This is a genomic window from Streptomyces sp. CB01635 (assembly GCF_002803065.1).
Taxonomy (GTDB): domain Bacteria; phylum Actinomycetota; class Actinomycetes; order Streptomycetales; family Streptomycetaceae; genus Streptomyces.
Genome location: NZ_NNBL01000003.1, coordinates 228,041 through 285,574 on the forward strand (window position 1 = coordinate 228,041; position 57,534 = coordinate 285,574).

Annotated in this window: 48 protein-coding genes and 1 pseudogene; 34 read left to right on the forward strand and 15 right to left on the reverse strand. The window is 69.4% G+C overall.

Annotated elements, in window-relative coordinates:
• The first annotated feature begins 11 nt into the window (after positions 1-11).
• Both CG723_RS09250 and CG723_RS09255 read left to right on the forward strand, forming a co-directional pair.
• Positions 12-416, forward strand: coding sequence for an ATP-binding protein (locus tag CG723_RS09250; RefSeq protein WP_234374223.1), 405 nt, complete (start codon positions 12-14; stop codon positions 414-416).
• Between the two features lie 205 nt (positions 417-621).
• Complete coding sequence (locus tag CG723_RS09255; RefSeq protein WP_100592797.1) at positions 622-1,002, forward strand: hypothetical protein; 381 nt, start codon at positions 622-624, stop codon at positions 1,000-1,002.
• Positions 1,003-1,182: 180 nt separating this feature from the next.
• On the opposite strand, the gene CG723_RS09260 is transcribed toward CG723_RS09255, so the two are convergent.
• Complete coding sequence (locus CG723_RS09260) at positions 1,183-1,836, reverse strand: TetR/AcrR family transcriptional regulator (RefSeq protein ID WP_100592798.1); 654 nt, start codon at positions 1,834-1,836, stop codon at positions 1,183-1,185.
• A gap of 737 nt (positions 1,837-2,573) precedes the next feature.
• Between CG723_RS09260 and CG723_RS09265 the strand changes: the two genes are divergently transcribed.
• The 3 genes from CG723_RS09265 to CG723_RS09275 all read left to right on the forward strand — a co-directional run bounded on the left by CG723_RS09265 (position 2,574) and on the right by CG723_RS09275 (position 4,854).
• Positions 2,574-3,635, forward strand: coding sequence for a PucR family transcriptional regulator (locus tag CG723_RS09265; protein ID WP_100592799.1), 1,062 nt, complete (start codon positions 2,574-2,576; stop codon positions 3,633-3,635).
• A 132-nt stretch (positions 3,636-3,767) separates the two neighbouring features.
• Positions 3,768-4,193 carry a hypothetical protein gene (locus CG723_RS46145; RefSeq protein WP_159032418.1) on the forward strand — a complete coding sequence of 142 codons (426 nt, stop codon included), beginning with the start codon at positions 3,768-3,770 and terminating at the stop codon, positions 4,191-4,193.
• A gap of 10 nt (positions 4,194-4,203) precedes the next feature.
• Complete coding sequence (locus CG723_RS09275; protein ID WP_100592801.1) at positions 4,204-4,854, forward strand: DUF6226 family protein; 651 nt, start codon at positions 4,204-4,206, stop codon at positions 4,852-4,854.
• 338 nt (positions 4,855-5,192) lie between these two features.
• Here the strand turns inward: CG723_RS09275 and CG723_RS09280 are convergent, their stop codons facing one another.
• Entirely contained in the window at positions 5,193-6,779 is a 1,587-nt protein-coding gene (locus CG723_RS09280; RefSeq protein ID WP_100592802.1) for a long-chain-fatty-acid--CoA ligase, read from the reverse strand.
• A 232-nt stretch (positions 6,780-7,011) separates the two neighbouring features.
• On the opposite strand from CG723_RS09280, the gene CG723_RS09285 reads away from it, so the two are divergent.
• Positions 7,012-8,175, forward strand: a complete 1,164-nt coding sequence (locus tag CG723_RS09285; RefSeq protein WP_100592803.1) for a TetR/AcrR family transcriptional regulator — start codon at positions 7,012-7,014, stop codon at positions 8,173-8,175.
• A gap of 163 nt (positions 8,176-8,338) precedes the next feature.
• Here CG723_RS09285 and CG723_RS09290 read toward each other — a convergent pair whose 3' ends face one another.
• Positions 8,339-9,547 carry an oxygenase MpaB family protein gene (locus CG723_RS09290; protein ID WP_100592804.1) on the reverse strand — a complete coding sequence of 403 codons (1,209 nt, stop codon included), beginning with the start codon at positions 9,545-9,547 and terminating at the stop codon, positions 8,339-8,341.
• Positions 9,548-9,813: 266 nt separating this feature from the next.
• Between CG723_RS09290 and CG723_RS09295 the strand changes: the two genes are divergently transcribed.
• Positions 9,814-11,502 carry a succinic semialdehyde dehydrogenase gene (locus tag CG723_RS09295; protein ID WP_100592805.1) on the forward strand — a complete coding sequence of 563 codons (1,689 nt, stop codon included), beginning with the start codon at positions 9,814-9,816 and terminating at the stop codon, positions 11,500-11,502.
• 107 nt (positions 11,503-11,609) lie between these two features.
• Positions 11,610-12,773 carry an acyl-CoA dehydrogenase family protein gene (locus CG723_RS09300; RefSeq protein WP_100592806.1) on the forward strand — a complete coding sequence of 388 codons (1,164 nt, stop codon included), beginning with the start codon at positions 11,610-11,612 and terminating at the stop codon, positions 12,771-12,773.
• A gap of 48 nt (positions 12,774-12,821) precedes the next feature.
• Here CG723_RS09300 and CG723_RS09305 read toward each other — a convergent pair.
• Positions 12,822-12,953: pseudogene (locus CG723_RS09305) on the reverse strand (SDR family NAD(P)-dependent oxidoreductase); the annotation flags it as partial.
• A 623-nt stretch (positions 12,954-13,576) separates the two neighbouring features.
• On the opposite strand from CG723_RS09305, the gene CG723_RS09310 reads away from it, so the two are divergent.
• The 3 genes from CG723_RS09310 (at position 13,577) to CG723_RS48905 (ending at position 16,223) form a co-directional block, all read left to right on the forward strand.
• Positions 13,577-14,521: a TauD/TfdA dioxygenase family protein gene (locus CG723_RS09310; protein WP_100592807.1), complete on the forward strand. Its 945-nt coding sequence runs from the start codon at positions 13,577-13,579 to the stop codon at positions 14,519-14,521.
• An 84-nt stretch (positions 14,522-14,605) separates the two neighbouring features.
• Positions 14,606-15,274 (forward strand): class I SAM-dependent methyltransferase, encoded by a 669-nt coding sequence (locus CG723_RS09315; RefSeq protein ID WP_100592808.1) that lies wholly within the window; start codon positions 14,606-14,608, stop codon positions 15,272-15,274.
• Positions 15,275-15,617: 343 nt separating this feature from the next.
• Positions 15,618-16,223, forward strand: a complete 606-nt coding sequence (locus tag CG723_RS48905) for a muconolactone Delta-isomerase family protein (RefSeq protein ID WP_100592809.1) — start codon at positions 15,618-15,620, stop codon at positions 16,221-16,223.
• Positions 16,224-16,355: 132 nt separating this feature from the next.
• On the opposite strand, the gene CG723_RS09325 is transcribed toward CG723_RS48905, so the two are convergent.
• From CG723_RS09325 to CG723_RS09340, 4 genes are all read right to left on the reverse strand, one after another.
• On the reverse strand, positions 16,356-17,741 hold the full coding sequence (locus CG723_RS09325) for an amino acid permease (protein WP_234374224.1): 1,386 nt from the start codon (positions 17,739-17,741) through the stop codon (positions 16,356-16,358).
• Between the two features lie 187 nt (positions 17,742-17,928).
• Positions 17,929-19,086, reverse strand: a complete 1,158-nt coding sequence (locus CG723_RS09330; protein ID WP_100592810.1) for an aminotransferase class V-fold PLP-dependent enzyme — start codon at positions 19,084-19,086, stop codon at positions 17,929-17,931.
• Between the two features lie 127 nt (positions 19,087-19,213).
• A complete protein-coding gene (locus CG723_RS09335) occupies positions 19,214-19,750 on the reverse strand; it encodes a helix-turn-helix domain-containing protein (protein ID WP_100592811.1) in 537 nt (178 codons plus the stop codon).
• 44 nt (positions 19,751-19,794) lie between these two features.
• A complete protein-coding gene (locus tag CG723_RS09340; protein WP_100592812.1) occupies positions 19,795-19,998 on the reverse strand; it encodes a hypothetical protein in 204 nt (67 codons plus the stop codon).
• A 443-nt stretch (positions 19,999-20,441) separates the two neighbouring features.
• Here CG723_RS09340 and CG723_RS09345 point away from each other — a divergent pair, with 443 nt between their 5' ends.
• From CG723_RS09345 to CG723_RS09370, 5 genes are all read left to right on the forward strand, one after another.
• Positions 20,442-21,518, forward strand: a complete 1,077-nt coding sequence (locus CG723_RS09345; protein ID WP_234374225.1) for an ABC transporter substrate-binding protein — start codon at positions 20,442-20,444, stop codon at positions 21,516-21,518.
• Positions 21,515-22,387, forward strand: coding sequence for an ABC transporter permease (locus tag CG723_RS09350; RefSeq protein ID WP_100592813.1), 873 nt, complete (start codon positions 21,515-21,517; stop codon positions 22,385-22,387). Before CG723_RS09345 ends, CG723_RS09350 begins: the two co-directional genes overlap by 4 nt.
• Positions 22,363-23,106: an ABC transporter ATP-binding protein gene (locus CG723_RS09355; RefSeq protein WP_100592814.1), complete on the forward strand. Its 744-nt coding sequence runs from the start codon at positions 22,363-22,365 to the stop codon at positions 23,104-23,106. Before CG723_RS09350 ends, CG723_RS09355 begins: the two co-directional genes overlap by 25 nt.
• A gap of 123 nt (positions 23,107-23,229) precedes the next feature.
• Positions 23,230-24,054: a TauD/TfdA dioxygenase family protein gene (locus tag CG723_RS09360; protein WP_100592815.1), complete on the forward strand. Its 825-nt coding sequence runs from the start codon at positions 23,230-23,232 to the stop codon at positions 24,052-24,054.
• A gap of 682 nt (positions 24,055-24,736) precedes the next feature.
• Positions 24,737-25,810, forward strand: a complete 1,074-nt coding sequence (locus CG723_RS09370) for an LLM class flavin-dependent oxidoreductase (protein WP_234374226.1) — start codon at positions 24,737-24,739, stop codon at positions 25,808-25,810.
• A 287-nt stretch (positions 25,811-26,097) separates the two neighbouring features.
• On the opposite strand, the gene CG723_RS09375 is transcribed toward CG723_RS09370, so the two are convergent.
• Both CG723_RS09375 and CG723_RS09380 read right to left on the reverse strand, forming a co-directional pair.
• Entirely contained in the window at positions 26,098-27,261 is a 1,164-nt protein-coding gene (locus CG723_RS09375; protein ID WP_100592816.1) for a winged helix DNA-binding domain-containing protein, read from the reverse strand.
• An 80-nt stretch (positions 27,262-27,341) separates the two neighbouring features.
• A complete protein-coding gene (locus tag CG723_RS09380) occupies positions 27,342-27,899 on the reverse strand; it encodes a TetR/AcrR family transcriptional regulator (protein WP_100592817.1) in 558 nt (185 codons plus the stop codon).
• 104 nt (positions 27,900-28,003) lie between these two features.
• On the opposite strand from CG723_RS09380, the gene CG723_RS09385 reads away from it, so the two are divergent.
• Complete coding sequence (locus tag CG723_RS09385) at positions 28,004-29,368, forward strand: carboxypeptidase regulatory-like domain-containing protein (RefSeq protein ID WP_234374227.1); 1,365 nt, start codon at positions 28,004-28,006, stop codon at positions 29,366-29,368.
• Between the two features lie 175 nt (positions 29,369-29,543).
• Here the strand turns inward: CG723_RS09385 and CG723_RS09390 are convergent, their stop codons facing one another.
• Positions 29,544-31,463 (reverse strand): hypothetical protein, encoded by a 1,920-nt coding sequence (locus CG723_RS09390; RefSeq protein ID WP_234374228.1) that lies wholly within the window; start codon positions 31,461-31,463, stop codon positions 29,544-29,546.
• Positions 31,464-31,709: 246 nt separating this feature from the next.
• Between CG723_RS09390 and CG723_RS09395 the strand changes: the two genes are divergently transcribed.
• Both CG723_RS09395 and CG723_RS09400 read left to right on the forward strand, forming a co-directional pair.
• On the forward strand, positions 31,710-32,708 hold the full coding sequence (locus CG723_RS09395) for a LacI family DNA-binding transcriptional regulator (RefSeq protein WP_100592819.1): 999 nt from the start codon (positions 31,710-31,712) through the stop codon (positions 32,706-32,708).
• 156 nt (positions 32,709-32,864) lie between these two features.
• Entirely contained in the window at positions 32,865-34,724 is a 1,860-nt protein-coding gene (locus CG723_RS09400) for an alpha-1,3-galactosidase-related protein (RefSeq protein WP_100592820.1), read from the forward strand.
• 143 nt (positions 34,725-34,867) lie between these two features.
• Here the strand turns inward: CG723_RS09400 and CG723_RS09405 are convergent, their stop codons facing one another.
• Positions 34,868-36,931 (reverse strand): alpha-galactosidase, encoded by a 2,064-nt coding sequence (locus CG723_RS09405; protein ID WP_100592821.1) that lies wholly within the window; start codon positions 36,929-36,931, stop codon positions 34,868-34,870.
• 73 nt (positions 36,932-37,004) lie between these two features.
• Between CG723_RS09405 and CG723_RS09410 the strand changes: the two genes are divergently transcribed.
• The 7 genes from CG723_RS09410 (at position 37,005) to CG723_RS09440 (ending at position 46,540) form a co-directional block, all read left to right on the forward strand.
• A complete protein-coding gene (locus CG723_RS09410; RefSeq protein WP_199841707.1) occupies positions 37,005-38,159 on the forward strand; it encodes an ROK family transcriptional regulator in 1,155 nt (384 codons plus the stop codon).
• Between the two features lie 56 nt (positions 38,160-38,215).
• Complete coding sequence (locus CG723_RS09415; RefSeq protein ID WP_199841708.1) at positions 38,216-39,484, forward strand: ABC transporter substrate-binding protein; 1,269 nt, start codon at positions 38,216-38,218, stop codon at positions 39,482-39,484.
• Positions 39,485-39,489: 5 nt separating this feature from the next.
• Positions 39,490-40,467, forward strand: coding sequence for a carbohydrate ABC transporter permease (locus tag CG723_RS09420; protein WP_100592822.1), 978 nt, complete (start codon positions 39,490-39,492; stop codon positions 40,465-40,467).
• 19 nt (positions 40,468-40,486) lie between these two features.
• Complete coding sequence (locus CG723_RS09425) at positions 40,487-41,326, forward strand: carbohydrate ABC transporter permease (RefSeq protein ID WP_100592823.1); 840 nt, start codon at positions 40,487-40,489, stop codon at positions 41,324-41,326.
• A gap of 33 nt (positions 41,327-41,359) precedes the next feature.
• Positions 41,360-42,700 carry a glycoside hydrolase family 27 protein gene (locus CG723_RS09430; RefSeq protein WP_199841709.1) on the forward strand — a complete coding sequence of 447 codons (1,341 nt, stop codon included), beginning with the start codon at positions 41,360-41,362 and terminating at the stop codon, positions 42,698-42,700.
• Between the two features lie 27 nt (positions 42,701-42,727).
• The gene (locus CG723_RS09435; RefSeq protein ID WP_100592824.1) at positions 42,728-45,088 is read left to right on the forward strand and encodes a glycoside hydrolase family 95 protein; all 2,361 of its coding nucleotides are present in this window, start codon (positions 42,728-42,730) and stop codon (positions 45,086-45,088) included.
• A 177-nt stretch (positions 45,089-45,265) separates the two neighbouring features.
• Complete coding sequence (locus CG723_RS09440; RefSeq protein ID WP_100592825.1) at positions 45,266-46,540, forward strand: SGNH/GDSL hydrolase family protein; 1,275 nt, start codon at positions 45,266-45,268, stop codon at positions 46,538-46,540.
• A 270-nt stretch (positions 46,541-46,810) separates the two neighbouring features.
• On the opposite strand, the gene CG723_RS09445 is transcribed toward CG723_RS09440, so the two are convergent.
• Together CG723_RS09445 and CG723_RS09450 are read right to left on the reverse strand one after the other, a co-directional pair.
• Positions 46,811-47,728 (reverse strand): alpha/beta hydrolase, encoded by a 918-nt coding sequence (locus CG723_RS09445; protein WP_100592826.1) that lies wholly within the window; start codon positions 47,726-47,728, stop codon positions 46,811-46,813.
• Positions 47,725-48,282, reverse strand: coding sequence for a quercetin 2,3-dioxygenase (locus CG723_RS09450; RefSeq protein ID WP_100592827.1), 558 nt, complete (start codon positions 48,280-48,282; stop codon positions 47,725-47,727). The genes CG723_RS09445 and CG723_RS09450 overlap by 4 nt, the downstream gene beginning before the upstream one ends.
• Positions 48,283-48,400: 118 nt before the next feature.
• Between CG723_RS09450 and CG723_RS09455 the strand changes: the two genes are divergently transcribed.
• The 7 genes from CG723_RS09455 to CG723_RS09485 all read left to right on the forward strand — a co-directional run bounded on the left by CG723_RS09455 (position 48,401) and on the right by CG723_RS09485 (position 56,202).
• Positions 48,401-48,835 (forward strand): MarR family winged helix-turn-helix transcriptional regulator, encoded by a 435-nt coding sequence (locus CG723_RS09455; RefSeq protein WP_100592828.1) that lies wholly within the window; start codon positions 48,401-48,403, stop codon positions 48,833-48,835.
• A gap of 666 nt (positions 48,836-49,501) precedes the next feature.
• Positions 49,502-50,899, forward strand: a complete 1,398-nt coding sequence (locus tag CG723_RS09460) for a DUF1932 domain-containing protein (RefSeq protein WP_107489194.1) — start codon at positions 49,502-49,504, stop codon at positions 50,897-50,899.
• A complete protein-coding gene (locus CG723_RS09465) occupies positions 50,896-52,236 on the forward strand; it encodes a TRAP transporter large permease subunit (protein ID WP_100592829.1) in 1,341 nt (446 codons plus the stop codon). Before CG723_RS09460 ends, CG723_RS09465 begins: the two co-directional genes overlap by 4 nt.
• Before the next feature lie 13 nt (positions 52,237-52,249).
• Positions 52,250-52,528, forward strand: a complete 279-nt coding sequence (locus tag CG723_RS09470) for a hypothetical protein (protein WP_100592830.1) — start codon at positions 52,250-52,252, stop codon at positions 52,526-52,528.
• Positions 52,529-52,659: 131 nt separating this feature from the next.
• Positions 52,660-53,412 (forward strand): IclR family transcriptional regulator, encoded by a 753-nt coding sequence (locus tag CG723_RS09475; RefSeq protein ID WP_100592831.1) that lies wholly within the window; start codon positions 52,660-52,662, stop codon positions 53,410-53,412.
• Between the two features lie 15 nt (positions 53,413-53,427).
• Positions 53,428-54,405 (forward strand): cyclase family protein, encoded by a 978-nt coding sequence (locus CG723_RS09480; RefSeq protein ID WP_100592832.1) that lies wholly within the window; start codon positions 53,428-53,430, stop codon positions 54,403-54,405.
• Between the two features lie 888 nt (positions 54,406-55,293).
• On the forward strand, positions 55,294-56,202 hold the full coding sequence (locus CG723_RS09485) for an NAD(P)H-binding protein (protein WP_324902806.1): 909 nt from the start codon (positions 55,294-55,296) through the stop codon (positions 56,200-56,202).
• 220 nt (positions 56,203-56,422) lie between these two features.
• On the opposite strand, the gene CG723_RS09490 is transcribed toward CG723_RS09485, so the two are convergent.
• The gene (locus CG723_RS09490; RefSeq protein WP_100592833.1) at positions 56,423-56,749 is read right to left on the reverse strand and encodes a carboxymuconolactone decarboxylase family protein; all 327 of its coding nucleotides are present in this window, start codon (positions 56,747-56,749) and stop codon (positions 56,423-56,425) included.
• A gap of 327 nt (positions 56,750-57,076) precedes the next feature.
• Between CG723_RS09490 and CG723_RS09495 the strand changes: the two genes are divergently transcribed.
• Positions 57,077-57,511, forward strand: a complete 435-nt coding sequence (locus tag CG723_RS09495) for a DUF7144 family membrane protein (RefSeq protein ID WP_100592834.1) — start codon at positions 57,077-57,079, stop codon at positions 57,509-57,511.
• Positions 57,512-57,534 lie beyond the last annotated feature (23 nt).

A 57,534-nucleotide genomic window follows, 5' to 3' on the forward strand; every position in this document is an offset into this window, starting at 1 on the left:
TAGCCACGACCGTGCCTCGTCGGGAGTACTGGTTCGGTCTGCCCGCCCTGCGCACCAGCGCGAGATCCGCCCGCGACACCGTGCGCGACCGGCTCCGTGCCTGGAAGGTGCCCGGCGACACATGCTGCGACGCGGTGCTGCTGGTCTCCGAGCTGACCACGAACGCTGTACTCCACACCGACAGCGGTCATGTCCTGTGTGGCCTCACGCTGACCGGCGACGAGCGTTGCCTGCGCATCGAACTCCACGACGACGGCCGCACCCCGGTCCGCCCGCCCGAGCACCACGCCGGCCCCGAAGAGGAGAACGGGCGAGGCCTGTTCCTCGTCCAGCAACTCGCGGACCGCTGGGGCTCCGCACGCTCGACGCGGGCCGAAGGCAAGGTCGTCTGGGCAGAGTTGACGGCTCACTCCTGACGCCATGGGCACCGGCCGGCGCCGAATGTGGCGCCCGCCCCGGCAGGGACCGCCCGGATGCAGCGTGGCCAGGCCCGGCCTGCTGGGCACCAGACCAGTTCCCCCGTACGACGGCAGAGACCGCAGTCGGCACCGCACGGCCCCGCTACGTCCCCTTCACGCGGCGAGGAACCCCTTCTCCTCGGTCCCCCTACAGAAGGCGCCCATGACCCCCCACAGCGAAACCGCTCCTCCTGTCGTCCTGTACGTATGCGCCGACCGAGCCCGGGGCGCGCCCGGGGCAGCCACGCAGTGCGCGCAGACGGAAGGCCAGGCGTTCGCCCAGGAGCGCGGACTGGCGATCGCCGAGGTCGTCACCGACACGTACGGTGAGCCCGACCCGGCCCGGCGCAGAGGGTGGCGGCGTGTGCGACAGCTGGCACAGACAGGCCATGTCACCGCGGTACTCGTCCGCTGGCCCAGCGCCATCGCCCCGGAGTCCGCGCACGAACTCCGGCACCGCGAGACCGCCTGGCTCCACGACCACGGCGTGCGCGTCCAGTACACCTGGGCGCCCTTGTCATCGAGGAGCGACGAGGCCCGGTGATCCCGCTCGGCGATGTCCAGATCTTTGATTCACCTGGCAGGTGACGGTATGGAGATGTTGACGTAGTAGGGGGATGGTGCGCAGGTCAGAGGCGTGCGGAATGCTGCGGAGGGGTGGGTCGGGCCGCAGGCGTCGTCTCGTTTCGCGACGCCCCGGCCGGCACGCGCATCTCCGTACGGCTCACTGGCCGTCGATGGTCCCGGGCAGCAGTGAAGGATCGGTGGCCGCGCCGCGCAGACGGTTCAGGATGGCCGTGGCTGCCTTGTCGTAGCTGGTGAACTCGTCGTGCAGGACGGACTCGGCGTTGGCCATCTCCAGGAGCGCAACCAGTTCGAAGGCGAGCTGGGGGACATCGATGTCCTCCGCGATCTCCTCTGTCTGCTGCGCCTCGACGATGGTCTGTTCCAGATACGTGGACCAGTCGGTGCGGGCCGCGGCGAGGGTGTCGTGCACCTTGCCCGCGCGGGCGTCGTACTCCGCCGATGTCGAGTAGAAGAAGCAGCCGCCGGAGAAGACGCGCTCGCGCGAGTAGGTGAGCCAGCTGGTGCACACGCGCCACAGCCGGTTGATCCCCGGCGGGAGTTCACGGGCGGGCTGGACCACATGCTCCAGAAAGACCTTGATCGCCGCACGCACCGTGGCGAGCTGGAGGTCCTCCTTGGAGCCGAACAGAGCGAACACGCCGCTCTTGCTGAGCTTGAGCTCGCCCGCGAGCCGGCCGAGGGAGAGGCCCTCCAGGCCTTCGACGGATGCGACCTGCATGGCGCGCTTGAGGACCAGCTGACGGGTCTGATTCCCGCGGGCGACCCGTCCGTCGATGTGTGTCGCTGCCATGGCTGTTCCTACCTGTCCCAGGTGCTCGTGGTGCGCGATAGGGAACCAGTGTACCGATTAAGTGGACGGTCGTGCGGTCAGTGGAGAGTGGGTGGCGCTGACGGCGCAGGGCAACCCCGGCGTCCCTGAGGCCGCCGGGGCCCCGCCCGCCTCGAAGTGGCCCCGCGCGCTCAGTCCGCCGCCGGGAACGCACCCGTCTCCGCCGGAATCACACCGGTGTCTTCGCTTCTTCGCTGCTTCAGGCACTGGCCGCCGCCGGGTGGACACCCATGCCCAAAGGGGACGCCTTGCTGCCGTGGACGAGTTCCGGCAACGGCCCTCTGCCTCACGGGGGTACAGGGGCTGGGTGGTGCGGTGGGGCCTCGGCCCCGCCGGGACGCTCGCCCTCGCTGTGGTGTTCGCAGTCCGGCGTGAAGCCTCCGGCAGAGCGTGACCGGTTCGGCGACGAGCCCGACGCCCTCTTGATCATTCTGGGTTCCGGAGTCTTCGCCTGCGCCGTGGTCGCGGCGGTGGCCCGCGCCGACGGCCGTACCCTCTCCCGCCAGCTGTCCGCCTCGCCCCGGTGGCACGCGAGGAGCGTCGGGCTGGTGAGACCGGTGTTCACGGTAGGTGGCAACCTCACCTCTGTCGGTCGGGATTTCCGGAGTCCGGCAACCGGCCTTACCCCCACCGTCAAGCAGACATCAACTGTGCGCTAGAAAGGCGTCAGGATGTCGGCAGGAACACGGGGACAATGTATGACCGAGCGCGGGCAGGCCATACCGGAGGAGTACCTCGACGGTTTCGCCGCCATGCTTGCCGACGCCGGTGCGACCGGGCGCCGACTGAACCGTGACGAGCTCGCCTCGCGGCGTGATCTGGGAGAGCGGGCGGCGGAGGCCGGCCTGGGACTGCGTGCCCTGGTCGGCGCGCATCTGGCGTTCGCTCGTACGCACGTGGGTGGCGGTGTCACGTTGGACAGCGTGCTCGGCGCGCTGGAACAGGCCGTCGACGCCTTCGCCGAGGGCTACGAGCGCGCCCAGCGCATGGCCGTGCGCCAAGAGGAGGCGGCTCGCCGGGAGTTCATCGACGACCTGCTGTACGGGCGCAGTGATCTGGGGTTGCTCGCCCAGCGCGCGGAACGCTTCGGGCTGCGGCTCTCGTACGCGCACGCCGTGGCGGTGGCGCAGGGCGAGGTCGCGTACGACGCGGGTGATGCCGTGCCGCGGGATGTGGAGCGGGCGCTGATCTCCCGGTTCGGTGACCGGAGCATCCTTCTGACCACCAAGGACGGCCGGTTGATCTGCATCGCGCCGGGTGACCAGGACGAGGTGCTGGCGTTCTTCGCGAAGCAGGCGTACGCGGCCACGGACGGCGGTCGTGTCGCCATCGGCCGCGCCCAGCCGGGTCCCGGCGGCGTCGTCCAGTCGTACGAGGAGGCACTGGGCGCCCTCGAGCTGGCCGAGCGGCTGGAGTTCGACGTCCCCGTCCTGCGCTCGGCCGACCTCCTCGTCTATCCGGTCCTCACCCGCGACCGGCAGGCCATGGCAGACCTGGTCACGACGACGCTCGGTCCGCTCCGCAAGGCGCGTGGGGGCGCCGGACCGCTCATCGAGACTCTTGCCGTCTACTTCGACTCGGGCTGTGTCGCTGCCGAGGCAGCCCGCCGCTTGTCGCTCAGCGTGCGCGCCATCACGTATCGCCTCGAACGCATCCACAAACTCACCGGGGCCGACCCCGCCGACCCCGTGCACCGCTACACGCTGCAGACCGCGGTCATTGGCGCCCGGCTCCTCGACTGGCCTGCTCAGCCGCTGTGACGTGATTCGGCGTCATCAGGCGCACGGGGCGCACAGGTCGCGCGGGGACGAGCGCGCGCACTGGACCCGCCGCGCCGTCTCGCTCGCCCGCGCCCGCGACACCTTCGGCTCGGCCCCGGCCATCGCCGACTGGTGCGCCGAACCCGCGGCCGGTACAGGCGACGCCCCGACCGCCGACTACCTCTTCGAGGAGTCCGCCCAGGTCTCGACGACCACTACGCGGCCCAGGCCCGGACACTCACCGCGAACGCCGAGGCAAGCCTGCTCAAGTTCGCCGAACTGCTCGGCACCCTCGCGCCCCAGCAGGCCGCATGCTGGGCGGAGTTGAGGGCCGCCCACGCCCGCGCCCGCACGCTCGGCGGCGCGGACGGCGACCCCGTCGTCCGCGCGGTCGCCGCGCTGGGCCCGCTGACCGGCCGCATCGCCGCTGGCGAGTCCGAGATCACTCGCGTCACCGACCCTCCGTGCGTAGGTAACCATTGTCATTCGCAGTGCAGCGCTGCCGCTGTCGATGTCCCTCAGTCCGGTGGCGAAGGCCGTCCCGGCTCCGCGCCGTAGGGTTGCCGGTATGGATCTTGTGGGGCTTTGCCGGGCTGTCGACGAGGAGTTCGCGGTTACCGGGGTGGGCACCCCTCCCTGGCCCGATCCGCATCCGGGTGGCGAAGTGCGGGACGAGGAGTATTCACGGTGTCTGGAGCCGGCGAAGTACCTCGTTCTCGCTGCCCGGGCCGAGGCCTGGACACGGGCGTTGTCCCGGCTCGGGCTGGCCGAGGTGGAGACGGTTGCGGACCCGGCGGCGATCTGGCGGCGGGCGCCGGACGTGGGGGTGAGCGACGCTGTCCGGCTGCACCCGGTGCGCGCACACGCCGTACCTCTCGTCTTCGGGTTCTCGGCCATTGACAAGGTTCCCGGGACGGTTCTCGTGGTGGGGGCGGGGGACCCCGCGGTGACTCTCGAGCAACTTCCGGACTGTGGCTGCGACGCCTGTGACAGCGGTTCCGCCGACCTGCTCGAGGTGGTGGACGAAGTAGTGGCCGCCGTGGTCACCGGCACGTTCGTGCACGTCGACGCCGGGCACGGGCGAGAGATCGTGTGTACGGGGGACAGCTGGTCGGCGAGCAACTGGGATGCGTCCGGGCCGCCGGTCGAGGAGGCGCTTGCCGCGGCGCGGGCCGGGCGGTCGCCGTTCCGCGTTGTGCGTGGGACGGCCTGGGAGTGATCACCCGTGAACGGGGAGGACGCTGTTGGGGAGGGTGACGGTCCGGAGCGGACGGGGGCAGTTCGCTCTGCAGCATCCCGATTCGCCCAACGTGCGCGGGAAGTGCGTTCGCTGGGAGCGGAGACATGCGCCGCAGGTGGTGGCCGGCGCCTGCCGGTGAGGTCACGTCACACGAAATCGATGGCCAGCCACTGGCCGTCCAGCCCGACACCGCCACTGACGCCGGTCTCTTCTGTGGTGATGCCACTGAGCAGGGCGACGGACCGAGTACGAGTTGCTGGTCGTCGCGGAGCATTACCGGACGGCTGTGATCGACGATCCGCACCCCGTCGCCGGAGTCACTCCTCGTCCTGTCCTGGCACGCGTGCTGCGTCCTGGGTGCGCAGCAAGGACTTGACCACCTTGCCGCCTGCGTTACGGGGTAGCTCGGTGACCAGCACGAGGTCCTTGGGCCTCTTGAAAGAGGCGAGCTTCCCTTCGAGGAACCCCGTCAGTTCACGCAGCGAAAGGTCGGCTCCCGGGGTGACGGCGACGTAGGCGACCGGCACCTGGCCCCAGCGCTCGTCGGCCCTGCTGATCACCGCGACCTCCCGTACGTTGGGGTGCGTGGCGACGGCGTTCTCCAGTTCGGCGCAGTAGATGTTCTCGCCGCCGCTGATGATCATGTCCTTCTTGCGGTCGACGACCCAGACGAAGCCTTCGTCGTCCTGCTTGACCAGGTCACCGGAGTGGAACCATCCGCCTTCGAAGGCCTCCGCGGTCTCCTGCGGCTTCTTCCAGTACCCCTTCGTCAGCGTGGGCCCGCGGTAGACGATCTCACCGACCTCGCCCACGGCGACGTCATTCATGTCCGCGTCGACGACGCGGTACTGGATGCTCGGGATCGGCCGGCCGACCGAGCCGAGCTTGCGCAGGGAGTCCTCCCCACGGAGCACGCAGGTGATGGGCGAGGTCTCGGTCTGGCCGAACACTGCCACGTTGAGTGCGCCGGGGAACTTCTCGCCCATGGCGCGCAGGGTCGCGTCGCTCGCGGGGGCGGCCCCCCAGCTGATGATCCGCAGCTTCAGGTCACGCTTGTCGATGTCGGGCTGGGCGCAAAGCAGGTCCCACTGCTGCGGAACGTTGAACACGACGGTGGCGCCTTCGCGTTCATAGGCGTCGAGCACCGCCTGCGGGTCGAAGGCCCCCAGCGGATGGATCACGACCGTGCTGCCCACCACGAAGTTCGCCACCATCGAACCCAGCCCCGCGATGTGGAAGAAGGGCGCCGTCAGGAAGCCCACATCGGAGTCGTCGAATATCTCCATCGCGCGGATGCACGTGATCGCCTGTACCTGCATGTTGCGGTGGGACAGCATCACCCCCTTCGGCCGCCCCGTGGTGCCCGAGGTGTACATGATCAGCGCGGTCGACTCCTCACTGATGTCGGGCAGTTCCATCGGCTCGTACGCCGACAGGAAGTCCTCGTACGCGATGCCGTCTTCGGCCTCGGCCTCGCTCGATTCGCCGATGACCACGACCGTGCCGATCGACGCGGTGCTCGGTACGGACCGGAGCAGCGGCAGGAGCCGTGCGTCGACGACGATCGCCGAAGGAGTGCAGTCGGTCAGGATGTGGTCGAGTTCCGGAGGCGCGAGCCGGAAGTTGAGCGGCACGGCCATGGCCCCCAGGCTGTTCGCCGCGAACACGCTTTCCACGAACCATGGATGGTTCAGCGTGAGCAGGGCCACGCGGTCACCCGCGGCGACGCCTCGGTCGGCGAGCGCGGCGGCCAGTTGCAGCGACCGTCGAGACAACTGCGCCCAGGTCGTGGTCACCCCGAGATGGCGCAGCGCGGGCTTGTCGGGTCGCGTCATCGCGTGGGTGGCGGCCTGGGACATCCAGTGGTGCCGGAAGGACCAGGCGGGCGCCGTGTCGGTCGACATGGGCGACTCCTCAGGGGCGTAAGGGGGCGTATCGATCGGTGGTCGCTGCGGCATTGTGCCGTTCAATGTCGCTGTTGGAGAAGCGTCTTGACGCATTTTGTTAATGGAAAATCACGTGGGTGGTGTCTGGGACGCGCTGGTCGAGCGGTCCGCACGCGGGTGGCCCCGGGGCCTGCTCGACGTGTGATTGACTGGGCCGTATGGCCCTGTCTCCGCATTCGTGTGTGCGTTCATGACCGCCGAGCCGACCGCGGCCACTCGCCCCCGCAACCGCAGGCAGCTCATCGTCGAGGCGGCCGGTCGGCTCTTCAGCGAGCGCGGCTACCACACGGCGTCCATGGAGGAGATCGCCGCCGGTGTGGGCATCACCGCCACGGCCTTGTACCGGCACTTCCCGAACAAGTACGCACTGTTCGCCGAGTGCGCGCATGTCATGGCGGACCGACTCGTCGGCGCGCTCGACGAGACGCCGACCGAGGCGGCCCCGGCAGACGTACTCACCGCCCTCATCCGGGTCACCGTCGCGCATCGCGCGTCGGGAGGTGTGTACCGGTGGGAGGCCAGGTACCTCGACCGCGACGATCGCAGGCTTCTCAGGGCGAAGTTCGGGCACGTCGTCGAGCGGGTCACCGAGGCGGTGCGGCGTGAAGGTCCACTGTCCGACGAGCAGTTGCGGGTTGTGGCGGCTCTCGGTGCGATCGGGTCCATCACGATGCATCGCACCTCCATTGCTCAACGTCGGCTCGAGGAACTGCTGTTGGCGTGCGCCCTGCGCGTGATCGCGACCGACCCCGTACCGGCCATGAGCAGTAAGCGCTCCGTCGAGCTGCCGGCCCTGCCGGTGGCACGCTCACGGCGTGCGGAGATCCTCGCGGCTGCCGTCCCGCTGTTCGCCCGGGACGGGTTCGCCAACGTGACGAACGGTCAGATCGCGCAGGCGGTGGGGCTGGCCCCGTCCGCGCTCTACCGTCACTACCCGGGCAAGGTCGATATCCTGGCCGCGGCATGCCTGCAGGCGGCGGGGCTGCTGGCGCAGGCGGTGGACCGGTGTCTGCAGGAGGTGACCGGTCCGCATGACGCCGTCGTGGCGCTGGCGGCGACGTACGTGGCCTACAGCTTCGAGTACACCGCTCTCACGAGCGTTGCCGAAGCCGAGCTCGTCGGTCTGCCGGCCGACCTGCAGCGCCCCTTGGTCCTCGCGCAGCGTGAGTACATCGCTGTCTGGGAGCAGCAGTTGCGGCTTGCCCGTCCGGAGCTGGACCCGCGTCAGGCCCGGGTGCTGGTGCACGCCGGGTTCGGCGTGGTGGTCGAGGCCGGGCGGAGACTGAGATGGCAGGACAGCCCGGACCACCGGGCCGCCGTGACCAGCCTGGTCGCGGGCGCCCTGGGTCTCTGAGCAGTGCCTGGGTGTCTGAGCAGAGCCCTGGTGGAGCCGAGGGTGTCTGAGTTGAGCCCTGCGTTTCTGAGCAGAGCCTGGCTTTCTGAGCGGAGAGCGAGCAGATGCCCGTCCGGTGGCAGGTGTGCCGTGGGACGGGCCTGCGCGTGGTCGGTCCGGGTACTCAGGAGGTCGGCCTGTTCCCCGTCGGGATCACGATGGGAGTGGTCGTCCCCGAGGAGCCGTTGTTCAGGAACGCCATGGCCAAGGCGCGCACGAACTGGTCGAACATGTAGAAGGCGCCGGGCACGACGGGTGACAGCCCCTCACGGAACAGGATGAAGGCCGGCCACGCGGTGCGGATCAGTGCCGCCGAGGCGTAGTCGCGCTTCAGCCCCAGCCAGTCGCCGATCTCGTTGCTGAGGACGTAGCGTACGAACTCGTTGAGGAATCCGCGCGTGACACCCAGGTCGACCTGCGCGGTCAACCCGAGCAGGTCCTCGGCCAGTTCGATGCCCTCGGTCGTCGGGGCGAGGATCGGTGTGAGTACCTGCCCCGACTGCGCTTCCGCGTCGGCCCACGACTTGGGGATGTACTCGTCCCGCACGCCGAGCAGGTGCAGGGCGACCTGCCAGCTGTGCAGGAAGGCGTCCTGGTCCTCGGCCGAGAACGGGACCTTCCAGTCGAGCAGCTTCCTGCGCACGAAGGTGCCCAGGCTGTGGAAGGTGACCAGGATGTCGGCGTTGCTGATCGGGATGCGCTCGTCCGTGACCGCCGTCCAATGGGGTGACTGCGGCAGCAGGTGGCGCACCGCGGCGTGCACCACACGTGTCTTGTTGGCGGTGACCACGAACTGGCCCGTCGGTTCGAAGCCCTTCAGCTGGGCCAGGTCGTAGCCGAACGTGAACGTCTTGGCCGCGCGGTCCTTCATGTTGGCGCCGCCTGCGGACCAGTAGACGCTCCTGGCCTCCCGCGGGATCACGGTGCTCATGATCCCGCTGCCGAGCCCGTAGAGCATGAAGAGGTACGTGTCCTTGCGCCGGTTGAAGTCGGCGGCGCGAGCCAGCTTGCCGGAATCCGCCCAGGAGGGCAGCTTGTTGACCCTCTGCAGGTATCCGGTGAGGTCGGCCGGCAAGCCGCTGGGCAGCGGGTCGTTGTTGTTCACCCACGACGCCATCGCGGTGTTGACCGCCGGAACCTGGCCGTTGTCGAAGAGTGAGGCCACCAGCTGGTCCACCTCGTCGTCCCACACGTATTCCGGGTCGGCGCCCGTGCCGGTTCCGGCGACCGAGCCCGCCGGCGACCACGCCCACGCGTCGGTGGTGCTCGTCGCGCCCACGAGGCCCAGCGCGGCACCGAGGGACAGGACTCTTCTGCGGCTGAGATTTGACATTGACTTGCTCGCTTTCCTGGTAGGGCGTGCGGCGCATCTCGCCTCGGATGGCGGTGAGTTGGCGTTGCCGGCACGGTTCAAAGCTTGTTCCAGGATGTGATTTCTGATTAACATAGCGAGGTGCGCTGCCGTCGACAAGGGCATCGACGTGACCGACGAGCCACCGCCGGTCCGGGCCCCCGGCCCGCCGGATCCGCACCGGGCGAGCCGGAGGCAGGGCCACGGCATTCCGGCTCGAACCAGTCCCGTACGACCGAGGAGCCCGCATGACCACGGAGCAGGACCAGATCCCCGCGCCTGACAGCCCAGCGCCCGACAGTCCCGTGCCTCCCAGCCCTGTGCCGAAGAGTTCTCGGCCCACGTGGGTGACGGACGAGTTGATTGCGCAGTGGTGCGCGTGGGTGCGCCGGGACGCGTCGCGTCTCGGGCGCGACAGTGCCGAGCCCGTGACCGCGGTCGCACCGTTCGACCTGGCGCCGATCGCGGCCGTTCCCGCGTGCGCCACGGAGGACGTCGCGGCGGCGGTGGCCGGTGCCCGGGCGGACCAGCCGGAGTGGGCGGGAGGGACGCCGCTGAGGCGCCGCGGCGATGTGGTACTCGCCTTCCACGACCTGCTGTTGGAACGGCAGGACCAGGTGATCGACCTGATCCAGTGGGAGACGGGCAAGGCGCGGTATCACGCCTGGCAGGAGGTGGCCCAGGTCGCGGCGATCGCCAGACACTACGCACGGCGTGCCCGGCACTACCTGGCCCCCCACCACGTGCGCGGGATGGTGCCCGGCCTGACGAAGGTCAAGGAGGTGCGGGTGCCGAAAGGGGTCGTCGGGGTCATCTCTCCGTGGAACTACCCCCTCTACCTCGGTGTCGGCGATGTGTTGCCGGCCCTGATGGCCGGCAACGCCGTGATCTCCAAGGCGGATTCCCAGACCGCGCTGACCATGCTGTGGACCCGTGCTCTGATGGCGGAGGCCGGGCTGCCGACCGGTCTCTGGCAGATCGTGGCCGGTCCCGGGGCCGTGGTGGGGGCCGCCCTGGTCGACGCCGTCGACTTCGTCTGCTTCACCGGGTCGACCGCCACAGGACGCACCGTCGCGGAACGTGCCGCGCGGCGACTGGTCGGGGCCTCTCTCGAACTCGGCGGCAAGAACCCGCTGATCGTGCGGGAGGACGCAGACGTGGCCGCCGCGGCCGCCGGCACGGTGGTGGCGGCCTTCGCCAACACCGGACAGATGTGCATCCACATCGAACGCGTCTATGTGCACGAGAAGGTCTACGAAGACTTCCGCACCGAGCTCGTCCGGGCGACGCGGGCGCTTCGGCTCGGGCGGTCCTACGACTACTCGGTGGACATCGGGTCACTGACGTCGAAGGCGCAGCTCGCGGCTGTCGAGGCACACGTCGACGGCGCGGTGGCCGAGGGGGCGACCGTACTCGCGGGCGGCCGAGCCCGTCCCGACATCGGCCCGCTCTTCTACGAACCGACCGTGCTCGAAGGCGTCACACCCGAGATGGCCGTGTGCGACGAGGAGACGTTCGGTCCGGTGCTCTCGCTCTACGTCTACGGCACGGACAGCGAAGCGGTGGGCCTGGCCAACCAAGGAACCTACGGACTGTCGGCGTCGATCTGGTCGAAGGACTCCCGCGAAGCCGGACGGATGGCGGTGCGGATCCGCGCCGGGTCGGTCAACATCAACGACGGTGCCGCCGCGGCGGCCGGCAGCATCGAGGCAGGGATGGGCGGCATGGGCGACAGCGGACTCGGCAGGCGCCACGGGGCCGAGGGAATCCGCAAGTACACCGAGAGTCAGACGGTCGCCACGCAGCGGCTCCTGCCGCTCGGACCGGCGCAGGCCGTGGAGAGCTCTGCGGAGACCTCCGTGAAGAGCTCCGTCGAGAGTTTTGTCCGCCGCACCAACGGACAGCTGGCCCTCCTGCGTCGGCTGCGTGTGCGCTGAGCGGCGACATGTCGGCCGTGCGCGAACCATGCCGGGGCATTCCCCCTCCGCGTCCCTCTTGCTCATCTCTTGCCGTATGTACGAGATCAGTCCAGATCGGAGTCCCGATGACAAGTGCGATCTTCGCTGAACGGTCGCTCTACGAGGAAGACCACGAACTCCTGCGCGAGACGGTTCGTGCGTTCGTCGACAAGCACGCCACGCCGCACGCCGAGCGGTGGCGGGCCGAGGGCAAGGTCGACCGCGAACTCTTCCAGGAGGCCGCCCGGGCCGGAATCCTCGGCTTCAACATCCCGGAGGAGTACGGCGGCGGTGGGATCACCGACTTCCGCTTCAACGCGCTGATCGGCGAGGAGTTCTCCCGCCACCCCGCGTCGGACGGCCTCGCCGGAGTAGGGCTGTCCAACGACATCGTCGTGCCCTATTTCACCGGCTTGACCGATGACGAGCAGAAAGCCCGCTGGCTGCCGGGCATTGCTGCCGGGACGCTCATCGTCGCGGTCGCGATGACCGAGCCCGGAACCGGGAGCGACCTGGCCGGCATCGCCACCTCCGCTGTCCGCGACGGCGACGACTATGTGGTCAACGGCAGCAAGGTCTTCATCTCCAACGGCCAGAACGCCGACCTGGTCGTCACCGCCGTACGGACCGGCGCGGACCGCCACAGCGGGATCAGCCTGCTGGTCATCGAGGCCGATCGGCCCGGCTTCTCGCGTGGTCGCAACCTGGAGAAGATCGGCCTGCACGCGCAGGACACCAGCGAGTTGTTCTTCCAGGACGTCCGCGTGCCGGCCGCCAACCTGCTCGGGGAGGAGGGCTCCGGCTTCACAGCGCTGATGCGCAACCTTCCCCAGGAGCGGATCTCGATCGCGGCCAACGCCGTCGCTTCCATCGAGGGCGTGCTGGAGCGGACCGTGGAGTACGTCCGGGAGCGCAAGGCGTTCGGCCGGACCGTCGGCTCCTTCCAGAACACCCGTTTCCAACTGGCCGACATGGTCACCACCGCCCGTGTGGGCCGCACCTACGTCGACGAACTGCTCTCCAGGCACTCCCGCGGCGAACTGAGCGCCGTAGAAGCCGCGTCGGCGAAGTTCTGGGCCACGGAGAATTACGTCGACATCGTCGGCCGCTGCCTGCAACTGCACGGCGCTTACGGCTACATGCTCGAATACCGCATCGCACACGACTACCTCGACTCGCGTATCACCACCATCTACGGAGGCACCACGGAGATCATGAAGGAGATCGTCGCCCGCGACCTGGGTCTGTAGCACCCGGCCTACTGACTCGGCGATCGGTCTTCAGGTTCCCGCTCCGGGTTCGGCGGCGGCGCGCGCTTCCTCGGCGGTCCGGCCGTGCAGCAACACGGTGGCGCCGCGTTCGGCGAGCTGCCGGGCGGTCTCCAGGCCGATGCCGGAAGTGGCGCCCGTGACGAGGAGAGTGCGGGACGAAGCCCACGCGCCGCGGAAAACCGGCGGTCGATGAGCTTGATGCCCAGGAGGGCAGGGCGAGACCGCCGAGTCCGTACAACGTCAGGTTGCGCCGCCGCACACCGACACCGAACCATTTTTCGATGTGCCGGTTGAGGAACGTGCGAACCGGAGGAAGCAACTGGCCGACGGCGTCGAGCAGCGATATTGCGCCCACCGTCGCCCCGTCGCCGTGGAACGCGCCGACTGCGGCGGTCGCTCGTTCGCGGGCCTCGGGGGGCAGGGCCGTCCTGAGCGGCCGCGACCAGCACGTCGCACCCCTCCGCTTCCGTTGCGCGGATCTCCGCAGTAGGGAGGCGTGGTGTCGGCCCGCAGGTCTCTGCGTTAGGGTGGCCGGTATGCAGACGCACTCGAACTTCCGTGAGGATGAGCCGCAGCACAGCGGCCCCCGCGGTGAGTGCGCGCCCCGCGGGTACGGCTTTCTGCGCCGCCGCGGCCGGGTGGGTTCGCCCCCGGCGTCTTCCTGTCGCTGAATCCGCCGTAGGCCTCCGTATTCGGGCCTGAGCTTTCCCGTACCGGTTCCCGGAAACGTCGCATCGCGCCGTCCGCCGCCGGCCCCCTTTTGAGCTTCCAAGGAGTTCGCCATGTCGCTCACCCATGACGTTGCCCCCGCATCAGCCCTGCGCGACCACCGCATCCCCGCCGACGGCTTGTACGAGGGCAGTCGCATCCTGAACCGCCTGCCGGACGGTGTGCGGGAGCGGCCGTACGAGCGGTTCGAACTCGTTCCGCAGGGCCGCGTCATCGGAGCGGAGATCCGCGGCCTCGACCTCTCGCGGCCCGTGTCCTGCGCGGTGCGCGAGGAACTGAACCGCGCGCTCCTCGAATGGAAGGTGCTCTTCTTCCGCGGCCAGCACCTGACCTCCGACGCGCAGCGCCAATTCGCCCGTAACTGGGGTGAGTTGGAGACCAATCCGCTGCTCGCTCCCGGTGACGCCGACGACGTGGTCCGCTTCGACAAGTCGGCCGGTGCCGTTCCCACCTTCGAGAACGTCTGGCACACGGACGTCACCTTCCGTGAACGCCCGGCCCTGGGTGCCGTGCTGCAGCTGCGGGAGGTGCCGCCGGTGGGTGGCGACACGATGTGGGCGGACATGGCGGCCGCGTACGACAACCTGCCGGTCGAGGTGCGCGAGCGGATCGACGGCGCGAGTGCCGTCCACGACTTCCTGCCGGGCTTCGCGCGTTTCTACGCGCCGGAGCAACTGGCCCCGTTCCAGAAGCAGTTCCCGCCGGTCCAGCACCCCGTGGTGCGTCGGCACCCGGAGACCGGACGCCGGATGCTGTTCGTCAACACCTCCTTCACCACCCGGATCATCGGCCTCGAGCGCCCGGAGAGCGACCGGCTGCTCCGGCTGCTCTTCCAGCAGGCCCACGTCCCGGAGTTCCAGGTGCGGTTCCGCTGGCAGGCGGGCGACGTCGCCTTCTGGGACAACCGCGCGACCCAGCACTACGCCGTCAACGACTACGCGCCGTACCCCCGGGTCGCGGAACGCGTGGCGATCGCCGGGGACCGTCCGTTCGGCTGAGCAGGCGCGCGGCGGCGTGATCGGGTGTGTGCCGGATGACCGTTGACCGGCCTCCGGCGCCGCGGGCCGCCCTATTGTTGGCTGATGCGCGCACGCCATACTGACCGCCCAGCCGATCTCGACGTGGTCCGTGAGTCCTATGACCGGGTGGCTGACAACTACGCCCACATGGTGGTGACGACGGGAGTCGGTGACATCCGTAGCCATCCATGGCTCAAGGCATCGATCGACGCTTTCGCTGACACCGTGAGCGAGCTCGGGCCCGTGCTCGATGTCGGCTGCGGACCCGGAACGGTGACCGCCTACCTCGCCGAACGCGGACTCGACGTGTCCGGAGTCGATCTCTCACCCCGCATGATCGAGAACGCCCGCCGTCTTCATCCGCAATGCCGCTTCAGTGTCGCCTCTGCCACCGACCTCGACCTTGAAGAAGCGTCCCTCGGCGGCGTACTCGGGTGGTGGTCACTGTTCAACCTCCCTCGCGACGTCCTTCCGCAGGTCCTCGCCCTGTTCGCGCGCGCTCTGAAGCCAGGCGGCCACTTCATCACCGCAACTCACGTCGGCGACGAAGACGCGGTGCGCACCGAGGCATACGGAGGGGTCCCTGTTCGTTGGACCACGCACAAATGGCGGCCGGAACAGCTCGTGGACCTGATCGAGCAAGCCGGCCTGCGCCCGGTCGCCGAACTTCGGCTCCCCGCCGATGAGCAAAGCGGTCCTGGCCTGGTCATCATGGCCAAGCGCCCCGCCTGAGGACCAGGCGCGCCGGTGGTGGGACAGGGACGTGCCGGGCCCGGTCACATGGTGGGACAGGGATCGTGCCGGGCCCGGTCACCTGGCGCCTACCGCTGTTCTCCCGTTCGGATACTTCCCAGGGGCTCCTTCGGTACGTTCCCGTGAGCCCTAGGGTTACGGGGCGTCCAGGAGGCCCCGGGGCTTCCAACGGATGCGATCGACCGCCACGCGCGAGACGGTGGATCCAGGTGGCGGTTCCGTGTCTCCGCGATGCCCGGGACGCCGGTGACCGGTCCAAGCACTGTCCCTACCCGGCCTCGTCCGACCCGCACCGCAGCCCCGGCTGAGAGGAGCATCGGCCATGGAACATCTCGTCACCATGACCACCCATGTCCCGGAGGGGACCTCGCAGGCGGAAGTCGACGAGGTCCGCGCCCGCGAGGCCGCACACTCCCGTCGGCTTGCCGAACGGGGGCAGTTGCTGAGGCTGTGGCGCCCGCCCCTGCATCCGGGGGAGTGGCGCACGCTCGGACTGTTCGCCGCGCAGGACGCCGCGCACCTGGAGGATGTCCTGTCCTCGATGCCGTTGCGTGTGTGGCGGAGCGACGAGGTCACACCCCTGACGCCGCACCCCAACGACCCGGGGCCGGCCTCCACCGGTGCATCGGGCGCCGCCAAGGAGTTCCTGGTGACCTTCGCCCCGGCCGCGACCGAGGACGCCACCTCCCAGGCGCTGGGGGACGCCACCGCAGCGGAAGCGGTCCGTGCGAAGGAGCTGGCCGGACAGGGACACCTGGTGCGGCTGTGGAAGACGCCTGGCGAGCGCCGCGCGCTCGGCCTGTGGCGCGCCCGGGACGCCGCCGAGATGCAGACAGTGCTGGACTCACTTCCCCAGGCCCCGTGGCTCTCCATGGAGACGACGCCGCTGAGTGAGCACCCCAGTGACCCGGGGGCGGTCGGGAACTGACGGCTGCCTCGTCCGGACGCCGCGAGGAAAGCAGCGCTCCCGGGCTTCGGTGATGACCTTCTCGACCATCTCCACCTGGCATCGAAGACCTGTCGCGGGCGTACACCCATTGACACGGTCCACAGCCCCCTTTCAGGGGGTCGGACCCTCCGGCGGCAGTGTGCTGTCCGGCAACGGCTCCGCCGTCTCGTGGCGCCGAGCGCCGAAGCGGTACACGACGACGAGCAGCGCGAAGAACGGGAGGCCGGCCTTCCAGGAGTCCTCCAGGCCCTCGATGAACGCCGTGGAGACCAGGATCGCCGCCAGCGCGAGGGCCGCCGCGACGGTGGTGAACGGAGCGCCGCGCAGCCGGGCCGGCGAGGAGGGGAGGTCGTGGCGGACGCGGTGGCGGCGGAACATCAGGTGCGTGGCGAGGATGAGGATCCACACGACGAGCGCCCCGAACACCGAGATGCCGAAGAGCAGGACGTACGCCGTGTCTTCGGAGTGGACCGAGAGGATCGCGGCGGCACCCAGACCGAGTCCGGAAACGGCGAGCGCTCGGTGAGGGACTCCGCTGCGGCCCACCCGTGCGAACATCCGTGGCGCGTGCCGGTCCACCGCCAAGGAGTGGATCATGCGGGTGGCCAGATAGGTGTTGGCGTTGGCGCTGGAGAGCGCCGCGGTCAGTACCACGAAGTTCATGATGCCCGCGGCGGCCGGGATCCCGGCGACGTCGAAGAGCTGGACGAAGGGGCTCGCCGTGACGTCTCCGCCCGCCGCCGTACGCGACCACGGCACGACCGTGACCACCACCGCCATGGCCAGAACGTAGAAGAGCGCGAGGCGCACGACCATCCGCCGGGCGGCACGCGGGATGTCTCGCACCGGGTTCTCGGACTCGGCGGCGGTCACCGCGATGATCTCGGTGCCGATGTAGCTGAAGATCACGAAGACGAAGGCGGTGCCCAGGCCGCTCAGGCCGTGCGGAAGGAGACCGCCGGGCCCCGAGAGGTTCGAGGTGCCGGCCGCCTCGTGGCCGGGCAGGCCGAGGAAGACGTAGGCGCAGCCGAGCAGGACGAAGACACCGATCGCCGTGATCTTGATGGTGGAGAACCAGTACTCCAGGCGGCCGAACACCCCGACGGTCAGCGCGTTCGCGGCCAGGAGCAGCAGCGAGAACGCCACCACCGGTGCCCACAGCGGCAGTTCGGGCCACCAGAATCGGACGTAGATGCCGCCGGCGATGACCTCGCCGCCGATCGCGATCACCTGGATCGTCCAGTAGGTCCAGCGGATCACGAAGCCGGCCAGTGGGCCCAGATAGTGGCGGCCGATGGTGCCGAACGAGCCGGTCGCCGGGTGTACGGCGGTCATCTCGGCCAGTGCCCAGCCGATCACCAGGGCGATCAACGCGCAGAGCACGTACGCGATCACGGCGGCGGGCCCCGCAGCGGAGATGGCGAGACCCGAGCCGAGGAACAGACCGGTACCGATGGCACCGCCCAGACCCATCATGCTGAGCTGACGCCCCGTCAAGGACCGTTTCAGTCCGTGGCCTTGTCCGTCCTGGCTGTCCTGCCTGCCTCGGCCGTCTTGCCGGTCTTGACCGTTCTCGCCGTGGCTCTGATGCGGGCCAGTGGTGGGGGAGGGGGCGGCCGTTGGGCTGCTTCCGGCGTCGTCGGGCATGTCACTCGCTCCGTGGGGTGCGGTGTTCCTGGACGTGCTACTGGATGTGCTGCTGGGCCCGTATCTCACCGAGCGCGTCGATCAGCGCGTCGACGTCGGACGTGTTGTTGTAATAGTGGAATGAGAGGCGGAGCAGGGTGCCGCGCGGACTGGTGACGATGCGGCGCTCGGCGAGCGCGGCCGCGAGCGCGTCCGGGGCGGGGTCGGCGATCGCCATCTGCGGGCCCCGCAGTTCCGGGTCGGCGGGCGAGGCCGGCGTCTCGCCGATCTCGGTCAGGCGCGCGTGGGCGTACGTGGTGAGCGCGCCGATGTGCGCCTCGATGTCCTTCGGGTCGACGTCGGCCAGGGTGCGAAGCCCGGCCGCGGCGGCGTACGCGGAGGGGATCGACGGGGTGCCGGTCTCGAAGCGGCGCGCGGTGTCCGGGAAGTCGAGGGAGCGCGGGTCGAAGGCGAAGGGGTCAACTCGGCCGAACCATCCGGTGAGTTGGGGATCCATGTCATCGCGCAGACCGCCGCGTACGTAGAGGAACGCGATGCCGGGGACGCCGAGCAGATACTTCAGCGCACCGCACACCAGGTAGTCGCAGTCCAACTCCCGTACGTCCACCGGGAGTACACCCAATCCCTGGTACGCGTCGATGAACACCCGTGCGCCGACCGCGTGTGCCGCTCGGACCGTATCGGTCACCGGCAGCCGGGCGCCGTTGCGGTAGGAGACCAGCGGTACGGAGACCAGGTTGGTCGTGTCGTCGATCGCGGCGGCGTAGTCCTCGGCGGGGACGGTCCCTCCCTGTTCCGGGACATGGCGCACCCGAGCGCCACGTCGCTCCTGCGCCAGCCAGACGTGGGCGATGGACGGGAACTCCATGTCTGTGGTGACCAGGCCGGGGCGGCGCGACCAGTCCAGCGTGGACGCCACCTGGTAAGCGCCCTCGGAGGCGCAGCCGACGACCGCGATCTCGTCCGGCTGCGCGCCGATACGGGCGGCGAAGGTGGCGCGGGCGGCGTCCACTTGGGCCATCCACTCGCCCCAGGGCGCGCCCTGGCTGCGCATGGACCACTGGAACTCCTGCAGCGCCGTCAGTACGTGCTCGGATGCCGCGCCCTGGCTGCAACTGGCCAGGTGGACGGTGTCCTTGAGGGAGGGGAACCGGGCACGGAAACGCTCGGCGGCGTCGAGGGGCGCGATGGACACGTGGCGGCTCGCATTTCAATCACAGTGAAATTGTTCAGTGTGGGTGATCGAAGCAGCCGAGTCATGTGCCCGTCAATGGGTGGGTGGCCGGCCGTCGCTCTGGGGGTCGGCCGTCAACTTGTGAGGGTCACCGGCTCGGCGGTGTCACGCTCACCAGGAACCGTGCGGGCTCGCTGCCCTCGTTGACGTAGCGGTGCGGAACGCGGGAGTCGAAGGTGCAGCTGTCCCCGGGCCTCAGCTCTTGGCGGTCGTCGCCGGCCTCGACGACCAGACTGCCGCTCAGCACCACCACGCACTCCTCCGAGGGGTGGCTGTAGCGCTCCTCCGAGGACGCGCCCCCCGGTTCCAGCGCGCCCTCAAGTACCTCGAGGCGTGCGGAGCCGGCCGAGACACGTGTGTACTCGATCCCGCCCTGCGGCGAACGCACCACGATCCGGCGGTCGCGCCGCACCAGAGCGACGGCCTCCGGCTCGTCCTGCCGGAACAGGTCGAAAAGGGGGAGTCCGAGAGCGGCGGAGAGCCTGCGCAGCGTCTCCAGGCTGGGATCGGTCAGGCCGCGTTCGACCTGACTGACCAGACCGGTCGACACCCCGGCGCGCGAGGCCAGGTCCCGTACGGTCATCTTGCGGGACTGGCGCAGCTCGCGTATCCGGTTGCCGATCACGCGGTGAGGGTAACTCAGCCGCGTTCACGCGGGCGGAACGGTGCCTAGCCCTCACGTGACTCCCGGAGGCGCAGCACCGGCCGGCGGTCGTCGACCACGACCTCCGGGTCGGCGCAGACGACCGTCATCCTGCCGCCGCTCGCTTCTTCGAGATACTCGCCGGTTCCGGTGTTGGTGCCGCCGATTCCGGCCTCGGTGCCCTCGGGCGGCAACGGCGGCCCGTACTTCGTGCAGAGCAGCGGTCGCATCCGGCACCCTCAGACGGCGGATGACGTCCGGCCCGATTCCTGTCGGACGGCGACAAGGGTCGGGAACCCGCCGGCGCGCACATGGCATGGCCATGAAGGGGGCATTGCAGCGCGATGACAGTCAACCCCCGTCTCTTGAAGGGAGCTTGTCCGGTGGATAGCTTCGATGGCATGTGGATCTGCAGGCGGTTCCGGAAGCGGCGGGCCATCGATCTGATGCGCGTCGCCACCGCGGTGTGTAGCTGACCTCCTCTCTGCGCTGAGCCGGGCCCCTCGCCGCCCGGCCGCACCCGTTCGATACCACGGTGTGTGGCTGACCTCCTTGCTGCGCTGAGCCGGGCTGCTCGGCGCCCCGCCGCACCGCACCCGCTCGATTCCCTTTTCACGCCTCCCCTCCCTTTCGCCCTGCGCTGAGGCGTGCCCCTCGTCCCGTGAAGGCACGAATGTCCCCACGTACCGCCATGCCCGCATCCCTGCGCCTCGGCGCGATGACCGCAGTCGCCGTATCCCTTCTGCTGACCGCGTGTGTGAACAACACGCAATCCACGGCGACCGGCGAGAACGTCGCGGCGAAGAAGATCCCTGCCAAGGTCTCCGCCGACACCTCTCTGACCGTCGGCGCGCCCGATCTCAAAGTCGCCCTGGAACTGTCGGGTCAGATCCACAAGCTGCCCTTCAAGGTGAAGTGGGCCAATATCAGCGGCGGCCCGCAGTGCTCCGAAGCGTTCCGGGCCGACGCGCTCGACATCTGCTCGGCGGCGGAGATTCCGTCGATCAACGCCCACTGGACGGGCCTGGACACCAAGCTCGTGGCGGCGAAGTTCCGCAAGGATCCGACCGCGTACCCGATCTACGAACTGGGGATCGCTCCGGGCGCACACATCAAGACCCTCGCCGACCTTCGCGGGAAGAAGATCGCCTACAGCCCCGGGCAGGCGCAGGGGGCTCTCGTGCTGCGGATCCTGAAGAAGGCCGGCCTCACCCAGCAGGACGTCGACCTCGTCGAACTTGCCAGTACCGGTGACGTCTACCCCACCGCTCTGGGAAATCGCCAGGTGGATGCCGCGCCTATCGCCGACGTCAATATCAAGCGCTATCTGACGAAATACGGCAGGGACGGCGGCACGACCATCAAGCACGGTCTCCGCGATGACCCGGGGCACTTGTGGGCGCTCACCGATTCCGTGAGCAATCCGCAGAAGTCCGCTGCCGTAAGAGAACTCATCAAGTTCTGGGCCCGAGCCCAGATCTGGATCGACGAACATCCGAAGCAGTGGATCGACGGCTATTACGTCAAGGACCAGGGGCTGAGCAGTGAGGACGGTGAATACCTCGTCGAAAGGTCCGGTCGCCCGGACTTTCCCGCGGACTGGACCGGCGCCATCGAGCGCCAGCAGCAGACCGTGGACCTGCTGGCGAAGGAGCAGAAGCACAAGGCCTTCGACGCGGGGACCCTCTTCGACCGCCGATACGAGCGCGTAGCCGCCGACGCCGTTGCCGGTGAAAGGAAGACACCATGAGCACCACGGCTTTCGACCAGAGGGCGGCGACCGCGACCGCGACGGCGACGGACGACGCCGCGGTCTCCTCTCCTCGCCTTCGACCACGGGCAAGCAAGAGGATGGGGCCGGGCCGCCCCATCCCCTACGGCTGGGCGCTCGGCCCGCTGCTGCTCCTCGCGGTGTGGGCGGCCGGCTCCGGCATCGGACTCATCGACGCCCGCAGTCTGCCCGCACCCTGGACCATCGCCGGTACCGCGGGCGACCTCATCGCCGACGGCAGGCTGCAGTCCAACTTCTCGACCTCCGCCGGGCGCGCCCTGCTCGGCCTGGTCTTCGGCACGGCCGCGGGTCTGCTGCTCGCGCTCGTCTCCGGACTGAGCCGCCTCGGCGAGGGGATCGTCGACGGGCCGGTACAGATCAAGCGGGCGATCCCCTCACTGGCACTGATCCCTCTGCTCGTCCTCTGGTTCGGCATCGGCGAGACGATGAAGGTCATCACGATCGCGCTCGGCGTCTTCGTCCCGGTCTACATCCACACCCACAACGGGCTGCGGTCCATCGACAGCCGCTATTCCGAACTCGCCGAGACGGTGCGGCTGAGCAGGATCCAGTTCGTCCGGCATGTCGTCCTGCCGGGTGCGCTGCCCGGGTTCCTGCTCGGACTGCGGTTCGCGGTGACCGCCGCCTGGCTGGCGCTGGTCGTCGTCGAGCAGGTCAACGCCACCAGTGGCATCGGCTACATGATGGAGCTCGCGCGGACCTACGGACAGACGGACGTGATCATCGTCGGCCTCGTCGTGTACGGACTCCTCGGGCTTGTCTCCGACGCCCTCGTACGGCTCGTGGAGAGGAGGACCCTGTCATGGCGGCGGACGCTGGCGGGCTGACCGCGACCGAGGACCGCACGACGGTCAGCATCAAGGATCTGGTACGCACGCTCGGCGGGCGCCGCGTGCTCGACGACCTCGAACTGAGCATCGCCCCGGGCGAGTTCGTAGCCCTGCTCGGACGCAGTGGCTCCGGCAAGAGCACCCTGCTGAGGGCGCTGGCCGGCCTCGACCACGACGTGGCGGGAAGCGGTGAACTGGCCGCCCCCGATGACGTGTCAGTGGTCTTCCAGGACGCGAGGCTGCTGCCGTGGAAGCGGCTGCTGGAGAACGTGGTTCTGGGCCTGCCCGGCCCGGACGCCGAACAGCGGGGCCGCACCGCCCTCGCCGAAGTCGGCCTCGAAGGCCGCGAGCGGGCCTGGCCCGTCGAGCTGTCCGGCGGCGAGCAGCAGCGGGTCTCGCTCGCCCGCTCCCTCGTCCGTGAGCCCCAACTCCTGCTCGCGGACGAGCCGTTCGGGGCACTCGACGCCCTCACCCGCATCCGGATGCACACGCTGCTGCGGCAGCTGTGCGAGCGACACCGGCCCGCCGTGCTGCTGGTCACCCACGACGTCGACGAGGCCATCGCCCTGGCCGACCGGGTGGCTGTCCTCGACGAGGGCCGGATCGCGGTCGACATCCCGGTCGACCTCCCCGCGCCGCGCAGACACGGCGGCCCGGAGTACGCGGCACTGCGGGATCGCCTGCTCGCCCGCCTCGGCGTGGAAGCAGCCGGCTGACCGCCCCGACCGGGGGAGCCCAGCACGTTTCACCCCGGCCGTCGGCTTACCGTCCCCCGACCAGGGGGCCAGAACGTCTCACCCCCCGGCACGACCCGCACCGTACAAAGAGGAGAAGAAGCCATGACCGCCGTCGCCACTTTCGACATCCTCAGGGCAGGACCGCGCTTCGGCGCGGAGATCACCGGCATCGACTTGACGGCCCCCGTCGACAAAACCACCGCCGACGCACTGCGGCAGGCCTTCCAGGACCACAAGGTGCTGGTCTTCCGTGGCCAGCACCTGACACCCGATCAGCACGTCGCCGCCGTTCGGATCTTCGCCGAACCCTTCGACCACCCGACCGCCGCGAAGGACGATGCCAATCCGCTGGTCTACCCGTACAACGTGCGGCAGACCGGCAAGGCCAGCACGTGGCACATCGGCGGCCTGTGGCGTGACCCGGTCTTCGCCATCGAGTCGCTGACGTACGAGGTGGTGCCCGAGCTGGGCGGCCACACGCTGTGGGCGGATCTGCAGGCGGCGTACGACGATCTGTCGGAGCCGTTCAAGGAGCTCCTGGAGTCCGTGAGCGCGGTGTACGACGGCAACGCGGAGAACTACGCGCAGGGCAGCAAGAGGACCGCGAGCGGACCGACCGTCGAGCACCCGGTCGTTCTGGCCCATCCGGCCACCGGCCGCAAGGGCCTGTTCATCAGCACCTCGGCGATCGGCCTCACCGGTGTGACCCCCGCGGAGAGCAAGGTGCTGCTCGACCACCTGCTGCGGCACGCCTCCTCGCCGAACCACACCATCCGCTTCGGCTGGCAGCCCGGCGACTTCGTCCTCTGGGACAACCGCGCCACCTGGCACTACGCCGTCGACGACTACGGCGACGGGGCGCGCGTCTACCGCAAGGTCATCGGCGTGGAGCCGGAGGCGGGCCGCGTGCCGGGGGCTCGTCCCTGAATGCTCCCGGGAGAAGACCGCGCCGCCCGGCGTGTGCTGCTGGTCTGCCTGGCCGCGGGCGCGACGACCTTGCTGGACCAGGCAGTTCTGAGCATCGTGGTGCCGAGCATCGGGTGGTCCTTCAGGGCGGGCGCCGGCGAGTGCAGTGGATCGTGGCCGGATACTCGCCGGCTTTCGGTCTGGCGCTCGTCCCGGGTGGCAGCCTCGGCGACGCGCACGGGCGCATGCGGTTCTTCCTTGCCGGCGTGGCCGTCTTCCTCCTCGCGAGGGGTGACGGCCGCGTCCGGCGGCGGGCCCGGCACACTGATCGCCGCGCGACTGGTGCAAGGCGCCGCTGCGGGGCTCGTCAACTACGAGGTGATCGGCACCCTGCAGATGGCGCGGCGGACAAGCGGCAGCGGTCTGCCTCAGCGCGGTCCCGGCGGTGTATCTCCACTCCGCGCCGCCGCCCTGGGAGGCAACGGTCCCCGGTCCGCGTACGCCCTCGCCTCGTGTGTCTGCGCCGGGCTGCTCGCGGTGGCTCTCGTGCTGTCACGACGGCGCGGGGCCGCGTGCTGAAAGAAGCCCTCCACAGCTCCCGGTAAGAACTCGAACTCGTCAAACCCCAGGGCCACTTGTTCCCGCACACGGCTACCGGACGGCTCCCCACCAACCCGCCACGGCCCGAACAACGATCGGAAGCATGATGACCCCGCAATTCCTCTGGTACATCCCCAACACCGTCCAGCCGGGACACCGCGGTGACGACACCACATCCGGCTGGGGGTCCATCGAGTACTCGACCGAACTCGCCCACACGGCGGAAGCCCACGGCTGGGACGGCGCCCTGCTCGGCACCGGATGGGGACGCCCGGACACCTTCACCGTCGCCACCGCCCTGGCCGCGCGCACCACGACGTTCAAGCCCCTGATCGCCGTCCGCCCCGGCTACTGGCAGCCCGCGAACTTCGCCAGTGCGGCCGCCACTCTCGACCAGCTCAGCCGCGGCCGCGTCCTGGTCAACATCGTCAGCGGCCTGGACACCCCGGCCGCCTACGGCGACACCACCGTCGACCCCGCCGCTCGCTACGCCCGCACCCAGGAGTTCCTGCACCTCGTACGCCGCCTGTGGACCGAGGAGAACGTCACCTTCCACGGCGAGCACTTCCAGGTCACCGGTTCCACGGTCAGCCCGCGCCCCTATGCCACCGCCGAGCGGGCCCATCCGACCCTCTACTTCGGCGGCGCGTCAGAAGCCGCCGAACGCGTCTCGGCGGCCGAAGCCGATGTGCAGCTCTTCTGGGGCGAACCGCTCGACGGAATCGCCGAACGCATCGCTCGCCTGAAGGAGTTGAGCGGGCGGGTGGGGCGCCGCCATGTGCCGCTGGAGTACGGTCTGCGGATCACCACCGTGGTACGCGACACCACGGAGGAGGCGTGGCGCGCGGCGGAGGAGAAAGTCGCGAAAATGGCGGCCGACGCGGGCGAGATCGACACCTGGACGGGCAACCGCAGAACAGCGGTCGGCCAACGGCGGCTGCTCGACCTCACCGAACGCGGCGAGGTCCTCGACACCTGCCTGTACACCGCGCCGGGCAGGTTCGGTGGTGGGGGAGCGGCGACCACGTGGCTCGTCGGCTCACCCGACGACGTGGCTGCGGCGCTCAACGCCTACCGTGCGCTCGGCATCACGCACTTCGTGCTGTCGGATACCCCCTACAAGGAGGAGACCAGCCGGATCGGTGACCAACTGCTGCTCAGGCTGCGGGAAGCGTGAAGGCAGGCAATCCGTCATCACTCCGGGCATGGCGCTTTCAGCCGACCAGCCCTCCCAGGCGGCAAGTGACGGTGCACTTCACTCAAGGCTGCGCTGCACACCGCGTCCGGCGCCCTATCCGGATGCGGGCACCGAGCCTGTCGTCTGTCTGGTGGCAGAGCCCCCCGCTGGGGAGTCGAGCTGTGTAGCGCCGGAGCCTCGGGTCGAAGAGCCGGATGATGCGCAGCATGCGCAGGAGGCGATGCCGCCCCTGTCCACCCACTGACTCCTGTTGGAGATGACGGTGTCTAAGCGTGCGGCCCTACCGTCACCTCTCCCACCGTCAACTCCACCGGTCCTTCAGCCACTTCGCCGATGCGCGTTGTCTGCCGCTCCAGTTCCTCCAGCTGCCCGGCCGTCAGCCTCTCCAGCGGCTCGACGGTGACCGTGATGCGCTTCCCCGAACGGCGTTGGTGCCACACCCCGGCCACTGCCCCGTCCACCAGCAGCAGCGGATAGTTTCCGGCCTGGCCCCCCGCCAGAGCGCGCTCGAAGGCCCTTCCCGGGAAGAGCAGTTCGCGCGGTTGCGAGGCGATCCCGAAGGCGTCGAAGTAGGGGAGGAGCCGCACCCCTTCAGCCCCTTCTCCCGCCCCCGGGAACTCGGTGTCCCCGGCGGCCACCCACGCCTCCCCGACTCCCTCGAAGTCGACCTCCTCGATCTCCCCGCCCCGGGTCAGCTCCCCGAAGAGTGTGTTCGCCCAACCTCTTGGTGCGGCAAGCCACTTGGCGAAATGCTGCGGGGTGGCCGGGCCGTACGCGTACAGGTAGCGGCGTACGAGCTCGGAGAGCGCCGTGTTCTGCTCCATCGGGACCGCGCCGGGGTTCGTGTACGTCACCTTCCGCCCCCGGTTCGGTCCGAAGGCGAGCACCCCGCGGTGCGCCGCCGTGTGCATCACCTGCCGCCAGCGCGGCCACATGCCCTGGAAGGCGGGAACGACGGGGTCACCGGCCCAGGCCCCGGTCCGCGCCACGATGGCATCCGTCAGCTCGTCGGCGGTCAACTCCGTGCCGGACAGGGCCTCTCCGGCGGCCACTACGACCGCGTCGGTCTGTGCCGTTGTGAGCCGGATGTCCTTGGAGAGCTGACCGACCCGGCCGGGGATCGCGGAGAGCGCGCCGGTCCACATCGGCACGTCCGTAGCGGCCAGCAGATGCACGGTGCCGCGCGGGCCGTACGTCTTGACCAGTGACCGCTCCTCCCACAGTGCACGACGCACATCGGCGCGCGTCGCCCCTTCGACGCGCAGCCCGAGGGAGAGCTCGGCGGCCGACAGCACCTGGGCGTGCGCGCCCAGCATTACGCCGGCGAGCAAAGGGGTGGCCGTGGGGGAGGCGGGGACCGGTGCGGCCAGGCCCTGGCGCTCGATACGGCGGGCGTTCGCCCCGGACCAGCTCACGGTGGGTGTCGGCATACGCCTGACGCTAACCGTCATCTAGGCCAGAAGCTGTCCGCCTTGAGCACTACGGCAGTTCCGACAGCTCACGCACCCGTTCACCGCCTCGGTTCGACCACCGTCTCGATGAGATGGAAGGCAGCTGCGTCGGTGCGGGCCGCGTCATCCGTCACCAGCCGATCCTGGCACAGGCCCCGTAGACCGGAGACGAGAAGGGTCGCCCGTTCTCGGGCCACCTCTCTGGGGTGGCCCAGGCGGACGACGGCGTCCGCGATCGGGCCGATCATGACCTCCACGGTCTCCCGGGCCAGGTCTCCGTACTGGTCCGGATCGGTCGCGGCCAGACTCAGTAGCTGAAGCAGCATCCGGATGGGCCCGGCCTGCTCGCCGACCGTGATCGCCTTCCACAGTGCCCGGGCCGACCGGCGCAGGTCCGCGGTGTCCTCGACGGTGTCGAACATCGCGTGGGCGTCGGGTCGGCTTGCTGCCAGGGCCCGGGCCAGCAGGTTCCCCCGGCTGCCGAAGTAGTAGAGCAGCATGCGCTTCGTCGTGCCGATCTCCTCGGCGAGCGGGCTCAGCGACAGGTTCGCGAGGCCGTGGCGCTGCACGTACTCCATCACTTGGCCGAGGAGTTCGGCGCGCTTCTCGGTGTTCATCGGACGGGACACATTTTGAACGTACCGCACGGTACATGTATCGTCCAATCGTTATTTGTGTGCCGATCGGTACATCTATGGATGCGGGAACGGAGTGCGACACGATGGAGCACGGCACACGACCGCGCGTGGCGGTGGCGAAGGTCCTGGCCGAGGCGGCTTGGTTCCCTGCGGTCCTCTTTCTGGGGGTGATCTTCTTCTTCGCGCCCGCCCTGCACGCGCCCGGGCCGCACCACGTGAAGGTGGTCGTGGCCGGAGGCGCCGAGGCGAACCGGGTCGACACGAAGCTGCGCGCGCAGACCGCCGGCGGATTCGACGTCACGGCCGTGGCAGGTCGAGAGCAGGCGCGGCAGGCTGTCCTGGACCGGGACGCCTTCGCGGGCTACGCCGTCGACGGAGGGCATCCGGTGCTCTACGTCGCGAAGGCCAACGGCGCGTCGCTGGAACAGACGTTGATCACGTTCTTCAGCAAGGTTGCCGGCACCTCGGACCCGCTCACGGTTCGCGACGTCGCGCCGACAACGGCCGAGGATCCGATGGGCTCGAACGTGCTCTACTTCGGCATCGCATGGAACATCCCGGCCTACATCCTCGCTACGACGTTGCTGCGTGCGGTCACCCTCAACCGTCGCCGCAAGCTGCTGGCCCTGGCGGTCGTCGCCGCGGTGTTCAGCGCCGTCGGCTACGCGGTGGGGGTCGGCCTGGGTTACCTGAACCCCGACCCGTCCGTGATGGCCGTCGCCTTCCTGCTCACCACGGCGGTGGCCACGACTGCCTCCGGACTCGCGCCCTTCACCGGCCGGTTCCTGCCCGCGGTCGGCATGACGCTCTTCATCGTCATGTCCATCCCCACTAGCGGAGGAGCGGTGCCCGCTCCACTGCTGCCGGAGTTCTATCAGGACGTGCACGCCGTCATGCCCTTGGCGAACGCCATCGACGCGCTGCGCGGCATCTTGTACTTCGGTGGCGCGGGCGTCCTCAAGCCGGTCCTCGTGCTGTGCGGATGGATCGCCGGGGGCGTAGCGCTGCTCGCACTCGACCATGGGCGCCGCAAGCGTGCTGCGATTGAGGAAGCCGTCGCCGAGCCGCCTGCGGATGACCCCGCTCTCGAGATGCCCGTACCCACGGCACTCCCGGTTCACCGGCACCACTTCGGCGAACCGGTGCCCGCGCTGGCCGGCATGGTCCGCGGCGTCGACGGCGAGCCGGTGCGCGGCGCGGTGGTGGTCGTTCTGGACAGCAGGGGGCGGCAATTGGTCAATACTGTCACGGACGAACAGGGAGGCTACGCAGTCGCGGGTCTACCCGAGGGGCACCTCGGCATCGTGGCGTCGGCGCCCGGGCGGCACCCGCTGGCCCTGCGCAAGTTGTTGCGGGCAGGCGAGACGGTGGACGCGGACTTCACGCTGCGGGGGCGCGAGGAAAGTGCGGTCGACACGGAATCCGGCAGACTGACGGCCTCCCGCTGACTGCGACCTGGGGGCATGGGGTCGCAGGTTCAGATCCTGTCGTCCCGACCATGCTTGTGCAGGTCGGAGGCCGTTTCTGCCGTAAGGCGGGAACGGCCTTCTTCGTTGGTGATCGTGGAGTGATCGTCGTGCGGGCTGCCTGCTCGCAAGTGCATGGATCCGCGGAGCGTTCGCCTCAGTCGGTCACCTGTACCACCGCTGTGGTGCCCGGCCGCACCGTCGGCGTCGTGTACGTGTATGTCACGCCGTCGACTGTCTTGCTGCGCACCCGCTGCGGGACGCCGTTGACCGTGATCTTCTTGTGGACTCCGGGGAAGCGGGCCTCCCAACGGTAGGCGCTCTTGTGCGCGTTGTTCGTCAGCGTGGTCTTCGTCGCGCCGTCGTGCCGCACGGTGATGCTGCCCGTTCCGACGGGTACGTCCGCGGCCTGGAGCCACTTCATGCCGGACGGCAGCCGCGACTGGGTGGTCACTGTGTGGTTCGGTGCGTCCGGTGTGATGCCCATCAGGCCCTGAACGGTCTGGCTGACCAGGGTGAACGACACCTCGGGGTAATCGCCGTTGGGCCCCTGGCTGGAGTTGACGTGCTGGAGCTCCCGCTCGCCGTAGATCTTCTTCATCCACGTCCACGCCGTGTCGTTGCGGTTGTTCTTGAAGAACATGTCGGGCAGGTACGTCGTCGACTCGATGTTGGTCGATCCGTCCGGGCCCAGTTCCTGCGCCTGGATGTAGTCGAGATAGGCGTCGTTGCGCGGGCCGGGATCGAGGATCTGCTTCATCGGCATGAACACGCTGTTCTCCTTGCCCCAGCCGGTGACCGGCGTGCCGGACAGGGTGTACGCGCGGACCATGTCGGCGCCGCTTCCGCTGCCGCTCCAGTCGTCGTTGAAGTAGGTCTTCAGGTCGGCGGCACGCCGGTCGAACGTCCTGGCAAGGGCGGTGTCGCCCTTGCCGCGGGCGAGCGTGGCCATTGCCAGATACGCCTGGTACTCCGCGGCGATACCGTCCCCGGCCTCGGCGAGGCCGTCGCCGTCCTGCTCGTTGTAGCTGGCGGCGCCGGCGAAGATGCCGTTGCCCGTGCCCTCGGCGACCTTGACCTTGCCGTTGGGCCTGGCCGAGTTGTGCAGCTCGATGAACTCCTCGGTGGCGTGCCGGTAGAAGTCCCACAGGGCCGGGTCGTCCACGTATCGCCGGTCGCCGGTCCAGAGGTATGCCTGGGCAGCCTTCTCCACGAGTTCGAAGGTGGCCGGTACCTCGCGCACGAAGTTGTCCGGGCTCTTGTAGTCGATGCTCAGGTACGTCCTGGCGTCGAAGTTGAGGGACCACACCGGGAAGTACTCGTGCTCGGCGGTGGCCGATGCCGCGTACGAACGGAGCATCGTCTCGTTCTCGGCGTCGAGGCCGAGGAGGTGGGCCCCGGCGAGCTGGTGGGCCATATCGCGGGAGTAGTAGGCGCTGCGGTTGGCGTATCCGGCCCAGTAGGTGGGCGCGTACGGCGCGGTGCCGGTGCCGCCGGTCTGGTTCTCGTCGACGTTGACCGGGCCCGTCGTGCCGGGCAGCTGCACCCAGCTGTTGGCCTTCCTCTTGGCCCAGTTGAACATCTCGGCGGCCTCGGGGTCGGACGAGGTGACCTCTGGGTCGGCGGGGGCGGCGGGGGAGATCATCAGGTCGTCGGCGTTGACCCAGGCACTGCCGGAGCCGAATTCGATCTGCAGCCGGTCGCCAATTCCAAGCTCGACGCGGCTGATGGTGTACCGGGCGTACGCGCGACGCTCGGGCAGGGTGATCGTCTGGACGGTCTCGCCGTTGCGCCGGACCGTGTACGTGCCGCCGGTGCCGGCGCTCCCGATCCACGCGGAGAAGTCGTAACTGCCGTTCCGGGGCGCGACGATGGTCAGCTCGGCGCTCTTGCCGGATCCGGCGTCGAGGTAGAGGAAGCGGCCGCCGCCGTGCGAGTTGCCGGTGCCGACCCCGGTGCCCGGGCCGAAGGTCCAGCCCGTACCGCCGTTCTCGAAGCCCGGGTCCTGGACGGCGAGTTGGGGACGGGAGGCGGCAGCGGCGGACGTGTCCGCCGCTGCCGACAGTGCGGGGGCCATCGGCGTGAGCAGAGCAACAGCGGTGAGCAGCAAGAGCCTTGAGGGCTTCAACGGGTCTCCCGGGTCTTCGGTCACGGCGAGTGGGCGGGCGGCCGAGTGGTGGCGGCAAGCTAACAGGGGCCGGAGAGCGGGTTCAACGGGCATGCACAAGAAACATGGAAGACCTGCAGACCGACTGCTATGTTGCGTGGCATATCGATCTGAAAACTTTCATTGAAATTCTGCAAGTTGAGCCGGAGGGAAGCGATGAAGGTCGGCATCACCGAGGTCGCGGTGCGGGCACAGGTGAGCGAGGCCACGGTCAGCCGGGTCGTCAACCGGCGCCAGGGCGTGTCGCGCAAGACCCGTGAGGCGGTCGAGCAGGCGATGGCCGACCTGGGTTACGAACGGCAGACGCGGGGTCAGCTCGTCGCGGTCATCACCGAGCTCGTCTCCAACCCGTTCTTCGCCGACGTCTGCGAACGGATCGAGTCCACCCTCGCCCCGCACGGCCTGAAGACGGTCCTGTGCCCGTGCTTCCCCGGCGGAGTACAGGAGTTGGACTTCGTGACCTCCCTCGCCGACCGGGGCGTCGCCGCCGTCGTGTTCCTCTCGGCGAGCAACACGATCGAGGGCGCGGACCCGGAGGTGTACGAACTCCTGCGCTCCCGCAGGATCCCGTTCGTGGGCGTCAACGGTCAGTTCGAGGGCGTGGGCGAGGCGCCGGTTTTCTCCACCGACGACCTGCTGGCCGCCGAACTCGCCGTCGACCACCTCTTCCGGCTCGGTCACCGCCGTATCGGCATGGCATCGGGACCGGTCGGCAACCGCCCGGCCGACCGCCGCGTCAGCGGTTTCGTCGCCTCGCTCGCCAGACGCGGTGTCGAGGACCCGGAGCAGTGGGTGGTCCGGCAGTCCTACACCGTCGAGGGCGGCCAGTCCGCCGCGATCTCGCTCCTCGGCCGCGGGGCCACGGCCGTCGTAGCCGCCAGCGACTACATGGCCCTGGGCGCGATCCGTGGCGCGCGCCGTCAGGGGTACGACGTCCCGGGCGACGTGTCGGTGGTGGGCTACGACGGCGCCATGATCATGGACTTCGTCGCCCCCCCGCTCACCACGGTCCGTCAGCCGGCCGACCGCCTGGCCTCGGAGGTGGCCCGCAGCATCCTCGCCCTGGTCGGCAACCGTGACGTCCCCGTCGGTGAGCTCCTCTTCGACCCCGAACTGGTGATCCGCGCGAGCACGGCGGCGCCGAAGGCGGAGTGAGGCGCCGGTCTTCGGTACGAGTCGCGACCGTGCGTCCAGACCATTGACCCAGACATCGGTTCTATGGACACTCTGCTCGGAGATTCGACCGGACAACCGGCCGCAACTCCCCTAATCCATCGGGTGTTTCGTGCTCATGGATGCTCCGGAGGGGCTATGCCAAAGTCTCGGTTCCTGTTTCTCGGCTTGGCGCTCGCGTTGTTCGGAGGCGCCGCCGGTCCTGTCGTCGCAGCGCCCGGCGCGAGACCGGTGGTGGTCGACGTGGACGACTACGGAGCCGACCCCACGGGGCGGACGGACTCGACGCCCGCTGTCACGGCGGCGCTGCGGCACGCCAGGAGCATCGACCGGCCGGTCAGGATCGTCTTCTCGCAGGGCACCTACCAGCTGTACCCCGAGCGGGCCGAGAAGCGTGAGCTGTACGTGTCCAACACCGTCGGCGCCGACCAGCGTTACCGGGACAAGAAGATCGGGCTGCTCGTCGAGGACATGCACGACGTCACCCTCGACGGCGGCGGCGCCAAGCTCGTCTACCACGGTCTGCAGACGGCGTTCGCGTCGATCCGCTCGACCAACGTGACGTTCACGAACTTCTCCTTCGACTACGCGGCCCCCGAGGTCATCGACGCGACCGTCGCCGACACCGGTGTCGCGGACGGGCACGCCTACCGCGTGCTGAAGATCCCCGCCGGCAGCCCGTACCAGGTGAACGGCACGCACATCACCTGGCTCGGCGAGAAGAGCCCGGCCACCGGGCAGCCGTACTGGTCGGGCGTCGACGGACTCCAGTACACCCAGATCCACGACCCCAAGGCCGAACGGACCTGGCGCGGGGACAACCCGCTCTTCAACGACGTCGCCGCGGTCTCCGACCTCGGTGGCCGCCGGATCCGGATCGACTACACCACTGCGGAACGGCCGGCGGACGCCGGGCTCGTCTACCAGATGCGCCTCATCGAGCGGACGGAGCCGGGCGCTTTCATCTGGCAGTCGAAAAACGTCACGATGCGTTCGATGAACGCCTACTACCTCCAATCCTTCGGCGTGGTGGGGCAGTTCAGCGAGAACATCTCCATCGACAAGGTGAACTTCGCGCCCGATCCGAAGTCCGGCCGGTCGACGGCCTCCTTCGCGGACTTCGTGCAGATGTCCGGCGTCAAGGGGAAGGTCTCGATCACTCGGAGTCTCTTCGACGGCCCGCACGACGACCCGATCAACATCCACGGCACCTACCTCGAAGTCGTGGGGAAGCCCGGGCCGAACACCCTCACCCTCGCCTACAAGCACCCGCAGACCGCCGGATTCCCGCAGTTCGCCCCGGGTGACGAGGTCGAGTTCACCACCAAGCGCACGATGGCCCCGCCGGCGGACGCGCACGCGAAGGTCACCGCGGTCGACGGGCCCAGCGGGATGGACCACGACAAGCCGCTGACCACGATGACCGTCACCTTCGACCGGCCGGTGCCCGCCGGTGTCGAGACCGGCGGCACGGTCGTCGAGAACATCACGGCCACCCCGTCGGTCGTCATCTCCGGCAACGTGTTCCGCAACGTACCGACCCGCGGCATCCTGGTCACCACCCGCAAGCCCGTACTGATCACCGGCAACCGGTTCGACGCAATGTCCATGGCCAGCATCTACGTCTCCGCCGACGCCTACCAGTGGTACGAGTCCGGGCCGGTCGCAGACCTCACGATCCGAGGGAACTCGTTCACGCGGCCCAGTGGTCCGGTCATCTTCGTGGAACCGACCAACCAGGTCGTCGACCCTGCGAACCCGGTACACCACAACATCTCGGTCGAGCACAACTCGTTCGACATCGGAGACGTCACCGTCGTCGATGCCAAGAGCGTCGGTGGTTTCGCCTTCACCGGAAACACCGTCCGGCGGCTGGACGCGGCGGACCAACCGCCGTACACCTCACCGCTGTTCGTCTTCCACGGCAGTTCGGGCATCCGGATCGCACACAACCACTACGACGAGGGCCTCAACACGGATTGGCAGGCCAACGGCTGATCCTGGTTGTCGAGTCGGACACTGGCCCCGGGTCGAGGCGGGCGCGAGCACCAGCCTCGCCCGGGGCCCTGCTGACCGACATGAGCCGGCCGCGTGACCCCGGTGAGGCGCCGACCACGGTCCCTTCGCCGACCCGCGTCAGATCATCGCCGGGTCAGCCGTATCACGGTGCTCGGCCGGTCCGTCCGGGGCAACCGCAGAGGCAGGCCCTGCGAGAGCAGGCTCGCCGCGGTGTGCTCGGTGCCGGTGGACTCGTCCACGTAGACCGAGGCAGGGGAGAGGCCGGTCAGCCGCAGATCGCGGTCCCGGCCCCAGGCGATGACCACGACCCGATCGTCGGCCCAGTACTGGACGGCATCGTCGAGCCGGTACTGCTCGCCGAACTGCACCACCGGGCGGATCACCTTGTACAGCGCCACCAGGTCGCGGGCTTCGGCGAGTTCTGCCCCGGTCCAGCGCGAGAGGTCGCCGCCGATGCCGAGCGCGCCGGTCATCGCGACATGGAAGCGGTAGAGGAGCGGCGTGGTGCGGCGAGTGTGCGGGTTGGGGCTGTCGGTGACCCAGGCGGACATGGTGCGGGCCGGGTAGACCTGGCTGTAGCCGTGCTGGATGGCTATGCGGTCGTCGGCGTCCGTGTTGTCGGAGATCCAGGTCTGATCGGTGTGGGCCAGCATTCCGAGGTCCGCGCGGCCGCCGCCGCCCGCGCAGCCCTCGATCCGCAGGCCGGGGTGGGCGCTGCGCAGCCGGTCGAGCACCGAGTAGACGCCCCGCGTGTGGTCGGTCCACAGTCGTTCGGCGTCGGGGTGGCCCGGCCAACCCGCCTCCGTGAGCGCCCGGTTCATGTCCCACTTCAGGAAGTCGATCGTGTACGTGGAGACCAGTCGGTCGAGCCATTTGAAGGCCCACTCCGTGACATCGGTGCGCGCGAAGTTGAGGACGAGCTGCTGGCGCAGCTCGGTGCGGCGGCGGTGCGGCATGTGCAGCACCCACTCGGGGTGCTCGCGGTACAGGTCGCTGTCCGGGTTGGTCATCTCCGGCTCCACCCACAGGCCGAAGCGCATGCCGAGCCCTCGGATCTCCTCGACCAGCGGGCCGAGCCCGTACGGGAACCGCTCCGGATTCGGGTGCCAGTCGCCGAGCCCGGCCCGGTCGCTGGTGCGCTGCCCGAACCAGCCGTCGTCCACCACGAACAGCTCGACGCCCAGCTCGGCGGCGCGCGCCGCCAGGGCTCGCTGCCCCTCCAGCGTGACGTCCCAGCCGGTCGCCTCCCAGCTGTTGTAGACCACGGGCCGCGGCTCGTCGGGGCGCGGCAGTACGTGCCCGGCGACATACCGGTGCCAGCCGCGGCTCGCCGCGCCGAAGCCGCCGCGGCTGAACTGCCCGGCGAACACCGGGGTGTCATGGCTCTCGCCGGGTTGCAGCCGCCAGGTCAGACCGTCGTGCCCGGCGCCACCGGTCACCGTGAACGGGCCGCCCGTGTGGTCGCGCTGCGCGGTGATCCGCCAACTCCCCGACCAGGCGAGGACCATGCTCCACACCTCGCCGTGGCCCTCGTCCGCATCACCGGCGTCGACCATCAGCCAGGGATTCCCGTAGTGCCCCGAGACGCCGCGCCGGCTCGTGAACACGGTCTCGGCATACGGGGCTTCGGTGCGCCGCAGCTGTGTCTCGCCCGACCACTTGCCGACCGTGTGGCTCAGCCGTACGCCCGACGCCGCCGGCACGGACCAGCTCGCGGCGTCGCAGCGCAGGATCTCGACGGGCTCGCCGGCCGCCTCTTCCGTGCCCAAGTGGCGCAACGTCAGGGAGCGTTCGACGATGTCGCTGTCGGGGTGCACCGCGTAGCGCAGCGTGCAGCCGAGTGGGTAGTGGCGGTCCCGCAGCCGCACGTGAAGGTGGCCGCCGTCGATCTCGTGGCCCTCGTAGGTCCACTCGACGCCGCGCGTGCCGTCCGAGTACCGCACCAGCAGTGACGGCACCCCGAACCGGGGACCGCCCTCAACGGCCAGCTCCTCGCCGCCTGTTGTGGCGAAGCTGCTGGTCAGTCCGTCGTGCGTGGGCAACGCGGCGACCTGTTCGAGTGTGAGGGGCGCACCCCAGTGCACATGCCGTGGGCTGTCGTCCGCGCCGATGCGCAGCGCGTAAGAGGAGGCGGGGGTCGTGAGCAGGAACGTGCGACTGGGCTCGTCGAAGTACACCTGTGACATGAGCTGGAGCCTAGATCCGAACTCCCTGAATTTAAATATTGACGAAGGAAATTATTGCCTCTACGTTTCCCCCATGTTGCTGAACCGAGCGAAGCTGCTCGCGTCTCCGGCGGCCAACACGGTGTTCACGACAGTGCTCACCCGTGGTCCGGTCGTCCGCCCCGAGATCGCCCGAATCACCGGTCTGTCCTCTGCCGCCGTCACCAAGGCGGTCAAGCCGATGATCGAAGCCGGATACCTGGAGGAGCTGCCGCAGGGGCCGAGGACCGTCGAAGGTGCGGGGCGTCCCGCGCACCCCCTCGCCGTCCGTGCCGACCGGGAGTTCTTCGTGGGCGTCAAGGTCACGGCCGACGAACTCATCGGTGTGGTGACCGATTTGAGGGCGCAGGTGCGTGCCGCGCACCGGATCCCGGTGACGGACCGGTCGGTCGAGCAGGTCGTCCGTGGCATCGCCGCGCTCGTCGCGGAGCTGACTCCCGCGCACGCCGAGCGGACCCACCACATCGGGGTGTCCGTCTCGGGTGACGTGGACCGGACGGGCGGCGTCGTGCGCTACTCGCCGTTTCTCGGCTGGCGCGACGTGCCGCTCGCCGACCTGGTCCGCGCGGCAACGGGGCTGGCGGTCACGGTCGAGAACGACGTGAAGGCGCTCACTGTCGCGGAGCAGTGGTTCGGCGAGGGTGTGGGCGCGGACTCCTTCGCCCTCGCCACCGTCGGCGTCGGCATCGGCTGCGCGCTCGTGGTCAACGGCCGTCTGGTGGCCGGGGGTTATGGCGTGGCCGGCGAGATCGGCCACATCCCGGTGGCCGCCGGCGACGGACCCGACTGCCACTGCGGCGCCCGCGGCTGTGTCGAGGCCATCGCCTCCGAGGAGGCCATCGTCGCCCGGGCACGTCGCGCGACAGGCGAGCCGGACCTCGACATGGCCGGGGCCATCGACCGCGCCCATGGCGGGGACGCCGCCGTGCGGGCCGTCTTCGACGAGGCCGGCGAGGCCATCGGGCTGGGCCTCGCGGCCATGGTCAACCTCGTCGGCCCCGAGAGGGTCGTCGTCTCCGGTGAGGGCGTGGCCGCGTACGACCTCTTCGAGGAGCAGATCCGCGCCGCCTTCACCACCCAGGCCTTCGGGACCGCGGCCCGCTGCCCGCTCGTCGTGCGCCCGCTGCCCTGGGAGGAATGGGCGCGCGGGGCCGCCGCCGTCAGCATCCAGTCACTGTTCGCCGCGTGAACCCACGCGGGTGCCTGATCTCTCGCACGTATCCGTTTCCCCGGAAGGACCCTGTCATGACTGCCAGTTCCGCCCTGTCCCGCCGGGGATTCCTCGGCACGTCCCTGCTGTTCGTCGCGGGTGCCGCCGTCGGCTGTTCCAGCAACCCGCAGGAGACCGCGTCCGCCAAGGGCGCCAAGGTCACCCTCACGCAGTGGTACCACCAGTACGGAGAGGAGGGCACCCAGGCCGCGGTGAAGCGGTACGCCGAGGAGTTCACCAAGGCCAACCCGGACATCGCGATCAACGTCGTGTGGGGCGCCGACACCTCCCAGTACGAGACCAAGCTGAACGCCGCCCTGCTCGGTGCCGACGCCCCGGACGTCTTCGAACTCGGGGACTTCCGCGCCGAGATGGCCCGCAAGGGACAACTCGAACCCCTCGACGACGTGTACGGCTCCGCCAAGGACGGCTTCAACAAGGCCGACCTCGACTACCTCACCGTCGACGGCAAGCTCTACGGCATGAAGACCATCGACGACATCATGATGCTCTTCTACCGCAAGTCGATGCTGAAGAAGGCGGGCGTCGCCGTGCCCACCACCTTCGCCGAACTCGCCGACGCCGCGAAGAAGTTGACGTCCGGCAACGTCAAGGGCCTGTTCATAGGCAACGACGGCATCGGCGACAGCCCCTACCTCCTCGCCTGGTCCCAGGGCAAGGACCTCATCGACGGCGACAAGGTCGTCTACGCCGACGCCGCCAGGTCCATCGGTGGCCTGCACGATCTGCACTCCGACAAGTCGGTACTGCTCGGCTTCACCACCGACTGGTACGACGCGGGGGCGTTCACCCAGGGCGCCACCGCCATGCAGTGGTGCGGCCTGTGGGCGCTGCCCACCATCGAGAAGGCGCTCGGCGACGACTTCGGGGTCGCGCCCTGGCCCGCGTACGACTCCTCCGGGAAGCCCGTCGCCCGGCTCGGCGGCTGGACGCAGGCGGTCAACGCCAAGAGCAAGCACATCGCGGAGGCCAAGAAGTACCTCGAGTGGCTGTGGATCAAGCAGTCCGACATCCAGATCGACTGGGCCGTCAAGTACGGCTTCCACGTGCCGCCGCAGACCGCGGTCGCCGCCAAGACGCCGGAGCTGAGCAAGGGCGCCGCGAAGGACACCGTCACCATCGGGACCAAGTACGGCATCTCCTTCCCGGCCGAGTGGACGCAGGCGATGCAGGCCGAGTTCATCGCCGCGGCCGCCGACATCGCCCAGGGATCGGCGCCGGAGAAGACCCTGAAGAAGGCCCAGTCCAAGGCGCAGTCCGACCTCGACAAGCAGATGGGCTGACCGTCATGACCGCCACCGGCACCACGCCCTTGCAGGGGAGTGCCGCCCGCCCGGCGCCCGCCACGGCGCCGCGTCGCCGGCGGCTGACAGAGCGACGCTCGAAGGCCCTCGCCTTCGTGGTCCTCACCGCCCCGATGCTGATCGGCCTCGGCGTCTTCCGCTACGTGGCCATCGGCTGGAGCTTCCTGCTCAGCTTCAGTGAGGCCCGCCGCACCATTTCCCTCGGTACCTGGGTCGGTCTCGACAACTACCAACAGCTCCTGAGCGACGAGCGGTTCCGCGACTCGCTCACGATGATCGTGCTGTTCACAGCGATGATCGTGCCGATCACCTTCGCCGCGTCCCTGGGCCTCGCCGTCCTCGTCAACCGGGTTCGGCGCGGCCGGGCCTTCTTCCGCACGGCGTTCCTGCTGCCCGCGGCGGTCAGCTACGTGGCCGCCGCGATGATCTGGAAGATGGCCCTGTTCAGCGGTGTGCCGTCCGGCCTCGCGAACACGCTCGGCGCGCTGTTCGGCGTCGACCCCACGCCATGGATCCAGACGCAGAGCCCGCCCCTGTACTGGATCGTGCTCGTCACGCTGCGCCTTTGGCTCCAAGTCGGCCTCTACATGATCCTGTTCATCGCTGGGCTCCAGTCCATTCCGCAGCACCTGTACGAAGCCGCGGCCCTCGACGGCGCCGGCGCCTGGCGCACCTTCCGCAGCATCACCTTCCCCATGCTGCGCAACACGTCGGTCGCGATCCTGCTGCTGATGCTCATCGCCGCGCTCCAGGCCTTCGACGAGTTCTACGCGATCTTCTCCACCGGTGCCTCGCTCGGCAGCGAACCTGTGCGCACTCCCCTCATGCACCTCTACGGCGTCGCCCTCCAGGACCAGGACTACGGCGTCGGCTCCGCCGGTGCCTTCCTGCTCACCCTCCTGATCGTGCTGGTCACACTCCTCCAGGGCCGGATCCTCGGGTTCTCCCGCGACAAGGACTGATCGGACAAGGACTGAACCCATGAACCGTTACCGAGGGAGCGTGCTCGGCTCCGCCGCCACGTACCTGGTGCTGTGCCTGCTGTCCGTGGTCTTCCTGATCCCGTTCTACGTGCTTCTGCGCAACGCCTTCATGACGACGCCGGAGGTCACCGCCACCGACTGGCACTGGCTGCCGTCCGCGCTGAGCTGGGACACCTTCAGCGCCCTGTTCAACAACCCGGAGCGTCCCTTCGGCCGGTCCCTGGCCAACTCACTGCTGATCGCGGTGATCTCGGCCCCGGTGTCCACGCTGCTCGCCTCGATGGCCGGGTACGCCCTTGCCCGGATCAACGTGCCCGGTCGCGGGGTCGTCCTCTCGCTCATCGTCGGCACGCTGATGATCCCCCAGGCCGTGACCTTCCTGCCGACGTTCGTCGTGGTCGGTTCGATGGGCGGCGTGAACACGATGTGGGGCCTGATCGCACCCGGCCTGTTCAACGCTTTCGCCGTCGTGCTCTTCCGCAGCTTCTATCTGTCCTTCCCCGCCGAGATCGAGGAGGCGGGCCGCCTCGACGGCCTCAGCTACCTCGGTGTCTACGGGCGCATCATCCTGCCCAACTCGGTCACGATGATCGCCTCCCTCGGCGCACTGTCCTTCATCGAGGCGTGGAACTCCTTCCTGTGGCCCCTGATGATCGGCCAGGACCCCGAGAGCTGGACCGTGCAGATCGCCCTCTCCAGCTTCCTCACCTCCCAGACCGTCAACCTGCCCGAGCTGTTCGCCGGGACGGTCGTGGCGATCCTCCCGCTCGTGATCATGTTCCTGGTCGCCCAGCGCCACATCGTCCAGGGCATAGCGATGTCCGGTCTCAAGTCCTGAAACGCCCTCTCCCCTGTACCGGAGGTACTTCCAGTGACCCGTACGACCAGAACGACCCGACGCGCGGCACTCACCGCCGCCTGCGCCCTGCCCCTCACCCTCGCCCTGTCCACCGGCACCGCCCAGGCCAAGACCCCCTACGTCAAGCCGTTCATGGGCTGGAGCAGCTGGAGCGTCGAGTCCTCCTCGCGCGCCGGCTACGGCACGCACTGGCTGAACGAGGGCAACATCAAGAACGCCGCCGACGCGCTCAGCAGCAAGCTGTCCTCGGCCGGCTACCGGAACCTGAACATCGACGCCGGCTGGAACTTCGACTACGACTGGAACTTCCACACCGACGCCAACGGCATCCCGAACGCCGACAAGGACCGCTTCCCCAGCGGTATGCAGTCGCTCTCCGACTACGTCCACGGCAAGGACCTCAAGCTCGGTCTGTACGGCGCCGCCGGACTGGAGAAGGAGGTCTACGACAAGAACGCGCCGATCCTCGGCACTGACTGTCATGCGCAGGACATCGCCGTGAAGCCGCTGACCCCGACCAACAAGTGGGGCGGCAGCTGGAAGATCGACTACAGCAATCCCTGTGCCCAGGAGTACATCGACTCGATCGTCGCGCGGTACGCCTCCTGGGGCATCGACTTCATCAAGATCGACGGCGTGACGAAGGACAACGTCGCCGACATCAAGGCCTGGTCCACCGCCATCGACCACAGCGGCCGCAGCATGTGGCTGTCCGCCAGTGCCTGGCCCGTCGACCTCGAGGCCGGCGACGGCCTGCGGCCCTACGCCAACGGCGTCCGTGTCGACACCGACATCGAGTGCTACTGCGAGACCACCAGCACGTGGACCAGCTCCGTCGACGACCGCTTCGCCGACCTGCCCAAGTGGCTGCCCAAGCTGTCCGCCCCCGGCTACCTCGGCGACCTCGACTCGATGCCGATCAACAACAACTCGGGCAGCGGACTCCAGGACGGCATCAACGACACGGAGCGGCAGACCGTCATGACCTTCTGGTCGATGGCCTCGTCCCCGCTGTACGTCGGCGGCGACATCTACTTCCTCGACGACAAGGCCAAGGCCATCCTGACCAACCCCGAGGTCATCGCCGTCGACCAGGCCGCCGTCCTGCCGAGGCAGATCCGCTCCGGGGACACGCAGGTGTGGACGAAGAAGACGGGCCGTGCCACCTACCTCGCGGTCTACAACCTCGGCTCCGAGGCCACCGACATCACGGTCGACCTCAAGGACCTGGGCATCAAGCGCCCCCAGAACCTGCGCGACGTCGTCGCCCGCAAGGACCTCGGCACCGCCAAGGGCTCCTGGACCGCCACCGCCGTCCCGGCCCACGGCTCCCGCCTGATCAAGCTCTCCTGACCGCCCGTCACGTCCAAGGAGCCGCACATGAGCAACGGACCTTCCAGACGCCTGGTGCTCGGCCTCGGCGGAGCCCTCGCGCTGAGCGCCCTGCCCGCCTTCACCGCGCACGCCGCGCCGCGCCGCCCCACCACGTCCCCGCTGGTACCGGCCGGCGAGGCGACGACCCTGTGGTACCCCGAGCCCGCCGACGAGGACCTCCTCATCGAGCAGGGCCTGCCGCTGGGCAACGGCCGCCTCGGTGCCCTCGTCGGCGCCGACCCGGCCCGGGAACTCCTGCACGTCACCGACGCCACCCTGTGGACGGGCGGCGCCAACACCACCCTCGACGGCGACGGCCAATTCCCGTACGGGCGCGATGACTTCGGCAGCTTCACACTGCTCGCCCGCGTCATGCTGTACCTGCCGGGGCATGAGCGCTCCGCCGTCACCGACTACCGCCGCACCCTCGACCTCAGCAACGGCCTCGTCACCACGACGTACACCAAGGACAAGGTCCGCTACACGCGGGAGATGTTCGCCAGCGCGCCCGACGACACCATCGTCGTCCGGCTCCGCCAGAGCGGCGGCGGCTCCCTCACCGGCGCCGTCATCCTCTCCGGCACCCACGGCGAGACGACCGGCGTCGACAAGGACCGGAACCTCGCCTCCTTCTCCGCCGCCTTGGGCAACAAGCTGCGCTACGCCGCCGCGGTCACCGCCGCCGGGGACGGGGCGATCACCGCCACCGGAACCCGCGTCACGTTCACCGACTGCTCCGAGGTCACGCTCGTGATCAGCGGCGGCACGGACTATGCGCCGGACCACGCCACCGGCTACCGGAACCCGGATGCGGACCCGCTCGCCCTCGCCCAGGACAAGGCCCTCGCGGCGGCCCGGACTTCGGCCGTACGGCTGCGCGACACGCACGTCGCCGACTACCGCGCCCGTTACGGCCGGCTCACCCTCGACCTCGGCCGCTCCAGCGGCGGGCAGCGCCGGATGGACACGTGGACGCGCCTGAAGGCCCGCGCGGCCGACGGATCGGCGCCCGACCCGGAACTCGAGGCGAGCTACCTCCAGTTCGGCCGCTACCTGACCATCTGCGGCTCGCGCGACGGGCTGCCCATGGGGCTGCAGGGGCTGTGGCTGGAGGGCAACACCCCGGACTGGATGGGCGATTACCACACCGACATCAACCTTCAGATGAACTACTGGCTGGCCGACCGGGCCGGCCTCGGCGACACCTTCCCCGCCTTCGCCGACTACTGCCTGGCCCAGCTCCCCGCGTGGAGCGAGGTGACGCAGAAGCAGTTCAACGACTCCCGCAACCGCTACCGCAACACCTCCGGCAAGGTCGCGGGCTGGACGGTCGCCTTCTCCACGAACCCCTACGGCGGCCTGGGCTGGTGGTGGCACCCGGCGGGCAACGCCTGGCTGTGCGAGTCCCTCTACGAGCACTACGAGTACACGCAGGACGCGCGGTACCTGGCGCGGATCATGCCGCTCCTCAAGGGTGCCTGCGAATTCTGGGAAGCACGCCTGATCACCACGACCGTCGACGGCCGCGAGGTCCTGATCGACGATCACGACTGGTCGCCGGAACAGGGCCCGCAGGACGCCCGCGGCATCACGTACACCCAGGAACTCCTGTGGTCCCTCTTCGGTCACTACGAGCAGGCGTGCCGTACTCTCGGCCGCGACGCCGACCACGCCGCCGCCATCGGGAAGCTGCGTGACCGCCTCTACCTCCCGAAGGTCAGCCCGAAGTCCGGCCGTCTCGAGGAGTGGATGAGCGAGGACGACCTCGGCGAGACCACCCATCGCCATCTGTCGCCGCTCATCAACCTGTTCCCCGGCGACCGTATCCGCCCGGACGCCGGTGACCCCGAACTCCTCAAGGGCGCACGGGAGTTGCTGACCTCGCGCGGTATGGAGAGCTACGGGTGGGCCTGCGCGTGGCGGGCAGCGTGCTGGGCGCGGCTCAAGGACGCCGACAAGGCCTACCGGCTGCTGTTGACGAACCTGAAGCCCTGGGCGGGCGGTGACACCGGCACGGCCATGAACTTCTTCGACATGTACCGGGTCTCCGACACCCGGGCGATCTTCCAGATCGACGCCAACCTCGGCACACCCACCGCGATGCTGGAAATGCTCGTTCACTCCCGCCCCGGCCACATCGAACTGCTGCCGGCGCTCCCGGACGCCTGGGCCGAATCCGGCTCGATCGAGGGCGTGGGAGCCCGCGGCGGCTTCACCGTTGACATGACCTGGGAGCGAGGCCGCGTACGTCGGGCGACGCTGCACAGCGTCGGGGGGCGCAGCACCACCGTCACCGCGGGTGGACGCAGCACGACTGTCACCCTGCGGCCCGGTCAGTCGATGAGGCTCACGGACCTCCAGGGCTGAACCGGTCGGTACGACCGGTGCACGGCAGGGCGCCCGGCCTCGCGGGCGCCCTGCCCTGCACCGCGCCTTCCCGAGAACGCACGTCCCTGAACGACGACCTGAACGTCGAGAAGAACGTCGAGAAGAACTTCGACCCGAACGCCTGGAAGAACGTCGAGAAGAGCGGAGAAAGTGCCGATGACCCTCGATCAGCCGCACCGAGCGGTGCGCAGCCGCGCCCGCCGCAGACCTTTGTGGCCCCTGTTCGGAACGCTGCTCGCGCTCGCCCTGGCGGTCGCGCCAGTGGGCACCGCGGGAGCCGCCACGCCGTCGGCGCACGCCCCGGGCACCCGGGTGAGCGCCTGGTCGCCGAGCATGACGACCGGCGGCCCGTCCTTCGAGAACCAGACCATTCGCATGGTGGTGCACAGCAGCGTGGCGGGATCGCGCGCCCGGATCACGCTCTCGAACCGCTACAGCCCCGGCCCGCTGGAGGTGGCGGCCGCGAACGTCGCCGTCCAGGCGCACGGCGGCGAGGCAAGGCCGGGTACCGCCCGGCGCATCACCTTCGGCGGCTCGGACCGCGTCACGCTCCCCGCCGGCGGCGAGGCCGTCAGTGACGTCGTCCCGATCTCGGTGCGGGCGGGCCAGAACCTGCTCGTCAGCCTCTACGTGCCCGGCGCGACCGGCATGTCGACCTGGCACTCGGACGCCTTCGACACGACGTACACGGCCTCGGGCGACCACGCGGGGGACGAGAGCGCGGCCGATTTCGTCACCACCACGACCTCCTGGTACTACCTGGCGGGTCTCGACGTCCTGTCTCCGACGGCGAAGGGCACCGTCGTCGCGTTCGGCGACTCCATCACGGACGGCTACCACTCCTCGACCGGTACCTACACCCGATGGCCCGACGTGCTCGGCCGCCGCCTGGAGGCCGAGCCGGGCCCGCAGCGGCTGAGCGTCGTCGACGCCGGTATCGGCGGCAACCGCGTGCTCACCGATGTCCCCAACCTCTGGCAGGGTGTCAGTGCCCTGAAGCGGTTCCGCCACGACGCCCTCGGTCAGCCCGGCGTCAAAGACGTGATTCTCTTCGAAGGCATCAACGACATAGGCAACAACGCCGGACCCGACGGCAGACCACTGACCGCGCAGGATCTGATCGACGGCTGGCGCACCCTCATCGACGAGGCGCACGCCGCCGGTGTCCGTGTCATCGGCGCGACCCTGATGCCGGTCAAGGGCAACGGCTACTACACGCCCGCCGCCGAGGAGCTCCGCCGCAGCGTCAACGACTGGATGCGCACCGGCGGCGCCTTCGACGGCGTCATCGACTTCGACCGGGTCATGCGCGACCCCGCGGACCCCTCGGCCCTCAACCCCGCCTACGACTCGGGCGATCACATACACCCCGACGACGCGGGCATGAAGGCCATGGCCGATGCGGTCGACCTCGGCCTGCTGCGGCACTGACGCGGGACCGGCCGTCCTTGGGGGATGGCGCCGGTGGGCGAAGCACCCACTCCACCGGGGGCAGTTGCGCCCCCGGTGGACCTGCTTGGCTGGGGGCAGGGTTGGCCGGGGCATCGTCCCGCAGTTGGAGGTGACCGGCTTGCCGGAGAGGTGCTCGGTAAGTAGGTGCGGCTTGTGCAGCCGTTGCTCAACGGCGCGAACGAACGCGGTAACCGGCCCCCTGGACGGATTGCCGGCCCTCTCCCTCTCTTTCGGCGTCATCCATGTCATCTACAGGGTGGCATTGTTCCCGGCAACCGAGTCAGGCCTCCCAGCCACCCTCAGTGCGAACTCCAGGGATCGGGTGAAGATTTGGGTCACGGAGCCCTGGTCCAGACCGTGCCAGCCGTGATCGGCGCCGGGAATCGTCCACAGTTCGACGGGTGCTCCCGCACCGATCAGTGCCGCGGCGAGGTCCCGGCCGTGCGAGCACGCCACCATCGAGTCGTCCTCCCCATGGACGACGAGGAAGGGCGGGGCACCCGCATGCGCGTTCTTCAATGGGCTGGCCGCACGGGCGAGTTGGGCTGCGTCCGCAGGCGCGGCGCCGAGCAGCAGCGCCTCAGGGGTGGCCGCGTCGGCGGGGTCGAAGGGGTCGCGGGCCGAGGTCAGATCCGCGGGCCCGTACCAGACGACGGCCCCCGCGAGCGGCGGCTCGTCGTGGGTGAGGGCGAGTAGTGAGGCCAGATGTCCGCCCGCGGACTCGCCCCACACCACCGTACGGCGCGGGTCGGTGCCGAGTTCCGGCGCGCGCACGTTCAGCCAGCGCAGTGCTGTGCGCAGATCGGCCAGGGGTGCGGGGAACGTCGCCTCACCGCTGAGCCGGTAGTCCACACAGGCCACCGTGAACCCGGCCGCCGCGATCAGCTCGAAGGGACCCGGGTCCCACGCGCGCGTGTGCAGACCCATGTCGTCGCGCCGACCCCGCCGCCACGCCCCACCGTGCACGAACAGCACGACGGGGGAGGGGCGCGGGGGTTCCGGCGTGGGCGGCAGCCAGAGGTCGAGCTCCAGCGGCCGGCTGCCCTCCAGGACCCCGTACGGGACGCCGCGCAGCACACGCACCCCGGCAGGGTGCTCTGCCGCCGGCGGCAGCGGACCGACGTCCGGGTGCGGCGCGGCGATCAACTCCCGTAGCGTCCGGGTCACTTGGTCCGCCACTGATGGTCGGGCAGGAATCGGACGTCGTACTCGCGTGGGACCGTGGCGAACTTCGACGGTTCGGGCACGAACGGCTCGCGCGGCAGGCCGAGTTGCTCGGCCGGGGTGCCCAGCGTCTCGAAGAAGCGCTCGAAGGTGCCGTGCGGTCCGGCCGCCACCCCGACGACCTGGGAGTGATGGCGCTCCATGCGGTAGGCGTGCGGGCAGTTCTTCGGCACGAAGCCGAAGTCGCCCGGACCGAGCAGCCGCTCCTGCTGCGCGCCCTCGGTGTCCTCGACGAACAGGCGGACCGCGCCGTGGGTCACGTAGAAGACCTCGTACGTGTCCTCGTGCAGATGGGCCGGGATGATGTCGCCCTTCGGCCCCTCGCAGGTGAAGAAGTTGAACGTGTTCTCCGTCTGTTCACCGCCCGCGTAGACGGTGATCAGGTCCGCGAACAGATGGGCCCGGTCGCCTTCGCCCTTCTCGATGACGTACGGCTTGCCCGGCTCCGCGGGGATACGTGACGCGCTCCGGTAGCGCGTGGCGTACTCCATGGTCATGACGGCTCACCTCTCTATGTCAGGTTGCCTGACGACATACGTCAGGTACCCTGACACGTGACGGGGTCGGAGGCAAGTGCCGTACGGGACGCCCACGACCCGTGAGGGAGAGGGAGCGATGACCGGCACCGGACGTGACCTGCCGCAACTCCTGGGCGAGGCCCGGCGCTGGTTCGAGGAGGGGCTGCTCGCCGCCCTGGCGGCGGAGGGGGTGCCGGCGGTCACGCCGCCCCAGGTGCAGCTCTTCGCCGCACTCGACCAGGGCGGCACCACCGTCTCCGAACTGGCCCGCCGGATGGGTGTCACCCGTCAGACCGTGCATCAGGCCGTGCACTCCCTCGTCGCCACCGGGCTCCTGGAGCAGGTGCCGGACCCCGCGTCGGCCCGCCGCCGGCTGATCCGCCGCACCGCGGAGGGGCGCCGGACCCACGACCGAGCCCGGCGCGCCCTCGACCGCCTTGAGGATCAACTCGCCGACCGCATCGGCAAGGACGTGGTCGCGGCGCTGCGGTCCGCGCTGGAACAGCCCTGGGGCGAGCCGCCCACCGGCTGATCACGCGGGCCGCGCTCCCGGTATGCCGAACGCACGGCCGCCGGAGTCGGCTTCGCGTCCTGCGACGCGTGCAGGCCGTGCTCAGCCCGTCGTTGCTTGCGCACCACTCCTGGTATCCGGACCGGAACGGCGCGCCCGCCCACTGGCAGGCGTCGCCCTCGGTCTTTCCCTCCGGGGCGTACGCGAGGTAGCTCGTGGCGTTGTCCCTGTCGCCCCGCCCGCCGTACTTCGCCTGCTGCGGGTAAGCGGGATACCCGTCGCGCGTACGCGGCCGAGCCGTCCGCCCTCTTGCCCGCCCGCGGCGGCGGCGCCGGGTGCCCTGCCCGTCTCTGTCCGGTCCATCTGCGGTGGCAGCAGGTCGAAGCTGGTCGCTGCGTAACCGTCGGCGCAGTGGAAGACGCCCGGCATCGAGAGCGCGCTGGGGGAGCAGCCGGGCATCAACAGCGAATCGCCGGACAGTCCGAACCGAATCAACTCGGCTCGTGACCACGTCACTTCGAGGTCGCGGTCGGGCGACGAGGCCGGCGGCCGCCCGGCAGGCGATTTGATCGATCATTCTCCATCTCTTGACGCGGGCTTCACACGCAGGCAACATCCACCTTGCTCATCAAGCGATAAGCATTATCACACAATGAGAAACCCCCGGTGGGGGCGAGGAGGCCACGCATGCGTGTCGGAGTGCTCGGACTGGGCGAGGCGGGAAGCCTGTATGCGACCGGCTTCCTGGAGAACGGCTGGTCGGTGACCGGATTCGACCCGGGGGACGTGCCCACGCCCGCGGGTGTGGAGCGGGCGGACACTGTCGAATCGTCCGTGCGCGACTGCGATCTGGTGCTCGGTCTGACCGGAGCCAGGGCCGCGCTGACGGTGGCCCGGGAAGCGGCCCCGTCTCTGGGGGCCGCCACGGTGTACGCGGACATGAACGCCGCCGCGCCCGGGTTGAAGGGGGAGATCGCGCAGGTTGTGAGCGCCTCGTCGAAGGCCGTGTTCGCGGATGTGTCGGTGATCGGCTCAGTGCCCACGTACCGGCATCGCACCGCGCTGGTGACCAGTGGTCCGGGTGCCACCGTGGTCGCCGACTATTTCGGCGCGATCGGGGCACCAGTGGAGGACCTGGGCGGGGAGCCGGGAGCGGCCTCGGCCCGCAAGCTGCTGCGCAGTGTGTTCATGAAGGGCCTGGGCGCGGTCATCACGCAGACCGTGGAGGCCGGCCGGTCGGCTGGTGACGAACTGTGGGTGCGCGGGCAGATCGCCGCCGAGCTCGCGGGCGGTGAGAGCACGCTGCAGCGTTTGTACGCAGGGACCGCCAAACACGGTGCGCGCCGGGCCTTCGAGGTGTCGGCCGCCGCGGACCTGATGGCCGACCTCGACCTCGACGCCGAACTGACCCGCGCGATCAGTCACGTACACACCTTGGCCGCCCGCCCGGAAGGGTTGCGTGACGTGCCGCAGGTCACGGACGAACTTCTGGCCGCGCACCGGGATGTGGCCACGGCGAACATCGGCGACGCGGTGGACCGCCTGGCCCTGCTCGACTCGGGGATCCGGCCGCTGTGGCCGGGGGCACGGGCGATCGGACGGGCCCTGACCGTGTGGACGCGGGCCGGCGACAACCGGGCCATCCACGAGGCCATCAAGATCGCGGCGCCCGGGGACTTCATCGTCGTCAACGGGGAAGGTGACACCTCTCGTGCCCTGATCGGTGAACTGATCGCCGAGCGTGCCAAGGCACGTGGCGTGGTCGGCATGGTGCTGGACGGCGCGGCCCGCGACATCGATGTGCTCGCCGAGATCGGCTTTCCGGTGTGGGCCCGAGCAGTGACCCCCGCCGGGCCCTACAAGTTCGGCCCCGGGCACGTCAACGTGCCCGTTGCGCTCGGCGGGCTCGTGTGCCGGCCGGGTGACCTGGTCGTAGCGGACAGTGACGGAGTGGCCGTGGTCGCCTCTGACCAGGCAGAGTCGGTGCTTGCTGCCGCTCGTGCCGTCGAAGCGGACGAGGCCGGCCGCCGCGCGCAGATCCGCGCCACCGCGGGCAGCACCACCGGAACAGGAGACGCGTCGTGATCGCCGTATGGGCGCTGGGCTGCTACATCGCGGCCATCCTCGTGTGGAACTCCGTGCTCAAGCGCAATATCGGTGAGGCGCTGGTCGTCGGATTCCTGGTCACGGGCATGTTCTCCGGCGGCGACATCGGGCACGTGCTGTGGACCAGCCTGGCCGAGGCGATGCAGGAAGAAGTGACCTTCGCCGCGCTCGCTTTCGTGTTCATGAGCTACGTGCTGGCGCGCACCCCGGTCCTCGACCATCTCCTGGACATTCTCAACTCGCTCCTCGGCCGCCTGCGCGGCGGCCCCATCTACACCTCGACCGTGGCGTCGGGCGTGTTCGGTGCCATCGCCCACGTCGGTGCGGCGGTCACCGCGGCCGTCGGCTCGGTGACCATCCCGTGGATGAAACGCTCGAACGTCAGCGGCGAACTCGCCGCCACCGTTGCGGCCGGCGGCGCGGGCATGGGCGTCACCTTCCCCTTCAGCTCCACCATGTTCATCCTCATGGGCTCCGCCGGCGTTGCCTCGGTGGTGTCCACCGACGACATCGTGCTCCCGCTCTTCATCGGCGGGCTGTGGTGTCTGGGCTACCGACTGATCGCCGCGTTCATCATGATCCGCCGCCACGGCATCCAAGCGGTGGACACCGGCGAACTCAAGCCGCTGCGCCGCACCCTGGGCGCGGGCTGGACCAGTCTGCTGCTGTTCGGCGGGATCGTGGTGCCGCTGCTGCTGACCCGCGGGCCGGTCGCCGGTGCGCTGGGCCACCACGTCGACGGCGTGAAGATGTCCGACGCGATCAGCCTGATCACCTGGATACCCGTCCTGATGATCGCCATCGTGCTGCTGCTCGGCCGTCGCCATCTGCCGCGCACCGGACAGGGCTGGTGGGACCTGCTGGGCGGGGTGGCTCCGAAGTTCGGAGTCCTCGGCGTCACCATCATCGCCGCGTTCGCCGCGGCCGGCGCACTGGGCGAACTCGGCCTGGCCGGGCAGCTGACCGACCTCCTGTCCGGGGTGGACGCGCCGTTGTGGGTCATGGCTCTGGTCGTCGGGCTTCTCGTCGTCGGCGTCGCGATTCCGCTGACGGCCAGCGCCACCATGGCCGCCATCGGCCCCGTCGCGGTCGCTGCGCTGACCGGCGCAGGTGTCTCCCCGGCCGCCGCCTGCGTCGCGGTCCTGATCTTCGCCTCGACCGAGGGTGCCTCGCCCCCGTCGGGAGCGCCCATCTACGTCGCGAGCGGTATCGCGGGCGTCGACCCGGCACGCACCTACATGCCCCTGCTCACCTACTACTGCATACCCATCCTGCTCATCGGCGCCGCCGTGGCCACCGGCGTCCTGCCCGTCTGAACCGGAGGCCACCATGCCCATCCGATCGCTCCACATCCTCTTCCGCGTCAGCGTCATCGGCTTCCTGGCCGGTGGAGCCGTCATCGTCCTGGGCCAGCTCCTTGGCATCGCCCTGGGCAACGCCGACTGGGTTGCCGCCGTGGAGGAGCACGCCGGACCGCCCACGTTCATCGTCGCCGGGGTCAGCGGACTGATCGCCTTCGTCCTCTCGTACCTGAAAACGGAGGACTTGCCGACGGCGCCTGCAGACCCCCGTGACCTGCAGCCCGCGACAGGTCATGGACCGCGATAGGTGAGCCGCCCGCCACGTCGTGACAGGGAACGGCGGGGGCGACCCTTCGTACCGCCATCGGCCAGTCTGATAACACTTATCGGACGACGGCACACCGGGTGCCGTGCCGGCTACCCAGGAGCCCACCACCCATGGCCACCACCTCCGCCAATCCGATGCGCTCGGTCGACCGGGCCTTCGATGTGCTGGGAGTCCTGGAGGACGCCCGTCACCCGCTGCGCCTGAGCGAACTTGCCCGCCGCGCGGAGCTGCACGTGGCCACCGCCCAACGCATCCTCAACGTCCTGGTCGACCGCGGGTACGCGGCCAAGGAGGAATCCGGCTACGTGGCCGGCCCCGCCGCCGTCGCCACCGCCCACGCCTTCCTGGTCAACAACCGACTCAGCCCGGTGGCCCTGCCCGTCCTGCAGGAACTGGCCGCCACCACCGGACTCACCCCGACCCTGTTCGTCCGGGTCGGCTCCGCCCGGGTGCCGATCGCCCGCGTCGAAGGCCGCAACCCGCTGCGCTACCAACTGCCCATCGGAGACAAGCTGCCCCTGCATCTGGGCGCCGGAAAGGCGCTCCTGGCCTGGTTGCCCGAGGACGAACAAGCAGTCGTCGTCGCCGCCGCGACGCCCTTCAGCCGGGCCTCCGGCCAGCAGGTCACCGCCGAGGAACTCGTCGCCGAACTGCGCCGCGTCCACGACGACGGCTACGCCCTCGCCCAGGGGGAACGCGTCCTGGACGTCACCTCCGTCAGTGCCCCCATCCTCAAGGGCGACACGCTGCTGGGCGCCCTCAGCATCGTCGGCCCCAGCAGTGACCTGCCCGAGAGCGATCACCCGCGCATCATCACCGAAGTCCGCCACGCGGCGGAGGCCGTCGCCGCCCGCTGCCCCTGACCGAAAGCCGCATCCGTGCCGCTGCCCCCGCAGACCCACGAGGACCTCCTCCACCGCACCGACGCACCCCCCGGATCCAGTTGGCATCTCTTCGCCGACCAGCCCGAACGCGGCATGGCCAACTTCGCGGGCCCACCGCAGATCCGGCGTGCCACCCAGTGCGTACGCGACGGACGTGCGCTCAACCTCGACTATCCTCTGGACGCCTTCGACCCACCCATGGCCCAGGCGCGCGGCATCCCCCACCACCACATCACCGCCAAGCATGACGAGGCCCGCGACGACGTCCTGGACAACTTCCACCTTCAGGCAAGCACCCAGATCGATGGACTGCGCCACCGCCGCGCCTCCGGGCACGGCTTCTACAACGGAGTACCCGACCACGAGATCGCCCCGCGCAGCCCGCGCCTGGGAGTCCAGCTGTGGGCCGAGACACCCCTGGCCGGACGTGGCCTCCTCATCGACATCGAGGGCCTGTTCCGCGAGCGCGGCACCCCGCTCGACCACGCCACCGGCCCCGCCCTCACAGCGGCATTGCTCGACGAGGCACTCGATGCGCAGGGCTGCACGGTCGAGGACGGCGACCTTGTCCTCGTCCACACCGGCTGGGCGCACTGGTACCTCACCACAGACCCTGCCACCCGCGCCGAGACACGAGCCGCCAGACGAGCCACCGGCTTCGCTCAGTCCCGCGCCTTCGCCGCCTGGTGCTGGGACCACCGGATCGCCCTGATGGCTACCGACACCTTCGCCGTCGAAGTCCTGCCCGTGCTGCCGGAGAGCGACTACCTGGAGAGCGCACCCGAGGACGCCGGGATGATGCACCAGGAACTGATTGCCAAACTCGGCCTTCCCCTGGGCGAGTTGTGGAACCTGACCGGCCTGGCCGCCGACTGCCGGGCCACCGGCCGCTGGGACAGCCTGCTCACCGTGAAGCCACTCCACCTCACCGGCGGCGTCGGTTCCCCCGCCAATGCCACGGCGCTGCGCTGATGGTGGAGCAGGCGGCGGCCATCGCACCTGAGTGGGCGCCTTAGGCGTGAACGCGGGTCTGCCCACCAGCGGTAATGGGCGACGTGGAGTCGTTTGCGTCCACGTCGCCCATTGACGAGCGTCCGGGGTTGATATTCCCGTGGTCTGCACCGCACTGCAGCTGGGCCCCAGGCCGTCGAGCCCTGCCGGCGGAGGGCTCGCGCATGCCGGAGCCGCGCACGTAACCTCCGTACAGGTGTGCCGAGTTGGGCCGGCGGATCGACGTCACAACGCTGACGGTCGAGGCGCTCGTGCCGCCGAACAGCCGGGCCGAAGGCCAACTCCCCGACGGCGAAGAGTCGTTCGAAGGCGCGAAGCGCATGGCCTGCCCCCTACGGAGACGGTGGGGCGATCTGGACCGCCGATCCGGGGCGGGGGCAAAGATGGTGCCCGCCGGGCGCTGAATCGAGCGACTCGAGGCGCCGGGGGTGTCCGCCTTCACCTGCGCGGGATTGCGCCGCCCCTGAGTCCGCCCCCGCCCCGTAGGTTCGGTGACAGCCATCCCGCTCCTCGCCCCGCGTTCCCTCGCCGACCGCCCGCGCGGCCTGACGTGACTCTGCCGTCAGGCGGGAGGGGCACCTTCGGACGGGGGCGGCTGTGCCGCACGGGCCCGCGCACTGCGGTCGATCTTGGTCTTGCTCAGGAATGCTGACCCTTGAGGTCTGGCGGGGCATCGCCCGGCTAGCGGCTGTGGCAAAACCTGACGGAGCGACGACCACATGAAACCAGGTTAAGAATTTAACCTGGTTGCGTTAATCTCGACGGAAAGACGGCACCTGACCTCGCCCTCGATGTGATGCTCTTTCTGCGCCATGGCGGGGTAGGTCAGACAGAAGTTCGGGAGTCCTGGTGACCAGCAGTGCACAACAGACGTACAACGAGCCGGGCACGATGCAACCCGTCCTGGTGACGGGAGCCACTGGCCGAATCGGGCGCGCGGTGATCGCCGAGCTCTTGGCTGCAGGTGTGCCGGTACGCGCGCTCACGCGCAACCCTGCGGCAGCCGGGCTGCCGGGACATGTCGAGGTCGTGGCGGGCGACTTCACCGAGCCCGAGTCGCTCGACCCCGCGCTGCAGGGCGTGCGCTCGGTGTTCCTCCTGTGGACCGCGCCTCCTGCCACCGCTGAGGCCGTCATCGAGCGGCTCGCGTCGCGGGCGCGGAGGGTCGTCTTTCTCTCCTCGCCACACCGGACCGACCACCCCTTCTTCCAGCAGCCGAACCCCATGGCTCGCATGCACGCCGAGATCGAGCGCCTGATCACGGCCGCCGGACTCGAGTCGACGTTCATCCGGCCCGGGATGTTCACCTCGAACGCGCGGTTGTGGTGGGCGCCCACGATCCGTGACGGCGGCGTCGTCCGGTGGCCGTACGGCGCGGCCGAGACCGCACCGATCGACGAGCGCGACCTCGCGGCCGTGGCGGCACGCACCCTCTACGAGGAAGGGCACGCCGGCGGTGACTACGTCCTCACCGGCCCCGAGTCGCTGAGCCAGGCGGAGCAAGTGGGCGTGATCGGGAGCGTCCTCGGCCAGCAGATCCCGTTCGAGGAGCTCTCGCCCGAAGAGTTCCGGCGTGCGACGGAAGACATCTGGCCGGGTCCGGTCGTGGAGATGCTGCTCGATGCATGGGGTGCGACGATCGGACGCCCGGCGTATGTGACTTCGACTGTGGCCGACGTCCTCGGAGTTCCGGCACGGACGTTTCGTCAGTGGGTCTCCGATCACGCCGACGCGTTTCGGGAACGCCCGGCCGAGTAGCCGATCAAAGCCCGCCAGGCTCGGGCGTGGTGCGGGGTGACGCGAGCATCGCCGTGATCGCGTTCTTGGGACATCGAAGACCCTCCTGTCTGGTCCTGCGGCCCTGCTCCTGCGGCCGCTGGAACGCCCGGCACAGGGCACCTCGGCTCAGAAGGGCCGCGCCGGGGCGCTACGCCCGATGCCGGCCGCGCGGATCTCGATGCCGGGTGGGCCTCTGCTCTCAGCCCTGGGCCTCGATCTCGGCATCGGCGACGGCGATGGCGATGCCGAGTGCCTCGGTGATGTTGCCCGCTGCCGCCATGACGCGGGCGGTGCCCACGATGGGCGCGATGGCGACCAGGACGTCCTGCAGCCGCTCGGCGGTCAGGCCGGCCTTGAGAGCGGGGTCGATGTGGGCCGCGTAGGAGATCGGCGGGGCGTCCGAGGCGGCGAGTGCCGCGATGCGCGTGAGGATGAGCATGTCCGGGGTCAGCCCGCAACGCTCGATCGAATCGACCGTCATGGCGGCCAAGGTGTCCAGGACAGGGGTTTCGGATGCAGTGGACATGTCGCACGTCCTCCTGGCGAGTTCCAAGCCCGAGGGTGATGTGAGGCGGAAGGAACCGAGTTCCGCTTGGGTGGGGCCTCGCTTCAACCCTAGAACCCCTCCGGGCCTCACGCAGGGGACGCAAGGCTCGCCGCGACATGGGGGCAGGCGTCCAGCACGGTGCGCCACTCTGACCTGCGCGGATGGTCCGGGAACCACTCACCGAGCGCTGCCGGTCAGGCACCCCGAGGTGCGAAGTGATCCCCGCGGGCAGAGATTGGAAGGAGCCCGATCGGCCGAGCATGAACGCGCGGTTGCGCGAGGCCGTACGACGCGAAGGAGCCGGCAATGGCCAGCAACGTGAGTGGAACAGGCTCGGGTACGGCGAGGAGTTCGCCGAGCACAGGCATAGGCAGCGGCTGGCTGGTCTTCGCCGCCGTCCTCATGGTCTTCGGCGGCCTGATGATGCTCTTCCAGGGCATCGCGGCCATCGCGAAGGACGACGTGTTCGTCGTCACCCGCCACTACGTGTATCAGTTCGATCTCACCGCATGGGGCTGGATCCATCTCATCCTGGGCGTCATCATCGCTCTCGTCGGAGTCGCCCTCCTGTTCACGGGCGCCACCTGGGCCAGGGTTGTCGGCGTTGTGCTGACCGGCCTGGCCATGCTCGCGAACTTCCTGTGGGCCCCCTACGCACCGTTGTGGGCCATCGTCCTGATCGCGATCAACGCTTTCGTGATCTGGGCGCTGTGCGCCGCACCCAGCCCGTCGGAGCGATGAGGCAGGGGCTTGTCCTGATGTCC

What these genes read in the sequence shown, in the direction of transcription:
- CG723_RS09260 (WP_100592798.1), bottom strand. Translation starts at nt 1,836, where the DNA reads ATGGCAGCGACACACATCGACGGACGGGTCGCCCGCGGGAATCAGACC.
- CG723_RS09400 (WP_100592820.1), top strand. Translation starts at nt 32,865, where the DNA reads ATGCCAAAGTCTCGGTTCCTGTTTCTCGGCTTGGCGCTCGCGTTGTTC.
- CG723_RS09315 (WP_100592808.1), top strand. Translation starts at nt 14,606, where the DNA reads ATGCGCGCACGCCATACTGACCGCCCAGCCGATCTCGACGTGGTCCGT.
- CG723_RS09375 (WP_100592816.1), bottom strand. Translation starts at nt 27,261, where the DNA reads ATGCCGACACCCACCGTGAGCTGGTCCGGGGCGAACGCCCGCCGTATC.
- CG723_RS09380 (WP_100592817.1), bottom strand. Translation starts at nt 27,899, where the DNA reads ATGAACACCGAGAAGCGCGCCGAACTCCTCGGCCAAGTGATGGAGTAC.
- CG723_RS09435 (WP_100592824.1), top strand. Translation starts at nt 42,728, where the DNA reads ATGAGCAACGGACCTTCCAGACGCCTGGTGCTCGGCCTCGGCGGAGCC.
- CG723_RS09310 (WP_100592807.1), top strand. Translation starts at nt 13,577, where the DNA reads ATGTCGCTCACCCATGACGTTGCCCCCGCATCAGCCCTGCGCGACCAC.
- CG723_RS09345 (WP_234374225.1), top strand. Translation starts at nt 20,442, where the DNA reads ATGTCCCCACGTACCGCCATGCCCGCATCCCTGCGCCTCGGCGCGATG.
- CG723_RS09385 (WP_234374227.1), top strand. Translation starts at nt 28,004, where the DNA reads ATGGAGCACGGCACACGACCGCGCGTGGCGGTGGCGAAGGTCCTGGCC.
- CG723_RS09340 (WP_100592812.1), bottom strand. Translation starts at nt 19,998, where the DNA reads ATGCGACCGCTGCTCTGCACGAAGTACGGGCCGCCGTTGCCGCCCGAG.
- CG723_RS09395 (WP_100592819.1), top strand. Translation starts at nt 31,710, where the DNA reads ATGAAGGTCGGCATCACCGAGGTCGCGGTGCGGGCACAGGTGAGCGAG.
- CG723_RS09490 (WP_100592833.1), bottom strand. Translation starts at nt 56,749, where the DNA reads ATGTCCACTGCATCCGAAACCCCTGTCCTGGACACCTTGGCCGCCATG.
- CG723_RS48905 (WP_100592809.1), top strand. Translation starts at nt 15,618, where the DNA reads ATGGAACATCTCGTCACCATGACCACCCATGTCCCGGAGGGGACCTCG.
- CG723_RS09450 (WP_100592827.1), bottom strand. Translation starts at nt 48,282, where the DNA reads ATGACCATGGAGTACGCCACGCGCTACCGGAGCGCGTCACGTATCCCC.
- CG723_RS09350 (WP_100592813.1), top strand. Translation starts at nt 21,515, where the DNA reads ATGAGCACCACGGCTTTCGACCAGAGGGCGGCGACCGCGACCGCGACG.
- CG723_RS09255 (WP_100592797.1), top strand. Translation starts at nt 622, where the DNA reads ATGACCCCCCACAGCGAAACCGCTCCTCCTGTCGTCCTGTACGTATGC.
- CG723_RS09405 (WP_100592821.1), bottom strand. Translation starts at nt 36,931, where the DNA reads ATGTCACAGGTGTACTTCGACGAGCCCAGTCGCACGTTCCTGCTCACG.
- CG723_RS09265 (WP_100592799.1), top strand. Translation starts at nt 2,574, where the DNA reads ATGACCGAGCGCGGGCAGGCCATACCGGAGGAGTACCTCGACGGTTTC.
- CG723_RS09295 (WP_100592805.1), top strand. Translation starts at nt 9,814, where the DNA reads ATGACCACGGAGCAGGACCAGATCCCCGCGCCTGACAGCCCAGCGCCC.
- CG723_RS09460 (WP_107489194.1), top strand. Translation starts at nt 49,502, where the DNA reads ATGCGTGTCGGAGTGCTCGGACTGGGCGAGGCGGGAAGCCTGTATGCG.
- CG723_RS09275 (WP_100592801.1), top strand. Translation starts at nt 4,204, where the DNA reads ATGGATCTTGTGGGGCTTTGCCGGGCTGTCGACGAGGAGTTCGCGGTT.
- CG723_RS09390 (WP_234374228.1), bottom strand. Translation starts at nt 31,463, where the DNA reads ATGGCCCCCGCACTGTCGGCAGCGGCGGACACGTCCGCCGCTGCCGCC.
- CG723_RS09370 (WP_234374226.1), top strand. Translation starts at nt 24,737, where the DNA reads ATGATGACCCCGCAATTCCTCTGGTACATCCCCAACACCGTCCAGCCG.
- CG723_RS09355 (WP_100592814.1), top strand. Translation starts at nt 22,363, where the DNA reads ATGGCGGCGGACGCTGGCGGGCTGACCGCGACCGAGGACCGCACGACG.
- CG723_RS09415 (WP_199841708.1), top strand. Translation starts at nt 38,216, where the DNA reads ATGACTGCCAGTTCCGCCCTGTCCCGCCGGGGATTCCTCGGCACGTCC.
- CG723_RS09475 (WP_100592831.1), top strand. Translation starts at nt 52,660, where the DNA reads ATGGCCACCACCTCCGCCAATCCGATGCGCTCGGTCGACCGGGCCTTC.
- CG723_RS09420 (WP_100592822.1), top strand. Translation starts at nt 39,490, where the DNA reads ATGACCGCCACCGGCACCACGCCCTTGCAGGGGAGTGCCGCCCGCCCG.
- CG723_RS09440 (WP_100592825.1), top strand. Translation starts at nt 45,266, where the DNA reads ATGACCCTCGATCAGCCGCACCGAGCGGTGCGCAGCCGCGCCCGCCGC.
- CG723_RS09455 (WP_100592828.1), top strand. Translation starts at nt 48,401, where the DNA reads ATGACCGGCACCGGACGTGACCTGCCGCAACTCCTGGGCGAGGCCCGG.
- CG723_RS09470 (WP_100592830.1), top strand. Translation starts at nt 52,250, where the DNA reads ATGCCCATCCGATCGCTCCACATCCTCTTCCGCGTCAGCGTCATCGGC.
- CG723_RS09360 (WP_100592815.1), top strand. Translation starts at nt 23,230, where the DNA reads ATGACCGCCGTCGCCACTTTCGACATCCTCAGGGCAGGACCGCGCTTC.
- CG723_RS09300 (WP_100592806.1), top strand. Translation starts at nt 11,610, where the DNA reads ATGACAAGTGCGATCTTCGCTGAACGGTCGCTCTACGAGGAAGACCAC.
- CG723_RS09495 (WP_100592834.1), top strand. Translation starts at nt 57,077, where the DNA reads ATGGCCAGCAACGTGAGTGGAACAGGCTCGGGTACGGCGAGGAGTTCG.
- CG723_RS09280 (WP_100592802.1), bottom strand. Translation starts at nt 6,779, where the DNA reads ATGTCGACCGACACGGCGCCCGCCTGGTCCTTCCGGCACCACTGGATG.
- CG723_RS09425 (WP_100592823.1), top strand. Translation starts at nt 40,487, where the DNA reads ATGAACCGTTACCGAGGGAGCGTGCTCGGCTCCGCCGCCACGTACCTG.
- CG723_RS09410 (WP_199841707.1), top strand. Translation starts at nt 37,005, where the DNA reads ATGTTGCTGAACCGAGCGAAGCTGCTCGCGTCTCCGGCGGCCAACACG.
- CG723_RS09285 (WP_100592803.1), top strand. Translation starts at nt 7,012, where the DNA reads ATGACCGCCGAGCCGACCGCGGCCACTCGCCCCCGCAACCGCAGGCAG.
- CG723_RS09290 (WP_100592804.1), bottom strand. Translation starts at nt 9,547, where the DNA reads ATGTCAAATCTCAGCCGCAGAAGAGTCCTGTCCCTCGGTGCCGCGCTG.